The 56,510-nt window shown below is 71.9% G+C and carries 52 protein-coding genes (1 of these 52 running past the window's edge); 18 read left to right on the plus strand and 34 right to left on the minus strand.

Going from position 1 to position 56,510, the window contains the following annotated elements; all coding sequences use genetic code 11:
* Positions 1-122 precede the first annotated feature (122 nt).
* The 3 genes from H5965_RS25045 to H5965_RS25055 form a co-directional block, all read right to left on the minus strand.
* Positions 123-2,141 carry a DUF1707 domain-containing protein gene (locus tag H5965_RS25045; RefSeq protein ID WP_310972687.1) on the minus strand — a complete coding sequence of 673 codons (2,019 nt, stop codon included), beginning with the start codon at positions 2,139-2,141 and terminating at the stop codon, positions 123-125.
* 30 nt (positions 2,142-2,171) lie between these two features.
* Positions 2,172-2,846, minus strand: a complete 675-nt coding sequence (locus H5965_RS25050) for a class I SAM-dependent methyltransferase (RefSeq protein ID WP_310972688.1) — start codon at positions 2,844-2,846, stop codon at positions 2,172-2,174.
* 171 nt (positions 2,847-3,017) lie between these two features.
* Positions 3,018-3,290, minus strand: coding sequence for a hypothetical protein (locus H5965_RS25055; RefSeq protein WP_310972689.1), 273 nt, complete (start codon positions 3,288-3,290; stop codon positions 3,018-3,020).
* Between the two features lie 84 nt (positions 3,291-3,374).
* Between H5965_RS25055 and H5965_RS25060 the strand changes: the two genes are divergently transcribed.
* On the plus strand, positions 3,375-4,151 hold the full coding sequence (locus H5965_RS25060; protein ID WP_310972690.1) for an SGNH/GDSL hydrolase family protein: 777 nt from the start codon (positions 3,375-3,377) through the stop codon (positions 4,149-4,151).
* Here the strand turns inward: H5965_RS25060 and H5965_RS25065 are convergent.
* The 7 genes from H5965_RS25065 to H5965_RS25095 all read right to left on the minus strand — a co-directional run bounded on the left by H5965_RS25065 (position 4,131) and on the right by H5965_RS25095 (position 9,131).
* On the minus strand, positions 4,131-4,736 hold the full coding sequence (locus H5965_RS25065) for a TetR/AcrR family transcriptional regulator (protein WP_310972691.1): 606 nt from the start codon (positions 4,734-4,736) through the stop codon (positions 4,131-4,133). The genes H5965_RS25060 and H5965_RS25065 overlap by 21 nt on opposite strands.
* The gene (locus H5965_RS25070; RefSeq protein ID WP_310972692.1) at positions 4,720-5,193 is read right to left on the minus strand and encodes an SRPBCC domain-containing protein; all 474 of its coding nucleotides are present in this window, start codon (positions 5,191-5,193) and stop codon (positions 4,720-4,722) included. Before H5965_RS25070 ends, H5965_RS25065 begins: the two co-directional genes overlap by 17 nt.
* Positions 5,190-5,510 carry a metalloregulator ArsR/SmtB family transcription factor gene (locus H5965_RS25075; RefSeq protein ID WP_310972693.1) on the minus strand — a complete coding sequence of 107 codons (321 nt, stop codon included), beginning with the start codon at positions 5,508-5,510 and terminating at the stop codon, positions 5,190-5,192. Before H5965_RS25075 ends, H5965_RS25070 begins: the two co-directional genes overlap by 4 nt.
* Positions 5,510-5,896 carry a VOC family protein gene (locus tag H5965_RS25080; protein WP_310972694.1) on the minus strand — a complete coding sequence of 129 codons (387 nt, stop codon included), beginning with the start codon at positions 5,894-5,896 and terminating at the stop codon, positions 5,510-5,512. The genes H5965_RS25075 and H5965_RS25080 overlap by 1 nt, the downstream gene beginning before the upstream one ends.
* 26 nt (positions 5,897-5,922) lie before the next feature.
* Entirely contained in the window at positions 5,923-7,446 is a 1,524-nt protein-coding gene (locus H5965_RS25085; protein ID WP_310972695.1) for an FAD-dependent monooxygenase, read from the minus strand.
* Between the two features lie 76 nt (positions 7,447-7,522).
* Positions 7,523-8,146 (minus strand): TetR family transcriptional regulator, encoded by a 624-nt coding sequence (locus H5965_RS25090; RefSeq protein WP_310972696.1) that lies wholly within the window; start codon positions 8,144-8,146, stop codon positions 7,523-7,525.
* A gap of 40 nt (positions 8,147-8,186) precedes the next feature.
* Positions 8,187-9,131, minus strand: a complete 945-nt coding sequence (locus H5965_RS25095; protein ID WP_396136945.1) for a LysR family transcriptional regulator — start codon at positions 9,129-9,131, stop codon at positions 8,187-8,189.
* Between the two features lie 113 nt (positions 9,132-9,244).
* Between H5965_RS25095 and H5965_RS25100 the strand changes: the two genes are divergently transcribed.
* From H5965_RS25100 to H5965_RS25110, 3 genes are all read left to right on the plus strand, one after another.
* Complete coding sequence (locus tag H5965_RS25100; RefSeq protein ID WP_310972698.1) at positions 9,245-10,144, plus strand: NAD(P)H-binding protein; 900 nt, start codon at positions 9,245-9,247, stop codon at positions 10,142-10,144.
* Entirely contained in the window at positions 10,134-10,490 is a 357-nt protein-coding gene (locus H5965_RS25105) for a darcynin family protein (RefSeq protein ID WP_310972699.1), read from the plus strand. The genes H5965_RS25100 and H5965_RS25105 overlap by 11 nt, the downstream gene beginning before the upstream one ends.
* A 118-nt stretch (positions 10,491-10,608) precedes the next feature.
* Positions 10,609-11,946 (plus strand): MFS transporter, encoded by a 1,338-nt coding sequence (locus tag H5965_RS25110; protein WP_310972700.1) that lies wholly within the window; start codon positions 10,609-10,611, stop codon positions 11,944-11,946.
* 106 nt (positions 11,947-12,052) lie between these two features.
* On the opposite strand, the gene H5965_RS25115 is transcribed toward H5965_RS25110, so the two are convergent.
* From H5965_RS25115 to H5965_RS25145, 7 genes are all read right to left on the minus strand, one after another.
* Positions 12,053-13,393, minus strand: coding sequence for an SPFH domain-containing protein (locus H5965_RS25115; protein WP_396136950.1), 1,341 nt, complete (start codon positions 13,391-13,393; stop codon positions 12,053-12,055).
* Between the two features lie 88 nt (positions 13,394-13,481).
* Positions 13,482-13,970 carry an SPFH domain-containing protein gene (locus tag H5965_RS25120; RefSeq protein ID WP_310972702.1) on the minus strand — a complete coding sequence of 163 codons (489 nt, stop codon included), beginning with the start codon at positions 13,968-13,970 and terminating at the stop codon, positions 13,482-13,484.
* Entirely contained in the window at positions 13,967-14,401 is a 435-nt protein-coding gene (locus H5965_RS25125) for an NfeD family protein (RefSeq protein WP_310972703.1), read from the minus strand. The genes H5965_RS25120 and H5965_RS25125 overlap by 4 nt, the downstream gene beginning before the upstream one ends.
* A gap of 84 nt (positions 14,402-14,485) precedes the next feature.
* Positions 14,486-15,301, minus strand: coding sequence for a DUF3097 domain-containing protein (locus tag H5965_RS25130; RefSeq protein WP_310972704.1), 816 nt, complete (start codon positions 15,299-15,301; stop codon positions 14,486-14,488).
* Between the two features lie 51 nt (positions 15,302-15,352).
* Positions 15,353-16,240, minus strand: coding sequence for an aminoglycoside phosphotransferase family protein (locus H5965_RS25135; RefSeq protein ID WP_310972705.1), 888 nt, complete (start codon positions 16,238-16,240; stop codon positions 15,353-15,355).
* On the minus strand, positions 16,225-17,022 hold the full coding sequence (locus tag H5965_RS25140) for an SCO1664 family protein (RefSeq protein WP_310972706.1): 798 nt from the start codon (positions 17,020-17,022) through the stop codon (positions 16,225-16,227). Before H5965_RS25140 ends, H5965_RS25135 begins: the two co-directional genes overlap by 16 nt.
* Before the next feature lie 2 nt (positions 17,023-17,024).
* Positions 17,025-17,600 (minus strand): DUF3090 domain-containing protein, encoded by a 576-nt coding sequence (locus H5965_RS25145; protein ID WP_091311892.1) that lies wholly within the window; start codon positions 17,598-17,600, stop codon positions 17,025-17,027.
* A gap of 77 nt (positions 17,601-17,677) precedes the next feature.
* On the opposite strand from H5965_RS25145, the gene H5965_RS25150 reads away from it, so the two are divergent.
* The 4 genes from H5965_RS25150 (at position 17,678) to H5965_RS25165 (ending at position 22,592) form a co-directional block, all read left to right on the plus strand.
* A complete protein-coding gene (locus H5965_RS25150) occupies positions 17,678-19,588 on the plus strand; it encodes a prolyl oligopeptidase family serine peptidase (protein ID WP_310972707.1) in 1,911 nt (636 codons plus the stop codon).
* Positions 19,585-20,484, plus strand: a complete 900-nt coding sequence (locus tag H5965_RS25155) for an LD-carboxypeptidase (protein WP_310972708.1) — start codon at positions 19,585-19,587, stop codon at positions 20,482-20,484. The genes H5965_RS25150 and H5965_RS25155 overlap by 4 nt, the downstream gene beginning before the upstream one ends.
* A complete protein-coding gene (locus tag H5965_RS25160) occupies positions 20,481-20,891 on the plus strand; it encodes a TIGR03668 family PPOX class F420-dependent oxidoreductase (protein WP_310972709.1) in 411 nt (136 codons plus the stop codon). The genes H5965_RS25155 and H5965_RS25160 overlap by 4 nt, the downstream gene beginning before the upstream one ends.
* 96 nt (positions 20,892-20,987) lie before the next feature.
* Complete coding sequence (locus tag H5965_RS25165) at positions 20,988-22,592, plus strand: hypothetical protein (RefSeq protein ID WP_310972710.1); 1,605 nt, start codon at positions 20,988-20,990, stop codon at positions 22,590-22,592.
* A gap of 40 nt (positions 22,593-22,632) precedes the next feature.
* Here H5965_RS25165 and mptB read toward each other — a convergent pair whose 3' ends face one another.
* The 5 genes from mptB to H5965_RS25190 all read right to left on the minus strand — a co-directional run bounded on the left by mptB (position 22,633) and on the right by H5965_RS25190 (position 29,731).
* Positions 22,633-24,168: a polyprenol phosphomannose-dependent alpha 1,6 mannosyltransferase MptB gene (mptB, locus tag H5965_RS25170; RefSeq protein ID WP_310972711.1), complete on the minus strand. Its 1,536-nt coding sequence runs from the start codon at positions 24,166-24,168 to the stop codon at positions 22,633-22,635.
* Between the two features lie 162 nt (positions 24,169-24,330).
* Positions 24,331-25,980: an ABC transporter ATP-binding protein gene (gene nikE, locus H5965_RS25175; protein ID WP_310972712.1), complete on the minus strand. Its 1,650-nt coding sequence runs from the start codon at positions 25,978-25,980 to the stop codon at positions 24,331-24,333.
* Entirely contained in the window at positions 25,977-26,873 is an 897-nt protein-coding gene (locus tag H5965_RS25180; RefSeq protein WP_310972713.1) for an ABC transporter permease, read from the minus strand. The genes nikE and H5965_RS25180 overlap by 4 nt, the downstream gene beginning before the upstream one ends.
* Positions 26,870-27,895: an ABC transporter permease gene (locus tag H5965_RS25185; RefSeq protein ID WP_310972714.1), complete on the minus strand. Its 1,026-nt coding sequence runs from the start codon at positions 27,893-27,895 to the stop codon at positions 26,870-26,872. Before H5965_RS25185 ends, H5965_RS25180 begins: the two co-directional genes overlap by 4 nt.
* A gap of 3 nt (positions 27,896-27,898) precedes the next feature.
* Entirely contained in the window at positions 27,899-29,731 is a 1,833-nt protein-coding gene (locus H5965_RS25190) for an ABC transporter substrate-binding protein (RefSeq protein ID WP_310972715.1), read from the minus strand.
* 181 nt (positions 29,732-29,912) lie between these two features.
* On the opposite strand from H5965_RS25190, the gene H5965_RS25195 reads away from it, so the two are divergent.
* On the plus strand, positions 29,913-30,740 hold the full coding sequence (locus tag H5965_RS25195) for a M55 family metallopeptidase (RefSeq protein ID WP_310972716.1): 828 nt from the start codon (positions 29,913-29,915) through the stop codon (positions 30,738-30,740).
* Positions 30,733-32,040, plus strand: coding sequence for a M20/M25/M40 family metallo-hydrolase (locus H5965_RS25200; RefSeq protein ID WP_310972717.1), 1,308 nt, complete (start codon positions 30,733-30,735; stop codon positions 32,038-32,040). Before H5965_RS25195 ends, H5965_RS25200 begins: the two co-directional genes overlap by 8 nt.
* Here the strand turns inward: H5965_RS25200 and H5965_RS25205 are convergent.
* Positions 32,037-32,762: a dienelactone hydrolase family protein gene (locus H5965_RS25205; RefSeq protein ID WP_310972718.1), complete on the minus strand. Its 726-nt coding sequence runs from the start codon at positions 32,760-32,762 to the stop codon at positions 32,037-32,039. The genes H5965_RS25200 and H5965_RS25205 overlap by 4 nt on opposite strands.
* A gap of 24 nt (positions 32,763-32,786) precedes the next feature.
* Positions 32,787-33,752 carry a zinc-binding dehydrogenase gene (locus H5965_RS25210; RefSeq protein WP_310972719.1) on the minus strand — a complete coding sequence of 322 codons (966 nt, stop codon included), beginning with the start codon at positions 33,750-33,752 and terminating at the stop codon, positions 32,787-32,789.
* A 55-nt stretch (positions 33,753-33,807) separates the two neighbouring features.
* Here H5965_RS25210 and H5965_RS25215 point away from each other — a divergent pair, with 55 nt between their 5' ends.
* The gene (locus H5965_RS25215; protein ID WP_310972720.1) at positions 33,808-34,572 is read left to right on the plus strand and encodes a helix-turn-helix transcriptional regulator; all 765 of its coding nucleotides are present in this window, start codon (positions 33,808-33,810) and stop codon (positions 34,570-34,572) included.
* A gap of 56 nt (positions 34,573-34,628) precedes the next feature.
* On the opposite strand, the gene H5965_RS25220 is transcribed toward H5965_RS25215, so the two are convergent.
* Together H5965_RS25220 and H5965_RS25225 are read right to left on the minus strand one after the other, a co-directional pair.
* Positions 34,629-35,267, minus strand: a complete 639-nt coding sequence (locus H5965_RS25220) for a methyltransferase domain-containing protein (protein WP_310972721.1) — start codon at positions 35,265-35,267, stop codon at positions 34,629-34,631.
* A gap of 43 nt (positions 35,268-35,310) precedes the next feature.
* Entirely contained in the window at positions 35,311-36,942 is a 1,632-nt protein-coding gene (locus tag H5965_RS25225) for a tannase/feruloyl esterase family alpha/beta hydrolase (RefSeq protein ID WP_310972722.1), read from the minus strand.
* A gap of 148 nt (positions 36,943-37,090) precedes the next feature.
* Here H5965_RS25225 and H5965_RS25230 point away from each other — a divergent pair, with 148 nt between their 5' ends.
* The gene (locus tag H5965_RS25230) at positions 37,091-41,416 is read left to right on the plus strand and encodes a GH92 family glycosyl hydrolase (RefSeq protein WP_310972723.1); all 4,326 of its coding nucleotides are present in this window, start codon (positions 37,091-37,093) and stop codon (positions 41,414-41,416) included.
* 113 nt (positions 41,417-41,529) lie between these two features.
* Here the strand turns inward: H5965_RS25230 and H5965_RS25235 are convergent, their stop codons facing one another.
* Entirely contained in the window at positions 41,530-42,492 is a 963-nt protein-coding gene (locus H5965_RS25235) for a WYL domain-containing protein (protein WP_310972724.1), read from the minus strand.
* A 91-nt stretch (positions 42,493-42,583) separates the two neighbouring features.
* Here H5965_RS25235 and H5965_RS25240 point away from each other — a divergent pair, with 91 nt between their 5' ends.
* From H5965_RS25240 to H5965_RS25250, 3 genes are all read left to right on the plus strand, one after another.
* Complete coding sequence (locus H5965_RS25240; protein WP_310973204.1) at positions 42,584-42,979, plus strand: RidA family protein; 396 nt, start codon at positions 42,584-42,586, stop codon at positions 42,977-42,979.
* A 79-nt stretch (positions 42,980-43,058) separates the two neighbouring features.
* The gene (locus H5965_RS25245; protein WP_310972725.1) at positions 43,059-46,181 is read left to right on the plus strand and encodes a GH92 family glycosyl hydrolase; all 3,123 of its coding nucleotides are present in this window, start codon (positions 43,059-43,061) and stop codon (positions 46,179-46,181) included.
* Entirely contained in the window at positions 46,178-48,265 is a 2,088-nt protein-coding gene (locus H5965_RS25250; RefSeq protein WP_310972726.1) for an FUSC family protein, read from the plus strand. Before H5965_RS25245 ends, H5965_RS25250 begins: the two co-directional genes overlap by 4 nt.
* A gap of 65 nt (positions 48,266-48,330) precedes the next feature.
* On the opposite strand, the gene H5965_RS25255 is transcribed toward H5965_RS25250, so the two are convergent.
* From H5965_RS25255 to H5965_RS25270, 4 genes are all read right to left on the minus strand, one after another.
* The gene (locus tag H5965_RS25255) at positions 48,331-48,933 is read right to left on the minus strand and encodes a DUF4360 domain-containing protein (RefSeq protein WP_396136951.1); all 603 of its coding nucleotides are present in this window, start codon (positions 48,931-48,933) and stop codon (positions 48,331-48,333) included.
* A 271-nt stretch (positions 48,934-49,204) separates the two neighbouring features.
* Complete coding sequence (locus tag H5965_RS25260) at positions 49,205-50,056, minus strand: TIGR03560 family F420-dependent LLM class oxidoreductase (protein WP_310972727.1); 852 nt, start codon at positions 50,054-50,056, stop codon at positions 49,205-49,207.
* A gap of 2 nt (positions 50,057-50,058) precedes the next feature.
* The gene (locus H5965_RS25265) at positions 50,059-50,424 is read right to left on the minus strand and encodes a VOC family protein (RefSeq protein WP_310972728.1); all 366 of its coding nucleotides are present in this window, start codon (positions 50,422-50,424) and stop codon (positions 50,059-50,061) included.
* Positions 50,421-50,819: a nuclear transport factor 2 family protein gene (locus tag H5965_RS25270; protein ID WP_310972729.1), complete on the minus strand. Its 399-nt coding sequence runs from the start codon at positions 50,817-50,819 to the stop codon at positions 50,421-50,423. The genes H5965_RS25265 and H5965_RS25270 overlap by 4 nt, the downstream gene beginning before the upstream one ends.
* Positions 50,820-50,913: 94 nt before the next feature.
* On the opposite strand from H5965_RS25270, the gene H5965_RS25275 reads away from it, so the two are divergent.
* The 3 genes from H5965_RS25275 to H5965_RS25285 all read left to right on the plus strand — a co-directional run bounded on the left by H5965_RS25275 (position 50,914) and on the right by H5965_RS25285 (position 53,199).
* The gene (locus H5965_RS25275; protein WP_310972730.1) at positions 50,914-51,345 is read left to right on the plus strand and encodes a MarR family winged helix-turn-helix transcriptional regulator; all 432 of its coding nucleotides are present in this window, start codon (positions 50,914-50,916) and stop codon (positions 51,343-51,345) included.
* A 164-nt stretch (positions 51,346-51,509) separates the two neighbouring features.
* Positions 51,510-52,496, plus strand: a complete 987-nt coding sequence (locus H5965_RS25280; RefSeq protein ID WP_310972731.1) for a malate dehydrogenase — start codon at positions 51,510-51,512, stop codon at positions 52,494-52,496.
* A 127-nt stretch (positions 52,497-52,623) separates the two neighbouring features.
* The gene (locus tag H5965_RS25285; protein WP_310972732.1) at positions 52,624-53,199 is read left to right on the plus strand and encodes an ATP-dependent Clp protease proteolytic subunit; all 576 of its coding nucleotides are present in this window, start codon (positions 52,624-52,626) and stop codon (positions 53,197-53,199) included.
* Positions 53,200-53,326: 127 nt separating this feature from the next.
* Here H5965_RS25285 and H5965_RS25290 read toward each other — a convergent pair whose 3' ends face one another.
* The 3 genes from H5965_RS25290 to H5965_RS25300 form a co-directional block, all read right to left on the minus strand.
* Positions 53,327-55,381: a M3 family metallopeptidase gene (locus H5965_RS25290; protein ID WP_310972733.1), complete on the minus strand. Its 2,055-nt coding sequence runs from the start codon at positions 55,379-55,381 to the stop codon at positions 53,327-53,329.
* Between the two features lie 93 nt (positions 55,382-55,474).
* Positions 55,475-56,182, minus strand: coding sequence for a histidine phosphatase family protein (locus H5965_RS25295; protein ID WP_310972734.1), 708 nt, complete (start codon positions 56,180-56,182; stop codon positions 55,475-55,477).
* An 83-nt stretch (positions 56,183-56,265) separates the two neighbouring features.
* On the minus strand, positions 56,266-56,510 hold the end of the coding sequence (locus H5965_RS25300; RefSeq protein WP_310972735.1) for an undecaprenyl-diphosphate phosphatase. Its footprint extends 598 nt past the window's final position; only the last 245 of its 843 coding nucleotides appear in the window; the start codon falls outside the window, past its right edge; the stop codon is at positions 56,266-56,268.

Below are 56,510 nucleotides of genomic sequence, written 5' to 3' on the forward strand. Positions count from 1 at the left end.
GTCCGCATCGCCCAACGCCTCCTCGCGTTGACCGCCGCCATCTGGCACAACCGCGCCACCAGCCAACCCATCACCCGATCCCTGACCGCCTACGACCACTGACCGAGTTACGCATTACTCGTCTAGGTCAGCTCGTGGACGGTCGCGGCGGAGTCGGTGTCGCCGAGGCCGAGGAGCAAGGTCCGGTCCGGGAGCGCGACCGCGCCCAGCTGGTCGCCCCACAGCTCGAGCCGGTACGGCAGCTCGGAACCGTCCCGGAGGTCCCGCACCGTCGTGTTCCGCTCGAAGTCGCAGGCGACCGCGATCGGGGTGCCGTCCGGGAGCGACGTGCACACGACCGCTTCCGGAGCGTCGGTCAGGCCGGTGATGGCCTGGCGCAGGGCGCGGCGGCGCAGGTCCCAGATGCGGATCGTCTTGTCCCCGCTCACCGACACCGCGACCGCGGTGCCGTCGGGCAGCACCGTCGTGTCGATCGCCCGCACGGAGTGGGTGTGGCCGCGCAGCTCGAACCGGGTCTTCCCGGTCTTCAGGTCCAGCGCCTTGATCGGACCTTCCCAGCCGGTGGCCAGCACGACCGGCGTGCCGTCGGGGAGCACCACCGGGACCATCCCGTCGATGAGGATGTCGAAGGAGCTGCTGCCGACCTTCCCGAGCATCCTGTGATCCCGCAGGTCCCACCGCTGGATCGCCTCGGACGTGCTGTGCACGACCACGACCGGCGTGCCGTCGGCCAGCGACAGGCAGCGCACCCCCTCCGGTTGGTAGCCCAGTTTCAGCGGTGCCCGGCGTGGCGACCCGTCCCGGAGGTCCCACACGCGGGCGGTCCGGTCCGGGCTGACCGTCACCGCGACCGGGACGCCGTCCGGCAGGACCATGGCCGCGACGCCCACCACGTCGTGGGTGTGACCGGTGAGCGTGTGCCGCCACGAGCCGTCGGTCAGGTCCCACACCCTGGCCGTGTTGTCGCGGCCGCCGGTGATCGCCACCGGGGTGCCGCCGGGCAGGACCAGGGTGGTCATCGACCGGAGGTCGCCCTTGTGCCGTCCCAGCGTCCGCGTGCGCGCCGGTTCCTTCCTCCCCTTCGGCTGCCACTCGGCCGGATCGACGTCGACCCAGGTCGGTTCGGCCGGGAGCGGCGGGAACCGGAGGTCGAGGTGGGAAGCGCTTTCCGCTTCGATGGCCGCCGTCGTGGTGCGCTTGGCCCACACCACGAGCGCGACGAACACGATCGCCCACCCCGACGCCACCACGACGGCCGCGGCGGTCAGTCCCGTCTTCCCCAGCACGATCACGACGCCGACCATCAGGAACATGCCGACGGCCGCGACCACGGCGGCGGTCACCCCGGCCCGGACCGACGGCGGCTTCTGCCGGGGCACGCCGACCGGCGGCGCGGGCGGCACGGCGGCCGGCGGAGGCGGCGGCTGCGGCAGGTCCGCGAGCAGCCTCGCCAGCTCGTCGTGCAGCCGGGCCGCGTAGACCGCGCGCACCCGCTCGTCGAACTCCCGCAGGTCCAGCACCCCCGCGTCGACGGCTTCCTGCAGCTGCGCCACAGCGGCTTCCCGGTCCGCGTGGGAGGCCCGCGGCGAGCGCGCCAGGCCTGCTCCGGCGGGCAGGTCGGCCACCAGGGCGGCCAGCTGGGCGTCGGTGGTGGCGCGCCGGATCGCGGCCACGCGGTCGTGCTGCTCGGCCGGGTCCAGGAGCCCGGCCGCGACCGCCGCTTCGACGCGGGCGACGGCTTGGTCGCGTTCGGCGAGGCTGGCCTTGGCGTCCAGGTTGCCGACGACGGCGTCGACGTCGGTGTAGGTGACGGCTCGGTTCAGCAGCTGCTCGGCGTCGGCGTAGGCGCGCGCTTCGAGGCGGCCGTCGGTCAGGGCGCCGGCCAATTGGACCAGGGCCTGTTCGCGGTCCGCCGCGGAGATCCTCAACGCGGGACCGCGCCGGCCGGACCCATCGGGCAGATCGGCGACCGCCGGGGTCAGGTCCTCCCGCACGCGGGCCGCCACGACGACCGACAGCCGCCGTTCGTACTCGGCCAGGTCGAGCCGGCCGTCCCGCAACGCCGCAGCCAACGTGCGGGTGGCCGCCGCGCGGGCCTCGTCACCGATCCGGGTCTCCGCACGCCGTGCCCTGCCTGCCATCGCGGGAGCATAGCGATCCGGACATCCCGGTCAGCGGCTAGTTCCTTCGGCGTAAGGCTTTCTCGCCCGCCACGCGAAGACCGTCGGCGTCGGCGCGCCGCCTTCGGCGAACCGCTCGAACACCAATCCCGCCTCCAGGACCGCGCCCAGCAGCGCGGGCAGCGGCCGGTGGGTGGCGCCGACCTTGTCCCGCAGGCCCTGGTCGCTCCACGACTCCATGGTCCAGCCGGACTCCCGGTAGCCGGGCCGGATGACGACCGCGCGCGCGTCGGTGCGGTCGGCGAACCCGCCACAGAAGCACGGGTGCACGCCGACGTGCACGAACACCCCGCCCGGGGCCAGGACCCGGGCCGCTTCACGCAGCACCGCGGGATAGCCGGGCATGTCGGTGTGGACCATGATCGCCACGACGGCGGGCAGCGCACCGGTCGCGATCGGCAGCGCCGTGGCATCGCCTCGCACGACCGGCAACCGCGCCCCGGCGTGCCGCAGCATCCCCGCGGAGACGTCGACGCCGAGCGGTGTGCGGCCCAGCTGCCGGATCCGCCCGGCGTGGGCGCCGGTGCCGCAGCCCAGCTCGAGGCACGCTCCCGCGCCCGGTCCGAGGAGGTCCCGCAGCACCGGCCCGAACTCCAGCGGATCCTCCCGCCAGCCGGGGACGAGCGTGGTTTCGTACCAGTCGGCGATGGCGTCGTAGGAGGTCACCTCTCCGTCGTACCGACCGGGCACCGGGTGGTCCACGGATTTCGCGCAGAGCGGTCTACAGCAGCCGCGCCGCCGCCTCCTCGCGGTGCTGCCGCCGGTACATCGCCAGCGCCCGCGACCAGGTGGCCCGCGCCGCGTTCGAAGTACTCGCCGCCGCAGGCAAGTACGCGGTTACGGCCTGGTGCTCGCGGTGTGGTCGGCGATGAAACCGAGGCTGTCCAACACGTCCGGCTCCAGCGTCGGGTGGCCGAGCCGGCGGATCAGCCGCAGCGAAGCGGCGCAGTGCTCCGGCGCGGCGGCGGGCGCGTCCTGCTGGCCGTGGGCCTGCGCGAGGATGACGTGGGTGCGGGCCTGCGCGGCCAGGTCACCGGACTGCTCGGCCAGGCGCAACGCTTCGGTCAGGTGGGTGCCGGCCGCAGGGTGGTCGCCGGCGCTGCCCGACATCAGCGTCTGCGCCTGAGCCGGCCGTGGTGCGTGCCGTCGCGGGCGGCACGCACCACCCGGTCCCGCTCTGCCTACACTGGACACATGAGCAAGCGCTTAGTGACTCTGGGGGACTCGTTCACCGAAGGCGTCGGCGACGACGATCCCGCCGCCCCGAACGGCGTGCGCGGCTGGGCCGACCGCGTCGCCGAACAGCTCGCCGTGCGGGAACCGGACTTCCGGTACGCCAACCTCGCCATCCGGGGGAAGCTGATGCCGCAGATCCTCGGCGAGCAGCTCGAGCCCGCGCTCGCCATGGCACCCGACCTCGTCACCCTCTACGGCGGGGGCAACGATCTGATGCGGCCCAAGGTCGACATCGACGCGCTGATGGTCGGCTACGAAGCCGCCGCCGCGAAGATCCGGGCGACCGGGGCCCGGCTCGTCCTGTTCACCGGGGTCGACGGCGTCGAGGACCCGCTCTTCCGCACGATCCGCGGGCGGGTGGCCATCTACAACGAACTCGTGCGCGGCATCGCGGCCCGCCACGACGCGCTGCTGGTGGACCTGTGGTCGATGCGGCAGCTGTGCGACCGCCGGTTCTGGGCGCCGGACCGCCTGCACCTCAACGCGCTCGGGCACACCGAGGTCGCCATCGAGGTGCTGCGGGTCCTCGGCGTGGAACATCCGCTGGTCAACTCCGAACCGGCGCCGCGCGTGGTGCTGAGCCCGGCGGCGCGCCGGAGCCAGAACCTGCAGTGGGCGCGGGAACACGCGCTTCCGTGGGTGCGGCGGCGGGTGAAGGGCGAATCCTCCGGGGACACACTCACCGCGAAGCGCCCGACGCTGGCGCCGGTCGGCTCAGCGCCGGTCCCCCGCTGACCGGCGGAGGCCGTCGAAGAGGATGTCCACGGCCCGATCGCGCAGGGGCGCGTCCGGGCCGGCGTACTCGGCGGCCCGGGCCACGCCGATGATCACCGGGATCAGCTCGCCGACGACGAGGTCGGTCCGGACCGCGCCCGCCGCTTGCGCCCGCGAGAGCAGCACGCCCAATGCCGACAGCAGGCGCGCGCCGATGTCGGACTTCGCCACCGGCACCGTGACCCCGGCCGCGGTCAGTGCTTCGAAGTAGGCGTTCTTCGCGCTCGACATCTCGACCCAGCTGCCCAGGAACGTGAAGAACGCGCCGCCCGGGTCGGCGGACTCCGCGGCCACGGCCGTCTCGGCCTCGTCGACGAACCGGCTCAGCCGCGCGAAGAGCACCGCTTCGAGCAGCGCCTCCTTCGTCGGGAAGTGCCGGAAGACCGTGCCGATGCCGACACCGGCGACGCGGGCGACCTCTTCGGTGGGCGCCCCGGTGCCCTTGGCGGCGAACACGCTCTCGGCCGCCTCCAGCACGCGCGCCCGGTTGCGCCGGGCGTCGGCGCGCAGGGGTTTCGGCTCGGCGGGCTCAGCGGCGGGGGTCACCTTCCGATCCTAACGGCGCCGGATCGGGCAGTGAGTCCAGCAGCCGGGCCAGGGCCCGGGGCACGTGGGAGCGCCAGCCGCCACCCATGATCCGGCGCGAGACGCGCTGGAACTCGTCGTCCGGGTCGAACCCTTCGTGGCTGAGGAACAGCCGGGTGCCGGTGCCCTCCGGCTCCAGCCGCCAGGTCACCGTCCACTGCGGACCCCAGCGGATGCTGAGCTTGCGCTCGGGCTCGACCTCCAGGACCTCGCACGCGACCGGGCCGCCGGCGAACCCGGCCGCGGGCACCGGCTCGGCCAGCAGCTCGAACCGGTGCCCCACCACGGGTTTGATGTCGTTGGGCATGTTGAGCCAGCGTTCGAGGAGGGCCGGCTCGGTCAGTGCGCGCCACACCTTGCGGGCCGGGTGCGCGAGGAACTGGTCGACGTGGATCGCGGCCGGGTCGTCGTCGGTCACAGGTCTTCCTCTTCGTCCAGCAGGTCGCGCAGGGTGGCGAGCTTGGTGCGCCAGAAGCGCTCGTACGGGGTGAGCCAGTCCGCGACTTCCTCGAGCGGGGCCGCGTCGAGGCGGTAGACGCGGTTGCGGCCCTGGCGTTGTTCGGTGACCAGGCCCGCCTCGCGCAGCACCCGCAGGTGCTCCGACAGGCTGGGCCGGGCCATCTCGAACCGTTCGGCGATGGCACCGGCGGGCATCGGGCCGTCGAGCAGCAGCCGCAGCACTTCGCGCCGCGCCGGGCTGGCGAGGGCGGCGAAGACGTCGTCGTTGACCGGCATCAGCGCGGGACGGCGCCGAAGTCCGACGGTTCCAGGAGACCGATCGTGTGCCCGTCGACGTCCCGGAACGACGCCGCCCGGCCCCACGGCCGCTCGTCCGGGTCGGCGACGTCGACCCCGGCCGCCCGCAATGCGGCGACATCGGCGTCGACGTCGGTGGTCTGCAGCTGGAAGTGCCGCGGACCCGGCTCGACCCCGGTGACCTGCTGGTCGGTCAGCACCACGCCGGTCTTGGCCCCCTTGGGCGCGACCAGCACGAACCGGCCGCCTTCGGGCGTGCGGCGGTCGACGAGGGCTTCGAAGCCGAGCTTGCCGACGTAGAAGTCCCGCGCGCGGGCGTGGTCGGCGACCGGCAGGGTCAGGAACTGCACGTGGGTGATCGTCATGCCGGCGACAATACGTAGGAGATATCCTACGCGTCAAGCGGGTGGCCGAACCACCGTTCCAGGGCCGTGCGCAGCGCCTTGCGTTCGGTGTCGTCCGGCTCCGCCGCGCTGCTCGCCCAGGCGACGTACCCGTCGGGCCGGACGAGCAGCGCGGTCGCGTCGCCCTCCGCGTGGCCGGGCACGAGGTCCACGCGGTCGGTCCAGCCACGCAGCTCGTCGCCGAGCGAGCCGGTGAAGTCGAGCAGCAGCGGCCGGGCCGTCGTGGTCAGCTCGGCCAGCCGGGTGCCGTCGGCGAGGACGAGATCGGGGGCCCAGCGGCCGTCGAGCGGGTGGTCGGTACCCGGCTCGTACCGGACGTCGGCGCCGGACATCAGGTCGGCGATGTGCTGCACGGTGCCCGGCAGCCGCAGGAGTTCGCCGAACAGCGCGCGCAGCGCGGTGACGTCGCGGCCCGGGCTGATCAGCGCCGACTGGGCCTGGGTGTGCATGACGACGCGCTCGGCGACCGGGCGGCGTTCGCTCTCGTAGGTGTCGAGCAGGTCCGCCGGCGCCCGGCCGCGCACGGTGGCGGCGAGCTTCCAGCCGAGGCCGACGGCGTCCTGCAGGCCGAGGTTGAGGCCGGGGCCGCCGATCGCGGAGTGGACGTGCGCGGCGTCGCCGACCAGCAGGACGCGCCCTTCGCGGAACTTCTCGGCCAGCCGCGTGTTGCGCCCGCGCAGCCGCCGCAGCAGGTGCGGGCCGTCGCCCTCGGGCGCGCCGAGCGGCAGCTCGAACCCGAGGACGCGCCGGACGCTCGCGCGCAGCTCGTCGAGGGAGATCGGCGGCTCGTCGCCGGACTCCGGTTCGTCGGTCCATTCCATGGTGCTGATCAGCGGGCCGGCCGGGAACGGCGCGTACACGAACAGGCCGGTTTCGGTGCGGTAGTGGAAGAACGGCGGGATGACGCCGTGGCCCGGCACCCGCAGGCCACCCGATTCCGCGTCGGCGAACTCCGTGGGCACCGTGGCGTTCGCGGTGAAGGACAACGTGCGGTCTTCGGTGATGCCGGGAAAGCCGATGCCGGTGAGCTTGCGGGTGACGCTGCGGCCGCCGTCCGCGCCGACGACATACCGGGCGCCGATGCGGTACGGCCCTTCGGGACCGGTGACGTCGAGGGTGACCGCGTCGGCGCCCTGGGTGAGGCCGGTGAGCTCGTGGCCGCGCCGGACCTCGACGCCGAGTTCGGCGGCGCGTGCGTTGAGCATCGCCTCGACCTGCCGCTGTGGCACGCCGAGGATGGTGAAGGAATTGCGTTCGGCGAGGGTGAGGTCGAGGCGCAGCCCGCCGAAGACGAACGCCGGCGCGGGCGGCGCGATCGGGCCGGCGAGCCGCTCGTGCAGGCCGCGGCGGTCGAGGAGGCGGACGACCTGGCCGACGAGGCCGTTGGCGCGGTTCTCGGTGCTCGGTTCGGGCAGCCGTTCCAGCACCAGCGGCCGGACGCCGGCGAGGGCGAGTTCGCAGGCCAGCATGAGGCCGTTGGGGCCGGCTCCGGCGATGATGACGTCTTCCATGGTTCGCTCCCCTTTGGTGGGCATGGCGAAGCGGCCCGGCGTGCGGGCGCTTCTTCGGGTCTTCGGATGAGGTGGCTCAGCGGGGTTCGGGCAGGCCGGCGGCGAGCCGGCCGAAGACGTCCCGCAGGACGTCTTCCAGGGCCGGTCGCGGATCGGCGACCAGCCACTGCTGGGTGACGACGTTGAGCGCGGCACCGACGACCCCCGCGACGAGCCGCGGGTAGACGTCCCGGGTGACGTCGGTGCCGGTGCGTTCGGCGACGGCGAGCGCGAACTCGGCTTCGGCGGCCGCACCGGCTTTCTGGAACTCCCCCTGCAGGGCGGGTTCGGCGACCATCAGCCGCAGCCCTTCGACCCAGCTCCGGTCGGCGGGTTTTCCGTCGGGCACCGGTTCGCCGAGCGCGAACCCGTCGAGCGCGGCGCCGGTGAGGGCGTCCCAGATCGGTTCCCCGGCCGGCCGGGCCCGCAGCGCGGCGGCGATGGCGCGCGCCCGGTCGTGGTGCCGGGCGACGATGGCTTCGCCTTTGCTGCCGAAGTAGTTGCTGAAGGTCCGGGTGGACACCCCGGCTTCGGCGGCGATGTCTTCGATCCGGACGTTGTCGAAGCCGCGTTCGACGGTCAGCCGGATCGCCGCCCAGCTCAGCGCGATGCGCGTTTCCCGCTTCTTGCGCTCCCGAAGGCCGGCGCGGTCGGTGTCCATGAGCCCACCGTACCGAAACTTGCAGAATCTGCAAAGTTGCCTAATCGGCAAGCTTCCGGCCGGGTTGGAGGAGCCGGCGCACGGCGTCGCGCAGCCACCGGTGGCCGCTGTCGGCGGCGTGGCGCGGATGCCAGGCCATGCCGATCTTCAAGGGCGGCAGCGGCAGCGGGATCTCCAGCAGGCGCAAGCCCAGTGCGTGGGCCGTGTCGCCGAGTGGTGAGGGTGGTTCGCCCGGCACGGCGGCCGGGACCAGGCAGACGACATCGCCGGCAGCGGCCAGGGCCATCGCCGCCAGGTGCCCGGGCAGGACGGCGCCGACCCGGCGGGTGAGCCCGTGTTCGGCCAGGGCCGCGTCCAGCGGCCCGGTGAAGCGGCCTCGGCGGCTGACCGCCACGTGCTCCGCCGCCGCCAGCCGGGCCGGCGTCAGGACGCCTTCGGTGAGCGGGTGCCCGGCGCGGACGCCGGCCGCCATCCGCAGCGTCACCAGGTCTTCGACCCGGGCCTCCGGGTCGGCGTGGCCGATGTTCCCGATCTCCAGGTCGATCCGGCCCTCGCGCAGGGCGGGGCCCGCCTCGAACTCCTCGGCCAGCACCCGCAGGGAGACGCCCGGCGCCTGGCGGCGGGCCAGGCCGAGCAGGCCGGGCGCCACCGCCGCGCCGACGACGTCGGCGGCCTGGACGGTGAACGTGCGCCGCAGCGTGGCGGGGTCGATCCCGCCGCCCGGGGTGAGCAGGGCCGCCAGCCGCCGGACCACCGCGGCGGCTTCGTCACGCAGCTCCTCGGCGCGGGGCGTGGGCACCATCGCCTGCCCGGCCCGCACCAGCAGCGGATCCTGCAGCACCCGGCGCAGCCGGGCCAGGGTGCGGCTCATCGCCGCGGGCGAAGTGCGCAGCCGCTCGGCGGCCCGGGTGACGCTCTGCTCGGCCAGCAGGGCATCGAGGGCGACGGCGAGGTTGGCGTCGAGGTTCGGTAGCGGGTCGCTCACCAGCATTGTTCCGTTTCGGGCAAGGATTGGTTGCTGATGTTCCCATTGTGGCAATGCGGCCGGAATCCGCACGATCGAGGGGTCAATCCGATCCGACACAACCGCGAGGTTCCATGATCGTCATCACCGCTCCCACCGGCCAGATCGGCGGGCGCCTGCTGTCTTCGCTGCTCGAAGCCGGCGAGGAGCTCCGGGTCGTGGTCCGTGATCCGGCCCGGCTCCCGGAGTCCGTGCGGCAACGCGTCGACGTGGTCACCGGCTCCCACGGCGACGCCGCGACCGCCGAGCGCGCCTTCGCCGGGGCCGACGCCGTGTTCTGGCTGGTGCCACCGGACGGCTCGGTCCCGCCCGAGCAGGGCTACCGCGGCTTCACCCGCCCGGCCGCGCGGGCGTTCGCCGAACACGGTGTCGGTCACGTCGTCGGCGTCTCGGCGCTCGGCCGCGGCACCCCGCAGGCCGCCCGGGCCGGGCTGGTCACCGCGACCCTGGCCGTGGACGACCTGATCGCCGCCTCCGGCGTCGCCTACCGCGCGCTGGCCTGCCCGTCGTTCTTCGAGAACCTCCTGGAGGAGGCCGGCTCGATCCGGGACCACGGCGTCTTCACCGACACCGTCGCCGCGGACCGCCCGGCCCCGCTGGTGGCCGTCGCCGACATCGCCGCGGCGGCGGCCGGGCTGCTGCTGGACCGCTCGTGGACCGGCGTCGGCAGCGTCCCGGTGCTCGGCCCGCGGGACCTGTCGCCGGACGACCTGGCCCGCATCATGACCGAGGAACTGGGCCGCCCGGTCCGCTACCACCGCGAGTCACTCGAGGAGTTGCGGGCCACGATGCTCGGCTACGGCCTCGATGCCGCGTTCGTCGAGGCCATGGTCGCCATGAAACGCGCCAAGGACGAAGGCCTCGACGCCGGAGTCACCCGCTCGACGCCGTCGGGCACCGAATTCGCGCACTGGTGCGCCACGACCCTCAAGCCCGCCGTTCTCGCCGCCCCGGAGGCCGCCGATGCCCGCTGAGCCAACCGTCACCGCGTTCATGCTGGTCAAGACCACGCCCGAGTGGTTGGCTTTGCCCGTCGACGAACGCATCCACGCCTTCAAGACCCAGATCGTTCCGGTGATCGAAGCACGGACCCACGGCGTCCGGTCCCGCTTCTACGACACGGAGTTCTACTCCGCGCGGGTCACCGACGTCTGGGTCTGGGAGGCCGACGACCACGACACCTACCGGCTGCTGATCGACGCGCTGCGGGAAACCCCGTTCTGGGACCGCTGGTTCGAGGTCGTGGACTTGCTGGTGGGCCTCGAGAACGGCTACGCGCGCACCTACGGCGTGGAGCCGGTGGCCACCATCGCCACCTGAGTCCCGCGGCACCTCCGGTGCCCGGTCACCGACTGGACGAGAAACCGGTCATCGATCGCCGAAATCGTCGTCGGGCGTCACACTGTTGTGTGACATCGGTCACCGGAGGTGTTGCGAGATGGTTCTGGGCGACAACGGCGTCACTCACAAGGTGCCGGCGGACAGCAGAGTGCAGGTACGGCGGGCGGCGCTGGCGAGCGCGGTCGGCACGACCATCGAGTGGTACGACTTCTTCCTCTACAACACCGCGGCGGCCTTGGTCTTCCCGCACTTGTTCTTCCCCGCTTCGAGCGCCTACGCCGGCGCCATGCAGTCGTTCGCCACCTACGCGGTCGGGTTCGCCGCCCGGCCGGTCGGGGCCGCGATCTTCGGGCACTGGGGCGACCGGATCGGGCGGAAGGCGACGCTGATCGTCACGCTGCTGCTGATGGGCATCTCCTCCGGCGTCGTCGGGATCCTGCCCGGCACGTCGGCGATCGGCTTCGCCGCGCCGCTGATCCTGGTGCTGCTGCGGCTGGTGCAGGGCATCGCCATCGGCGGTGAGTGGAGCGGCTCGGTGCTGCTCGCGATGGAGTGGGGCAACCAGCGCAAACGCGGGCTGCTGGGCAGTTTCGCGCAGATCGGCGTGCCGGTCGGGCTGGTGCTGGGCACCGGCGGCATGACGCTGCTGTCGGCGACGCTGTCCCCCGCCGCCTTCGACTCCTGGGGCTGGCGGATCCCGTTCCTGCTCAGCCTGGTGCTCGTCGCGGTCGGGCTGGTGATCCGGCTGAAGATCCTCGAGACGCCGATGTTCGCCAAGCTCGTCGAGAACCGGCAGACCGCGCGCACGCCGGTGCTCGACGCGATCCGGCACCACTGGCGGGAGATCCTGCTCTCGGCCGGCGTCCGGTTCAGCGAGCAGATGCCGTTCTACCTGTTCACCAGCTACGTGCTGATCTACGTCGTGTCGCGGCACGACTTCAGCAAGACGTTCGTGCTCAACGCGGTCCTCGTCGGGGCGGCGTGCGAGCTGGCGCTGATCCCGCTGTTCTCGGCGTTGTCGGACACCTTCGGCCGCAAGCGGGTCTACCTGTGCGGGGCGGTCCTGACCGGACTGATCGCCTTCCCGTACTTCACGATCCTGGCGCACGGCAGCCACGCGCTGGTGTTCGTCGCGGTCGTCCTGTCGTTCATCCCGCACGCGCTGCAGTACGGCCCGCAGGCGGCGTTGATCGGCGAGAGTTTCCCGACGCACCTGCGCTACGGCGGCGCGGGGCTGGGGTACCAGCTGGCGTCGGTGTTCGCGGGCGGACCGGCGCCGCTGCTGGCGACGTGGCTGCTGCACACGACCGGGACGCCGTACGCGATCTCCGGCTACATCATCCTGTCGGCGGCGGTCACGGTGCTGTGCGTGATCTTCCTGAAGGACCGTTCCAAGGCGGACATCGACGACGTCACCGTCTACCAGCGGACCTGACCGGACGACACGCGTACCCGGACGGACGACACGCGTACGTGGACGGACGACACACGCGTTGAGGGCCTCCCACCGGGTGTGGTGGGAGGCCCTCAACGGTGGTGGGTCAGCGGCGGGGGCCGCCGAAGGGGGGCTGCTGCGGGAACGGGCCCGAGCCCGGGTTCTGCTGCTGCGGGCCGCCGAACTGGCCCGGCGGCGGGGCCTGCGGCGGCTGGCCCTGGTACTGGCCGCCCGGCGGCGGGCCGGCCGGGGACTGCGGCTGCGGCAGGGCCGGCTGGCCGCTCTTCGGCGTCGACGGCTGCTGCGGCGGGGGCACGGCCTCGGTGCCGCGGTCTTCGTCGGCTTCCGGTTCGGCCTGCTGCTGGGCCGGGCGCGGGATCGACGGCCGCGCGGGCGGCGAGGAGGGCGCCCCGATCGCCGGGACCTCCTTGCGGGCCACCGCTTCCGCGGCCGCGACGGCCTCGGCGACCTTCGGGTCGCTCTTGGTCTCGAACCAGCTGGAGACCTCGTCGTCCTCGAGGTCGGGCTTGTCCGGGACGTCGTCCTCCTTCGGCGGCTCGTACCGGAACACGCCGTCGTCGCCCGGGGCACCGAGCGCGCGGGCGAAGCCTTCGAGGGCCTTGCCGTAGTCGCTGGGGATCATCCAGACCTTGTTCGCGTCGCCCTGCGCCATCTGCGGCAGCGTCTGCAGGTACTGGTAGGCCAGCACCTCCGGGGTCGGGCGGCCGGCCTTGATCGCGGCGAACACCTTCTCGATCGCCTTCGCCTGACCCTGCGCCTGCAGGTAGCGCGCGGCCCGCTCACCCTGGGCCCGCAGGATGCGGGACTGCCGCTCGGCCTCGGCGGCGAGGATGGTGGCCTGGCGGGCACCTTCGGCGGCGAGGATCTGGCTCTGCTTCTGGCCTTCCGCGGTCTTGATCGCCGATTCGCGCTGACCTTCGGCGGTGAGGATCATGGCGCGCTTCTCACGGTCGGCGCGCATCTGCTTCTCCATCGAGTCCTGGATGGAGGGCGGCGGGTCGATCGCCTTCAGCTCGACGCGGGCGACGCGGATGCCCCAGCGGCCGGTGGCCTCGTCGAGCACGCCGCGCAGCTGGCTGTTGATCGAGTCGCGGGAGGTCAGGGTCTGCTCGAGGCTCATGCCACCGACCACATTGCGCAGCGTGGTGGTGGTCAGCTGCTCGACACCGACGATGTAGTTGGAGATCTCGTACACCGCGGCACGCGAGTCGGTGACCTGGAAGTACACGACCGTGTCGATCGACACCGTCAGGTTGTCCTCGGTGATCACCGGCTGCGGAGGGAACGAGACGACCTGCTCGCGCAGGTCGATCCGGGCGCGCACCTTGTCCAGGAACGGCACGAGGATGTTGAGGCCGGGCGAGGCGACCGTGCGGAACCGGCCGAGCCGCTCGATCACGGCCGACTGTGCCTGCGGCACCACCATGACCGCCTTGGCGATCGTGATGATCACCAGCAAGGCCAAGGCTATGACCAGGCCGATCACAAATCCGGTCAAGAGAATTTCCCCTTACCTAGTACCATTCTTGCGCGGTTGACGGCGTTTCGGGTGCGGCGGGCGGGCTGACCTCGAGGTGCAGTTCCCGGGTGGTGACGCCCCAGCGGCCGGTGGTGTCGTGCAGGACCGTCCACACTGTACGGTGCAGGTCCCCGGGTGCGGCGACGGCGCGCTCGGCGGTGGTCAGGCCGGCTTCCTGCCGCAGCGCGGTGCGGGTCAGCTGCTCGATCGCCAGGGCCGGGGCGGCGATTTCGTAGGTGGCCAGGCGCGGATCGGTCACCGCGAAGACGACCTCGAAGCCGATGAGGACCTCCCGTCCGTCGCCGGCTTCGACCGGGCGGGGCGGGGCCGAAAGAATCTGGTCACCCAGGTCGAACCGGGCGCGGACCCGGTCGGCGAACGGGAGCACGACGTGGCGGCCGGGGCCGAGTACGGCGCGGAACTGCCCGCCGCGTTCGAGCACCGCGGCGTGGCCTTCGCCGACGACGACGAGTCCGAGGCTCACGGCTCGGCCGACACGACGGCGGTGGCACCCGAGATCTCGACCACCGTGACCTGGGTTCCGGGCGCGATGGGCGGGAGGTGCTCGCCGAGGCTGCGGGCCGACCAGACGTCGCCGCCCAGCTTCACCTGCCCGGCTTCGGCGTCCACTGTGGACACGACGACGGCTCGGGCGCCGATCAGCGCGTCGATGCCGGTGTGGTGGGTCGGCCCGGAGAGGAAACGCCGCTTGAGCGCGGGCCGGACGAGCAGGAGCATGCCGACGGAGGCGACGGCGAACACGGCGACGTCGATGACCAGGTTCCCGGTGAGGACCTCGGCACCGGCGCCGAACAGCGCGGCGACGCCCAGCATGATCAGCACGAAGTCGCCGGAGACGACCTCGGCGATCACCAGGGCGATCCCGACGATCAACCAGACCAGTGCCCAAGTCATGGCTTCATGCTCTCAGATCGCGCCGGTTCGCACCGGCGCGGTGACGGGACGTGACCTTCGCGTAACCTTGGACAATTCGGACATTCAGCCCTCTTCCCCCGGTTCGGTGACGAAGTCGATGAGCCGTTCCACGGCCCCGATGAGCGGGGTCTCGAGGTCGCGGAAACTGCTCACTCCGCTCAGGACACGCTGCCAGCCTTCGAAAGGTTGCCCCCAGCCGAGCGCGTCGCAGATCCCCTGCTTCCACTCGGTCCCGCGCGGGATCTTCGGCCAGGCCTTGATCCCCACCGCCTCGGGCCGCACGGCCTCCCAGACGTCGATGTAGGGGTGACCGGTGACCAGCACGTTCTCGTCGCGGACGGCTTCGACGAGCCGGGATTCCTTGCTGCCGGGCACGAGGTGGTCGACCAGGACGCCGAGGCGGCGGCCGGGGCCGGTGCCGAACTCGGCGATCCGGTCGGCGAGTACGTCCACGCCGTCGAGCGGCTCGACGACGACACCCTCGACACGCAGGTCGTGGCCCCAGACGCGTTCGACGAGCTCGGCGTCGTGCTTGCCCTCGACCCAGATCCGCGAGTCGCGGGCGACCCGGGCCTTCAGTCCCTCGACGCGGACCGAACCGGAGGCCGAGACCTGCCGGGCCGGGGCCTTCGCGGGCACCCGGTACGGCACCAGCGTGACCGGCTTGCCTTCCAGGAGGAACCCGGCGGGCGCGAGGGGGAAGACGCGGTGACGGCCTTTGGCGTCCTCGAGCACGACGTTGCCGTACTCGATCTTCACCACCGCGCCGCAGTAGCCGCTGGCCGGGTCCTCGACGACCAGGCCGGGTTCGGCGGGGACCTCCGGCACCTTCTTGCGGCGCGGGCCGGCGAGCACGTCGTCATAGCGTTGGGAGCGCACGACCAGGCAACCTAGTGGCCGCGGACGCTCAGCCGGGGCATGCCACGCCGGTCAGCGGGCCAGTTCCAGCACCGCGTCGGTGAACGGCGTCCGTTCGCCGCGGCGCAGGGGCGCGAGCGCGATCAGCGGGGCCATCGCGACGCACCAGGCGCGGACGCGCTCGGCGTCGAAGTCCCGCACGTGCGGGGCGAGGGCGGCGATGCCGTCGTCGATCGTGCCGCCGGCCGCCATCGGGACATAGACGAAGTCGATCGCGTCGAGGGCCGGGTCGCCGAGGGCGGGGCGCGGGTCGATGGCCACGGCGCCGCGGCCGGGTCCGGCGTCGAGGACGTTGGCCGGGTGCAGGTCGCCGTGGATGAGGGTGACCGGCCCGCTGGTGGCCAGCTCCAGCGCACGCGCACGGCCCTTGGCCAGCACGTCGGCGCTCATCCGCGCGGCGGCCGGGGAGTCGCGGCGGCGGCGTTCGGAGAGGCCGAAGATGAACTCGATGCCGTCGGCGAGCCGCCGGACCTCGCCCGGTGGTTCGGCCGAATGCAGCTGGTCGAGCAGCTCGCCGAGTTCGGCCCACGGGACGGCGCGCCCAGTCAGCTCGGTGCCCGGCACCAGGCCTTCGAGGAGGATGGCGTTGGCGTCGAGGTCGGCGTCGAGCACCTGGACGACCCGGGAACACCCGGCCCAGGCGCTCAGCCCGGCGAACTCCAGCCGGGCGACTTCGGGATCCGGGGTCAGTTTGAGGACCCGCAGGCCACCATCGGGCCCGGTGCACAGCAGCGTGCGGCCGGTGTTGCCGGGCCGGGCCTCGAAGACCGTCAGCTGCCACTTCGCGGTCAGACGGGCCACCAGGTCCGGGAAACCGTCGCACCACGGCTCGGCCAGTTCCGCGCCGAAGCGGTCGACCAGCCGCGCGCGGGCGGCCTCGTCGACTAGAACAGCGGCCACGGGATGGCTCGCCAGTCGTCACCCGGTTCGGGGAAGATGCCCTCGGCGAGCAGGACGTCGGTGCGCGTGGCCAGCGCGCGGATCTCGAACTTGGTGATGTGCTCGGCGAGGGTCGTGCCGAGACCGCCGTCGAGCTCCGACCGCAGCTTGCGCAGCTTTTCGACGGTGTCCGGCGGCAGCGGCTCGCCGATCCAGCCCCACAGGACGGTCCGCAGCTTGGGGTCGGTGTGCAGGCAGATGCCGTGGTCGACGCCGTAGACGCGGCCGTCGACGCCGGGCAGGAGGTGCCCGCCCTTGCGGTCGGTGTTGTTGGCGACGATGTCGAGCACGGCCAGGTCGCGCAGCCCGGGGTGGTTCGCGTGGGCCAGCACCGCGGGTTCGCCGAACCGGTCGTGGGCGTTGAGCACCGGGCGCCAGCCGTCGGGGACGTCGTCGGGCGGCAGGACTTCCACCAGGTCGTCCTCGGTGGTTTCCACCCACAGCTGGACCATGCCGGGACCGAACGGCCCGTCGCGCAGCACCGTCGGCGGGATCGCGCCGATGCCGGTCGTGTCGGCGATGATCGCGGTGGCGACCTCGCGCCCGGCGAGGGTGCCGTCGGGGAAGTCCCACAGCGGCCGCTCCCCCGACACCGGCTTGTAGACGACCCGGCCGGTGACGCCGTCGAGCTCGATGGCGCAGAAAAGCGTGACGTTGGAGGCGTCGACCAGCCGGCCTTCGACGTCGATGCGGCCGTGGGTGACGAGTTCGCGGGAGGCGGGGTCGGCCGGGGCGGGCGTCATGGTCAGTCTTCGCCCGCGTCGGTCTCGCGCCGGTAGCCGTTCTGCCGGGGGCAGATGTGCCCGGCCGGGTCGAGCGGCTCGGCGCACAGCGGGCACGGCTTGCGGCCGGCGTTGACGACGCGGTCGGCCCGCTCGGCGAAGGCGCGGGCGGCGGCCGGGCTGAGGAAGACGCGGACGGCGTCCGGGCCCTCCTCGGTGTCGTCGAGCACGACGGTTTCGTCGACCTCGCCCTCGGTGATGGCGAGCAGTTCGATGACGACGGCGCTGCTGTCGGCGTCCCAGCCCAGGCCCATGGTGCCGACCCGGAACTCCTCCTCGACCGGCACGGTGAGGGGGTCGAGGTCGACCAGGTCCTCGGGGGCGTCGTCGGGGACGTCGGCACCGAACCGGCTGGCGACCTCCTCCAGCAGCGAGCTCAGGCGCTCCGCGAGGACGACGACCTGCTGCTTTTCGATGGTGACGCTGATCGTGCGCACGTCCTCCGACGCCTGGAGGTAGAACGTGCGATCGCCGGGCTCGCCGACGGTGCCGGCGACGAACCGATCCGGCTGGCGGAAGACGTGGATTACGCGAGACATAGCACTGACGACCCTAGGCCACCGGCGCATGATCGGCATCCGCCGCCCCACCGTTCGCGGGCCGCTAGCCTCGGGGGGTGTCTCGGATCTCCCCGTGCGGAACCTGGTCTTCGCCCATCACCGCCGCCGAAGTGGCCGCCGCCGGTGGCGGCCCGCAGTGGCTCGACGTCGTTGGCGGCGAGGTGTGGTGGGCTGAGGCGAGACCCGGCGAACAAGGCCGGGTCGCGCTGGTCCGGGCGGTGCCGGGCGGGACCGAGGACGTCCTGCCGGCCCCGTGGAACGTCCGCAACCGGCTGCACGAATACGGCGGCCGGCCGTGGGCGGTGGCCGACGGGTTCGTGGTGTTCACGCACTGGGCCGATCAGCGCGTGTACGCGCAGAGCGAAATCGGCGTGGTGGCGCTCACGCCGTCGCCGGCCGAGCCGCAGAGCGTCCGCTACGGCGATCTGCGGGCCGGGCGGCCGGGCGAGGTGTGGGCGGTCCGCGAGCGCAGCACCGGGCCGCGTCCCACCGACATCGAGCGTGACCTGGTGGCCATCGCGGTGGACGGCGGTGGCGAGCGGGTCCTGGCCGCGAGCCACCGGTTCCTGACCGTGCCGAAGCTGTCGCCGGATGGCCGGCACGCGGCCTGGTTCGGCTGGGACCACCCGCTGATGCCGTGGGACGGCACCGAGCTGTGCGTGGCGCCCGTCGGCGAGGACGGCTCGTTCGGGCCGCACCGGGTGCTGGCCGGTGGCGTGGACGTCGCGGTGTGCCAGGTCGAGTGGGAGACGCCGGCGACGCTGCTGGCGCTGCTGGACCCGGGCGGCTGGTGGAACCTGCACCGGGTCGGCCTGGACGGGTCGGTGGTCAACCTGGCGCCGGTCGAGCGGGAGCTGGGCGGGCCGCTGTGGAAGGTGGGGTCGCGCTGGTTCGCCCCGCTGGGCGGGGGCCGGCACGCGGTGCTCGCGTCGGGCCGGCTGGCGGTGCTCGACGAGGCGGACGGCTCGGTGACGCCGCTGGCCGAAGAACTGACCGCCTGGTCTTCGACGAGCTTCGCGGTGGCCGGCGACGACGTCGTGGGCGTGGCGGGCGGCCCGGCGCGAGAAGCCGCGGTCGTGCGGGTCTCCCCCGAAGGCGCGGTGACGGACCTGACGCCGCAGCCGGAGCTGCCCTCGGCGTTCCTGCCGGTGCCGCAGGAGCGGGTCTTCAGCACGCCGGACGGCGAGGCCGTGCCGGTGGTGCTGTACCCGCCGCGCAACCCGGAGTTCGCCGCCCCCGACGGCGAGCGGCCGCCGCTGCTGATCGACGTCCACGGCGGCCCGACCGGGCAGCATTTCGCCGAGCTGAACCTGGAAATCGCGTACTTCACCAGCCGCGGCATCGGCGTGGCGGCCGTGAACTACGGCGGGTCGACGGGGTTCGGCCGGGCCTACCGGGAGCGGCTGCGGGAGCAGTGGGGGGCGGTGGACGTCGCCGACTGCGTGGCGGTGGCCGAGGCACTGGTGGCGGCCGGGCTGGCCGACGGCGACCGGCTCGGGATCCGGGGCGGCAGCGCGGGCGGGTTCACCGCCGCGGCGTCGCTGACGACGACGAAGACCTACCGGGCGGGCACGGTGATGTACCCGGTCCTGGACCTGGCCGGGTGGACCGGTGACACGCACGACTTCGAGTCGCGGTACCTCGACGGGCTGGTCGGTCCGTTCCCCGAGGCGCGGCAGCGGTACGTCGACCGCTCGCCGCTGGCGAACGTCGGGAGCCTGGCCGGGGCGGTGCTGTTCCAGCAGGGGCTGGAGGACCGGATCTGCCCGCCGGAGCAGGCCGACCGGTTCGTGGCCGAGCTGGCCGGGCGTGGCATCCCGTACGCCTACCAGCGGTTCGCCGGTGAGCAGCACGGTTTCCGGCAGGCGGCGACGATCGTGGCGGCGCTGGAGGCGGAATTGTCGTTCTACGGTCAGGTGTTCGGGTTCGAGACGCCGGGTGTGGCGCGGCTGGAGCTGTCCCGGTGAGGCCGCCGCGCTTGCGGGCCGGGGACACCCTCGCCCTGGTGGCCCCGGCCGGGCCGGTGCCGGCGGATCTGCTGGAGAAGGCGCTGCCGGTGCTGCGCGGCTGGGGCGTCGAGGTGCGGGTCGGGCCGTGCGTGCGGTCGTCGCCGGGCTCGCCGCCGTACCTGTCCGGTTCGGACGCGGAGCGGGCGGCGGAGTTCACCGAGGCGTGGCTGGATCCCGGGGTGCGGTGCGTGCTGGCGGCCCGGGGCGGCTACGGCGTCCAGCGGATGCTGGACCTGGTGGACTGGCCGGCGTTGCGGGCGGCGGGCCCGAAGGTACTGGCCGGGTCGTCGGACATCACAGCGCTGCACCGGGCGGTGGACGTCCACCTCGGACTGTCCACTTTGTTCTCGCCGATGCCGGCGAGCGTGCTGTTCGACGACTTCGCGGTCGAGCACCTGCGGCGGTCGCTGTTCGAGCCGGAGCTGAACCGCGTGGTCCGCGGCGGGTCGGCGCTGGTGCCGGGCCGCGCCTCGGGCGTGCTGACGGGCGGCAACCTGTCCCTGCTGGCGGCGGGGATCGGCACCCCGGAGCACGGCACGGCGCGGGACGCGATCGTGTTGCTGGAGGACGTGACGGAGAGCGTGTACCGGCTGGACCGGATGCTGACGCAGCTGCTGCGCAGTGGCTGGTTCGCCGGGGTGCGCGGGATCGTGCTGGGTTCGTGGGCGGCGTGCGGGCCGGCGTCGGAGGTGCGTGCGTTGCTGGTGGAGCGGCTGGGGCCGTTGGGGGTGCCGACCGTGGAGGAGTTCGGGTTCGGGCACGTGGCCTCGTCGCCGACGTTGCCGCTGGGGGTGCCGGTGACGCTGGACGCGGACTCGGGGACGTTGACGTTCGACGCCCCGGCGCTGACGTGAAGCTCTCGCCGTCGGAGGCCCGCGAGCGCTTCGCGGCGGCCCGGGTGGCGCGGCTGGCGACGGCGTCGGCTTCGGGCGTCCCGCACCTGGTGCCGGTGACGTTCGCGGTGCGGGGTGACGTGGTGGTGTTCGCGGTGGACCACAAGCCGAAGTCGTCGGTGGCGCTGCGGCGGCTGCGCAACATCGAGGCGAACCCGGCGGTGTGTTTCCTGGCGGACGGCTACGACGAGGACTGGTCGCGGCTGTGGTGGGTGCGGGCGGACGGGCTCGCACGGGTGCTGTCGCCGGGTGCCGAGCCGGTGTCGTGGCTGGTGGCGAAGTACGCGCAGTACGCGGAGCGGCCTCCGGAGCACGCGGTGGTGGTCACGGAGGTCCACACGTGGAGCGGCTGGGCGTCCTCGGCCTGAAATCCGGCTGACCGGTGTATCGCGGGCGTACCGCGTCTGTACCGGCTCCATCTAGCGTCGCCGGACATCACATTCCGGACCACCGAGGGGCGCACGATGCGAGATACCAAGGTCGACCTGTGCCGGTTGCTGGGCCACGTCGCGGCGGGCGGGTTCATCACCGTCGCCTTCGGGCTCGTCGGGGCGGGCGCCGCGCACGCCGGGCCGCGGATCGCCATCCCCGGCGACAGCGACGGCACGGCCGGTGCGCCCGCGCCCCCGGGGATGATCGGCACGATCCAGCCGGAGGCGAACCCGAAACAGGACGACGGCGGCAAAGCGAAGTCCGCGAGCTTCGACGACGCCGACGAGAGCGGTGCCCGCGAGGTCGTGCTCGGCGACACGGGCGGCAAGGACGAGGAGCACGACGAGGACGACTCCGGCGACCGGGATTCGAAGCGCGACGACGGCCGTGTTCGCGACCACATCGATTCGCTCGCCGGCATTCTCTCGGAGGACGAGGACGGCAAGGACGACGCGGACGAACCGCCGCTGAGCAGCCCCACCGCCATCCTGTCCGATCGCGACGACCCCGAAGACACCGCCGACACCACGCGGGCCCCGTCGACCGTGGAACGCTTCGGCGGCGACGCGGGTGCCCTTGTCCACCGGCTCACCGGCGGCCCCGGCGACTACGGCGCGCCCGACGACTACGACGTCGACCACGTCGAGGACGTGCTCGCCGCGAACCCGGAGAACAAATTCCCGCTCTACGGCAAGGAACCGGCCACCACCCACTACGCGACGAGCACCCACGAGGAACCCGCGCCCGACGACGTCCACGACCAGCTGGACTACGTGGGTGTGCTCCCGGTGCTCGGTGAGGTCGCCGACACGGTGAACGCGGGGATCTACCTGGCCGAGGGCGACCCCGGCGCGGCCCTGCTGACGATGCCCGTGGTGGGCAAGTACAAGGCTGTGTTCAAGATCGCGCAGGCGGTCGGGGACGCGATCACGGGTGCGGAACCCGAGATGGTGGTGGTCGAGGACGGGACGACCCGCTACCGGTTCCCGGTGGTGACGACCCCGCTGCCCCCGCCGAGTGAGGCCGAGGTGGAACAGATGGCGGGTGACTACGAGGCGAGCCGGCTCAAACCCGGGAATTCACCCTATCTACCGGGTACCCGGCCCCCCGCCGCCGTCACCCCGGAACAGTTCGAGAAATACCTGGACGACTGGGTGGACCTGCGCCCGGTTCCTGCGGATTTCCAGGGCGGGCCCGTGGTGTGGCGGCGGATCCAGGCGGGGAACCTGTTCAACTGGCTGCGCAGCGAATCCTACGACTACAGCGAGGTCCGGACCGAACGCCGGAAGTACATCGACTCCTACGACCCGGGCGACAAGATCGTCGAGCGGAAGTACACCGACATCCAGAACGTCAAGCCGACCACGGTGAACGGTTATCTCGGCGCCACCGCGAGCAAGTACCGGATCGGCGACATCGTCAGCGACACCCCGGCGAACCAGGCCAAGGAACGCCGGAACGCCACCACGAGCGACCCGAAACCGATCGTCGGCCGCCCGATCGGCGGCAAGCACATCCTGGAGGTGCCGGAGCAGGACATGACCAAGGTGCCCGCGGTGGTGCGCGAGCGGGCGAAGGAGCTGGACATCAACATCTGCGACACCGGCAACGAATGCGTGTTCAAGGTGGTGGAATAAGCCGGGTGGCCCGGACCGGATCCGGTCCGGGCCACCCGGTTCAGTCGCGGAGGAACTTCTCCGGGCGGCGCCAGGCGTCGATGATGCCCAGCGGGTCCGGCCGCAGCAGGGACGCCGCCGCATACAGGCTGGCCAGGACGACTCCGACGATGAACCACCAGTCGTACAGGGCCTGCTCGCCCGTCGGGTAGTACACCAGGGTCACGAACACCGAGACCGCCACCACCAGCGCCAGGTGCCGCGGCTGCCACTTGAACGCCGACAGGAGCACGAAACCCCAGGTCAGGTACCACGGCAGCGTCGGCGGCATGAGGATCGCCACCGCCAGGAGCGAGATCCCGGCCCGGTACACCGCCTCCGTGCCGCCGCCGCGGGCGAGCCACCACTGGCGGATGCCGAAGGCGATCAGCAGGAGCATGCCGGCCGCGCGGGCGACCGTCACGAACGGCGAGACCTGGACGTCGACGATCAGGTGAACCAGGTTGTAGAACACCTCGCCGATGCCCGTCGGGATGTTGAGCCAGTTCGCGATGAGCTGGGGGGCCTTCAACCCCGACCACCAGCCCAGGTTGAGCGAGCCCAGCGAGATCCACGTGCCCGCGACGAACACCGGCAGGAAGAGGCCCACCGAGGCCGCGCCGGCGCGCAGGAAGTTGCGGACCTTCGACTCGCCCGTGAGGTGGTTGGCCCACATCCAGACGATGAACGGCAGCGCGATCGCCGCGGTGGGCTTGATCAGCATGCCGATCGTGACCAGGACGACGGCGAGCACGTGCTTGCGTTCCAGGGCGGCGAGGACGCCGATGGTGAGGAAGGCGAGCATCATCAGGTCGTTGTGCGGGCCGCCGAAGAGGTGGATCACCATCATCGGGCTGGCCACCGCGAGCCACAGCGCGACCGGGAGCTTGCCGCCGAGGTGCTTGACCAGCCGCGGGAGCGCCCACAGCGTCCCGGCCAGGCCGGCCAGCAGCACGACGCGCATGAGGATGACGCCGAGGATCATGTTGTCGCCGGTGGTGGCGACCACGCCCTTGGAGATCAGCAGGAACAGCGGCCCGTACGGGGCCGGGGTGGTCTGCCACAGCGGGTGGACGTTCTGCACCACGTTCGGCAGCACGTCGAGCTCGGCCGGGCCGTTGGCGTACGGGTCGAGCCCGTAGAGCAGCTGGGCGCCCTGGCCGAGGTAGGAGAAGACGTCGCGGGTGAACAGCGGCGGCGACACCAGCAGCGGCGCCATCCAGCACCCCGCGGCCACCAGGATCGGCCGGCTGCCGATGCGGCCGGCCAGCACGTAGCGGCCGAGCCGGACCCACGCCCACACGACCATGCCGAAGCCGGTGTAGAGGACGGCGTTGGCGAGCATCCGGCCGTGGCCGTAGCGGACCCACGACAGCGGGCCGTGGCCGAGCACCGGGTCCTTGATCAGGATGCCGCCGGCGCCGAGGGCGGCGATCATCAGCAGGGTGCTGCCGACGGTGCCCATCGCGATCGTGCGGTAGGGGAATCGCGAGGGCACGCGGAGCCGCTCGGCCAGTCCGGTCGAGGGCGTCTGTGCGGGGTCGGTGGTGGTCGCCATTTCCGTTCGGAGATTACACAACGCGCTCGTGTGCGGTTCCCGCAGTGCCGGTTTCCGGCCGCCGCAGCCAGGACCGGCGCCGGGCGGAAGGTCGCGAATGACTCATTCGGGACGTGGGAGGTCTCGAATGAGTCATTCGCGGCACTGTGGGGGGCCGCCTGGTCAGGTTTCGACGGTGCGGCGCTGGGCGGTGCCGCCGGGCAGGGCGGCCAGCAGGGACTTCGTGTACTCGTGCTGCGGGTCGAGCAGGACCTGCTCCACGGTGCCGGTTTCGACCAGCTCGCCGCGGTACATCACGGCGACGCGGTCGGCGATGTTCCAGGCCAGGCCCAGGTCGTGGGTGATCACCAGGGCGGCGAGGCCGAGTTCGCGCCGCAGCCGCAGCAGCAGCCCGAGGATTTCGCCGCGCACCGACGCGTCCAGTGAGGCGACCGGTTCGTCGGCCACCACCACCGCCGGCTCCAGCGCCAGGGCGCCGGCGATGACGACGCGCTGGCGCTGGCCGCCGGAGAGCTGGTGCGGGAGCCGGTCGGCGTACTTCTCCGCCGGTCGCAGCTCCGCCGCCTCCAGCGCGCGGTGGACGACCGCGCGCTCGTCGCTCAGCCGGTGGACCCGCGGCCCTTCGGCGACGGCCTCGTACACCGTGTGGCTGGGGTTGAGCGCGCTCGTGGGGTCCTGCAGGACCAGCTGGACCTGACGGCGGTAGGCCTTCAGGCCCGCTCCCCCGGCCGGCACCGGGTTCCCGGCGTAGCGGACCACACCGGAGTCGGGTTTCTGCAGGCCGAGCAGGGTCCGGGCGAGCGTCGTCTTGCCGGAGCCGGACTGGCCGACCAGGGCGACGATCTCGTCGCGGGCCACGGTGAGGTCGACGCCGGCGACGGCGTCGATCCGCTTGCCGGTGCGGTCGCGGAAGGACACGCGCAGGTTCTCCGCGGCCAGCAGCGGCTCGCCCGTCACCCGGTCGGCGGGTTCCGGCGGCAGCGGGGTGCTGGTGGCGGGGGCGAAGCGCGACACCGGGTCGCCGACGGTCGGGAACGCCGCGGCGAGCGCCCGCGTGTGGTCGTGCCGAGGTGAACTCATCACCTCGGCGCCGGGGCCTTCTTCGACGATCTGCCCGTCGTACATGACGGCGATGCGTTCGCAGGTGGCGGCGAGCACGGACAGGTCGTGGCTGATCATGATCAGCCCGATCCGCTGTTCGGCGACCAGCCGGGACAGCAGCGCGAGGACCTGGGCCTGGACGATGACGTCGAGGGCGGTGGTCGGCTCGTCGGCGATGATCAGCCGGGGCGAGCAGGCCAGCGCCATGGCGATCATGACGCGCTGCTTCTGCCCGCCGGACAGTTCGTGCGGGTAGGCGCCGGCCCGGCTCGGTGGCAGGTCGACCTGGGTGAGCAGCTCGGCGACGCGGGCGTCGACCTCGGTGTCGGTGAGGGTCGTGCCGGACGGCGGGTGCAGCCGGATCGGTTCGGCGATCTGCTCGCCGATCTTGCGGACCGGGTTGAGGGCGTGCATGGCGCCCTGGAACACCACCGAAGCGCCGGCCCAGCGGACCGCGCGCAGCCGTCCCCACTTCATGGTGGTGACGTCTTCGCCGTCGAGGAGGATCTCGCCGGTGATCTTCGCCGTGCGCGGCAGCAGGCGCAGCACGCTCATCGCGACGGTGGACTTGCCCGAGCCGGATTCGCCGGCGATGCCGAGGGTGCCGCCGGGGTCGAGGGTGAGGTCGACGCCGCGGACGGCGGGGACGTCGGTGTCCCCCACCGCGTAGGTGACGGTGAGGCCGGTGAGCTGCAGCAGCGGGGTGGTCACTTCTTCAACCTCGGGTTGAACACGGTCTCCAGGCCCCGGCCGACCAGGGTGAAGAAGAGGACGACGAGGACGATGGCGATGCCCGGCGGGAGCACGTTCCACCAGGCGCCGCGGCTGATGGCGCCGTTGTTGAGCGCGTTCTCCAGCACCAGGCCCCAGGTGATGGAGTTGGGGTCGCCGACGCCGAGGAACGACAGGGTCGCGTCGGCGATGACGGCGTTGCCGACGACCAGGGTCGTGTTGGCCAGCACCAGCGGCATCACGCCGGGCAGCACGTGCCGGCCGATGATGTGCAGGTGGCCGCCGCCGAGGGCGTGGGCCCGCTCGATGTAGGGGCGGCTTTCGATGGTCAGCGTCTGGGCGCGGACCAGCCGGGCGGTGCTGGGCCAGGCGGTGAGGCCGATGGCGATGATGATCGTGCCGACGCCCTTGGGCAGCACCGCCGAGAGCGCGATGGCGAGGATCAGCGAGGGCAGGACCAGGAAGAAGTCGGTGAACCGCAGCAGGGTCGCCGACACCCAGCCGCCGAAGTGGGCGGCGGTGATGCCGATCAGGGTGCCGATGACCACCGACAGCAGGGCCGCGGAGAAGCCGACGAGCAGGGAGATCCGGGTGCCCCAGACGGTCATGAGCAGCACGGACCGGCCGAAGTTGTCGGTGCCGAGCCAGAAGTCGGCGTTCGGCGGGGACAGTGGCTGTCCGGTGGCCTTGGTGACGTCGAGGCCGGTCTCGTCGCTGATCAGCGGCAGCAGGAGCGCGACGACGACGGTGGCGCCGAGCAGGACGAGCCCGATGAGCGCGGCGCGCTGGGCGGCGAACTCGCGCCAGGTCCTGGTCAGTGACGCGCGACGGCGGTTCCAGGCGATCTGCCGGGGTGTCTCGGCGGTGGTCATGAGGTACGCACCCTCGGGTCGAGCACGCGGTAGAGCAGTTCCGCGAGCAGGTTCATCAGCACGACCGAGCCCGCCAGGACCGTGAACACGCCTTGCAGCACCGGCAGGTCGGGGCCGTGCAGGGCGTCGTAGGTGAGCTGGCCCAGGCCCGGCCAGCTGAAGACGGCTTCGACGGTGACCGCGCCGGCCAGCACCGAGCCGAACTGCATGAACACCAGCGTGGTGGTGGGCAGCAGGGCGTTGGGGACGGCGTGGCGGCGGCGGACGAGGTCGTCGCGCAGGCCCTTGGCGCGGGCGGTGGTGAGGTAGTCGGCGTTCATCTCCCCCAGCAGCGACGACCGCATGATCAGCATGTACTGGGCGTAGAACACCGCCAGCAGCGTCACGCACGGCAGCACCAGGTGGTGCAGGACGTCGAGGGTCTGGGAGAGGACGTCGGGGGCGGCGTCCGGGGAGTGCATGCCGCGGCTGGGGAACAGCCCGTTGGTCACCACGAGCAGCATCAGGCCGAGCCAGAACTGCGGGACCGACCACAGGGTCAGCGCGATGCCGGTCTGGGTGCGGTCGAAGAAGCTGTCGCGGCGCCAGGCGGCGCGGATGCCCAGCCAGAGCCCGAGGACGACGGCGAGCAGGGTGGCGCTGCCGACGAGCAGGATGGTCGGCCAGAGCCGTTCGCCGATCATGTCGGCGACCGGGCGGCCGTTGTTGAGCAGCCGGGACTCGCCGAGGTCACCGTGCAGCAGGTTCCAGAAGTAGTTCCCGAACTGGACGAGGACGGGCTTGTCGACGCCCATCTTCTCGCGCAGGTCGGCGATCTGCTGCGGGCTGGTGGGGTGGTCGCGGGTCATCGCCGCGACCGGGTCACCGGGCAGCATCCGGAAGAGGAAGAAGAACAGCACGATCACCAGCACGATGCTGATCAGGGCTTCGGCGATCTTCGTGAGCACGAACCGGGCCGTGCCGGTCCCGCCGCGGTGCTCGTCGGGGTCGACGAGCACCGCGGCCTGGTCGGGGGTGGTCATGTCTTACTCGCGGTCCTCTGCGGTCTTGCCGCGGCGGCTGAGCACGATGCCGCCGCCGACCAGGACGACCACGACGACCGCGCCGACGACGATCCACAACACGGTGTTGCCGGAGCTGCTGCTCGCGGCGTCGGTGGTGCCGGCCGGGGTGGCGCCGTAGACGCCCCAGTAGCCGGTCTGCTCGAGGATGGCGCCCTTGGGCTGCGGCTGCGTGGTGAAGCCGGCGAACTTGTCGGAGCGGTAGGCCTCGAGCGCGTTCTGGTAGTCGAGCACGATCGTCGGGAACTGGCTGTAGAGCCGGGCCTGGGCCTGCTTGACGTACTCGGCGCGCTTGGCGTCGTCGGTTTCGGTGAGCTGCTTCTTGTAGAGCTCGTCGTAGGCGGCGTCGCAGAAGAAGGTGTCGGTGCTGCCGCCCTTGCCGTCGGGGGCGGGTCGCGCGCTGCAGGTGTGCAGCGAGAGGGCGTAGTCCGGGTCGGGGTTGGTGCCGTAGCCGCCGATGGCGAGGTCGTACTTGCCGGCCTGGGTGCGGTCGGACAGTTCGTCGTCGGAGACGAGGTCCTGCTTGACGGTGATGCCGATGTCCTTGAGCCAGCCGGTGACGTACTGGGCGACGCCCTGGTCGTAGCTGCGGTTGGCGTGGCCGGTCAGGCGCAGTTCCAGCTTGGCGCCGCCGGGGGCGGTGCGGACGCCGTCGGGCCCCTTCGGGTAGCCGGCCTGGTCGAGGGTCGTGTTGGCGGCGGCGAGGTCGAACTTGACCTTCTCGGCGGCACTGGGGTCCCAGTGATAGTCGGCGTAGATGGCGGGTACGACGCCGCCGCCGACCTGGCCGAGCCCGTTGAGGACCTTGTCGACGATGGCCTGGGTGTCCACCGCCTGGGTGATGGCCTTGCGGACGTTGAGGTCCTTGAGGACCGGGTTGCCGTCCCCGATGGGGTTGTTGGCGTTGTCGGTGACGCCGAAGTTGATCGACAGCTCGTCGTAGCGGCGCCCGGGCGCGGCGTTGGTGGTGATGCCCTGCTGGCCCTGCAGCGCGGCGAACTGGTTGGGGTTGAGCCGGTTGATGACGTCGACTTCGCCCTGCTTGAGCGCGTTGACCGCGGCTTCGGTGTCCTTGAACACCAGCAGTTGCAGTTCGTCGACCTTGGGGGCGCCGCGCCAGTAGTCCTTGTTGGCCTTGAACTTGACGTACTCGTTCGGCTTGTACTCGGTGAGCTGGTAGGGGCCGTCGGAGACACCGGCGACGGCGAGGGTGTCGGTCGAGGGGTCCTTGAGGTCCTTGATCGGTTCCCAGATGTGCTGGGGCACGATCGGCACGTCGAGCAGGTTCATGTTGACCTGGACGGCCTTGGTCTTGATGACGAGCGTGGTGTCGTCGGGCGCGGTGACCGTCTCGAAGTTGGCCACGTAGTTGCCGTTGGCGGTGCGGGCGTTCTCGTCGGTGAGCATCCGGTTGAAGGTGAAGGCCGCGTCCTTGGCGGTCACCGGCTGCCCGTCGCTCCACTTGACGCCGCTGCGGATCTTGAAGGTCCAGGTCAGCTTGTCCGGGGACGGGGTCCACGACTCGGCGAGCGCGGGCGAGGCTTCGGCCTTCTCCGCGTTCGGGATGGTCAGGAACTCGAAGGTGAACCGGCCGATCTGCGTGGACGCCGAGAGCGCCGCGGTGAACGGGTTGAGGTGGTCGATGCCGGTGGTGAGCGCGACCCGCAGCACCTTGGCCTGCTGGGCCTGAGCGGGGACGGCGAGCGGGATCGCCGCCAGCGTGGCGGCCGCGACGACCGCGCCCACCCGGGCGAAACGCCCGGCTCTGTGTTGGAACTGCACCGAAAACCACCCCATCGTTCGCTTGTGAGCCTCCCCAAGGACGAGAAGTAACCACATATCGGGACAACCGCGCAATATGTTGCCGCCCCGGCAGGTGCCCGATCGTTATCGACCCCCCGGTCGTCACGCTGAGTGACATTCGGCGATGTGGGTGATTCGCGTCCGGGGCCCGGGCGCGCTGGTTAGAGTGCCCGGCATGCGCATCCTGATCTCGGCGGACATGGAGGGCGCCACCGGCGTCACCTGGACCGACGACGTCGTGCCCGGGTCGCCGCAGTGGGACCGCTTCCGGCGGCTGTTCACCGGCGACGTCAACGCCACGCTGGCCGGGCTGTACGAGGCCGGGGCGAGTGACGTGCTGGTCAACGAAGCCCATTCCTCGCAACGGAACCTGCTGCTGGAGGACCTGGACCCGCGGGCGCGGATGCTCACCGGGCGGCACAAGCCGCTGTCGATGATGCAGGGCATCGATTCCGGTGTGGACGGTGTGGTGTTCCTCGGCTACCACGCCGGCGCGGGCTTCGACGGGGTGCTTTCCCACACCTACCTGGAGAACCAGATCACCGGGGTGTGGCTGGACGACGTCCCGGCGAGCGAGGGCCGGCTGAACGCGGGCGTGGCCGCGGAGTACGGCGTCCCTGTCCTGCTCGTTTCGGGTGACGACAAAACGTGCGACGACGCCCGTGATTACGCTCCGGAGGCGGAGCTGGTCCAGGTGAAGGAGTGCGTGAGCCGGTACGCGGCGATCTGCCTGCCGCCGGCGCGCACCGCGGAGCTGCTGACCGGTGCGGCGGCCGACGCCATGGCCCGCGCGGGCCGGGAAGAGCGGCGGACCGGCCCGCACCGGATCGAGGTGGAGTTCGACGCGAGCCACCTGGCGCAGGCGACGGCGGTGATCCCGACGGTGGAGCAGATCGGCACCCGGCGGGTCGGGTTCGACGCGCCGGCCATGACCGAGGCGATGAAGTGCTTCAAGGTCGTCACGGCGATCGCGGCGGGGGCGGTGCAGGGCATCTATGGCTGACCGGGCCGACGCTGTCGAGCTGTGCGCGGACCTGATCCGGTTCGACACGACCAACCGCGGCAACAACGACGCCGAGCCCGAGCGGCCGGCGGCGGAGTACGTGGCCGCGTTCCTGGACGGCCTGGGCATCCCTTCGCGGATCCTGGAGGCCGCGCCGGGCCGGGCGAGCGTGATCGCGCGGGTGCCGGGCACCGATCCGGCGCTGCCGGCGCTGCTGGTGCAGGGGCACCTGGACGTCGTCCCGGCGGACGCGGCGGACTGGTCGGTGCCGCCGTTCGCCGGCGAGGTGCGCGACGGGTACCTGTGGGGCCGCGGCGCGACCGACATGAAGGACTTCGTCGCGATGGTCCTGGCCGCGCTGGCCGGCGGGGCGCGGCCGCGGCGCGAGCTGGTGCTGGCGTTCGTCGCCGACGAGGAGGACCGCGGCGAGTGGGGCGCGCACTGGCTGGTCGCCCGCCATCCCGAGCTGTTCGAGGGCTGTGCGGCGGCGATCAGCGAGTCGGGCGGTTACACCTACCACGTGCCCGCGGCCGACGGCCGGGACGTGCACCTGTACCCGGTCGGGACGGCCGAGCGCGGGACGGCGCACCTGCGGCTGACCGCCCGGGGCCGGGCCGGCCACGGTTCGCGCCCGAACGACGAGAACGCCGTCACCCGGTTGGTGGGGGCGTTGCACCGGATCGCGGCGCACGAGTGGCCGGTGTCGCTGACCCCGGCGGTGCGGGCGTTCCTGGAGCGGACCGGCGCGGCGCTGGGCGTCCCGGTGGACCTGTCCACTCCGGAGGGTGTGGACGCGGCGGTGGCCGCGTTGGGGCCGGCCGGCTCGCTGGTGGTGCCGACGGTCCGCAACAGCACGACCCCGACGATGCTGGACGCGGGGTACAAGGTGAACGTGATCCCCTCGACGGCGACCGCGCAGGTCGACGTCCGGGTGCTGCCCGGGACCGAGGAGGCGTTGTTCGCCGCGCTGGACGACCTGCTCGGCGCGGGTGTGACGCGGGAGTTCGTGGCGCACCAGCCGCCGGTCCAGGCGCCGGTGGACTCGCCGTGGTTCACCGCGATGGCGGCTGCGTTGCAGGCGGAGGATCCCGAGGCGGTGGTGGTGCCGTACTGCCTGGGCGGCGGGACGGACGCGAAGGCGTTCGCGCAGCTGGGGATCGACTGCTACGGCTTCGCGCCGCTGTGGCTGCCCAAGGGGTTCCCGTACCGGGCGATGGCGCACGGGGTGGACGAGCGGGTGCCGGTGGCGGGCCTGCACTTCGGCACCCGCGTCCTGGCCCGGTTCCTCGAGAACTGCTAGAGGGCCCGGCCGAGCAGCGCCAGCAGGCTGTCCCAATGCCGTTCGAGGGCGGCGGGGTCGAAGGAGTCGGTGTCGGACATGGTGAAGCCGTGGACGGTTCCGGGGTAGATCTCGGAGGTGTACTCGAGTCCCGCGGCGTCCAGCGTCTTGTTGAGCTCGCCGAGAGCCTCGGGCGTCAGGTCGGTTCCGGCGTGGCCGAAGTGGACCCGGGCGGTGATCCGGCGCAGGTTGTCGGGCCCGGCGGCGCCCACCGGGGCGTGGAATCCGGCGAGGGCGGCCACCCGGCCGGGGTGGGCCGCGGCGGTGTGCGTCGCGAGGAGGCCGCCGATGCAGTAGCCGGTCGTCGCGACCGGGCCGGGGGCGACCTCGGGCCGGGCGGTGAGGAACTCCAGGAAGGCGTCGGCGTCGCGCAGGATCCGGTCGGTGGTGTGCGCCTCGATCATGGGCATCAGCCGGGCGAAGACCGCGGGCCGGGCTTCGGCGCCGATGTACTCGGGCAGGTCGATCACCGGTGTCGGGCCGTGCCGGTAGAAGGGGTTGGGGACGAGCACGTAATACCCGTGCCCGGCCAGTTCTTGCGCCATTTCGCGCAGGACGGGCCGGATGCCGAAGCCGTCCGGGTACATCAGCACGCCCGGGTGGCGTTCGCCGTCACCGGGGAACGCGGCGAAGGCGTCGGCCTGGCCGTCGGCGGTGGGGATCTGCAGTGACTGGGTGGGCATGATCACCGAGCCTAAGCCACCCGTTCAGGGCACGACGACGAGTTTTCCGGCCGCGCGGTCGTCTTCCATGTAGCGGTGGGCGGCGGCGATGTCCTCCAGTGGGAAGACCCGGTCGATGTGCGGCCGGTACGTGCCGGCTTCGACTTCGGTGACGATCCGCTGCAGCAGGGCGGTGCTGCCGGTGAGGGTGCCGCTGTGGAAGGCCGTCAGCTTGGTGCCGGACGGGATCTTCGCAATCGGCTCGAAGTCCGGGACGAGCCAGCCGCTGAGCGAGCCGGCCACGCACACCGTGCCGCCGCGGCGGACCAGGCGCAGCGAGTCCACCGCCGTGCGGGCGCCGACGAGGTCGAGCACCCAGTCCGGGCCTTCGGGCCACAGCGCCGGCAGGCCGGTCAGCGGGCCGCCGTCGTCGATGAGGACGTGCCCGGTCAGCGCGCCGGCCTTGTCCGGGCGGCGGGTGGTGGCGGCGACCTCCAGGCCGTGTCCGGCCGCGATCGCGGCGGCGGCCAGGCCGACCGAGGAGGTGCCGCCGCGGATGAGCAGCCGTCCGGTGCTGCCCGGGCCGATGCCGAGCGCGTCGAGGGCGCCCTGGGCGGTCAGGTAGGTCTCGGGCAGCGCCGCGAGGACGTCCCAGGGCAGGGTGGTGGTGACCGGCATCAGCAGCGGGTTGGGCAGCAGGGCGTATTCGGCGTAGCCGCCGTCGAAGGCGCGGCCCATCTCCCCCATCATCGCCGCGACCGTGGTGCCTTCGGGCAGCCGCGGGTCGGTCGAGGCGGCGACGGTACCGACGCATTCGATGCCGAGCACGCGGGGGAAGACGACGTCCGGGGAGTGTCCCTGCCGGGTCCGCAGCTCCGACCGGTTGAGGCCGGTGCCCATGACCCGCACCAGGCTCCAGCCCTCCCGCACCGCCGGGACGGGCAGCTCCCGCACTTCCAGGACCTCCGGGCCGCCGGCCCGGACACAAACCGCCGCTCGCATCGTGTCCATGGATCCCACCCTCACCCGCGGGGCCGGTGGCCGACCACCGGTAGAATGCCAAGCTGTGCCCATCGCCCGCCAAGTCGTCCCGGAGTCGCGGATCTGGCCCTCGGGCGGGGCGCACCGGTGGCCGCCGGGTGGCACCAGCGCGGCGGACGTCCACGACCGGGGGCACCTGGTGTACGCGGCCCGGGGTGTGTTGTCGGTGCACACCGAGCGGGGGACGTCGATCGTGCCGGCCAACCGGGTGGCCTGGACGCCGGCGGGGTTCGTCCACCGGCACCGCGCGCACGGCCACACCGACATGCGGATCGTGTTCCTGCCGGCGTCGCTGGCCCGGCTCGTCCCGCAGCGGCCGGTGGTGTTCACGGCGTCGGGTCTGGCCCGCGAGGTGCTGCTCGCGTTGACCGGCCCGCGCGAGTACGACCGGGCGGCGAGTGCCCGGCTGCGCCGGGTCCTGGTCGACGAGCTGCGCGAAGCACCGGAGCAGCCGCTGCACCTGCCCGAGCCGCGCGACGACCGGTTGCGGGCGATCGCGCGGCGGCTGTACGACGAGCCGGGGGACGCCACGCCGCTGGCGGAGCTCGGGCAGCGGATCGGGGCGAGCGCCCGCACGCTGAGCCGGTTGTTCCGCGACGAGCTCGGGATGACGTTCTACGAGTGGCGCACCCAGGTGCGGATCGGCCACGCGCTGATCCTGCTGGCCGACGGCCACGACACGGCCGCCACCGCGCGGGCGTGCGGGTGGGCGAACCCGAGCCACTTCATCGCGGCGTTCACGGCCGTGGTGGGGACCACGCCCGGGCGGCACCGGAACGGCGCCGGGTAGGCCGGCGGCCGGGTGTTCCGCGGCGGAGAAGCCGAGCGCGCCCGGGCGGCACCGGGCTAGCGGGTGAAGGTGGCCCAGTAGCGGGTGCCTTCGCGGATGGTGTCCAGGCTGACCAGCCGGACGCCGTCCTGGGCGATGGATTCGATCTCCGCCCGGCTGAACGGCCACGGCGGGCCTTCCCACGTCTCGGCCTCCGTGCTCTCCTCGGCGACCTCGCTGACCAGGAGCGTGCCGCCCGGGGCGAGGAAGCCGGCCAGGGACGTCACCGCGGCGGGCCGGAAGTCGCGGGGCATGGCCTGGATGTTGATGATCTCCACGACCAGGTCGAACGCGCGGCGCCACTCCCCCGGCGGGTGCAGCAGGTCGGCCACGACGTAGTCCGCTCGAGACTCCGGGAAGCGGGCGCGGGCGGCGTCGACCGCGGCCGGGGCGACGTCGAAGGCGGTGACGGCCCAGCCGGCCGCGGACAGCAGTTCGGCGTCGTCGCCGAGGGCACTGCCCACCACCAGGGCGCGGCGGCCCTCGCCGGGGCGGACCCAGGCGGCCAGGTCGGCGTTCGGGGTGCCGCGGGTCCACGGGACCTCGGCCTCGCCGCGAGCGGCGGCGGTGTAGAGCCGGTCGAACCAGGCGGTCGGGCTGCCCTCGGCGAGGGAGGCGCGGGCGAGTACGCGGTCGGCGGGTTCCGGCGTCGTCATGGTCGTGACCCTAGCGACGACGCCGGAACCCGCGAGAGGAGTTTTACGGCGCGACCGGCCCCGGGATCGCGTACAGCTTCTCCCCGGCCCAGTGGACGACGTCCCGGACCGGCGCGACCGGCGGTGCGGGCCGGAAGTTGGCGGCGTCGTCGATGCTGCCGGCGCCGTCGTAGACCGCGCGTTGCGGGTAGGCGAACACCGGCCGGGTCCGGGTCACCGTGCCGGCGGCGTCGCGGCCGGTCGCGGTGACCACCGTCGGCGTCGTGCCCCGCTCGACCCAGGCGACCAGCTGCTTGAGCGGGTCGAATTCGGTGAGCGTGGTGCCGCCGCCGCAGTGGTAGAGCGACGGGACCATGAACAGCCGCGCCCAGTCTTGCGGGTGGCCGTGGGTGAGCCGCTGGTAGTAGTCGAGGGTGCCGGCGGGCGGGATGGCTTCGTCGTTCCAGCCGTGCCAGAGCAGCAGCTTGCCGCCGCGCCGCTGGAACGCCGAGAGGTCGAGGCTCATGGCGTCGTAGCGGACGCCGACCGGGGTGAGCCGGTCGAATTCGCGCCGGGTGAAGGCGAAGGTGTCGACGGTCGACGCCGGTGCGCCGATCGGGTAGCCGAGGTAGCGCAGGTAGTTGTCGGCGAGGTTGCGGGCGAAGGAGAAACCGCCGGTCTCGGGGGTGGCGATGATCCACCCGGCCCACGACAGCTCGGACCCGGGCAGCTGGCCGCCGGGGTAGAGCAGCGTGCCGCGCTCGTCGACGGGCGGCGAGTACAGCTTGCGGACGACCCCGGCCTGGGCCGGGGTGAGGCAGGACGGCGTGTCGGCGCCGGCGCAGGTCAGCGCGGCCGGGTCGAAGCGGCAGGCGCGGGGGTCGTCGAGCTGGCCGTCGGCGAGCCCGTCGAGGCGGTCGCAGGCGGCCAGGACGGCGTTGTGCAGGGCGGGCAGCTTGGCGGCGGTGAGGATCGGGCTGCCGTCCGCGGCGCTGTTCACCCGGGCGAGCCAGGTCTGGTACACCCCGAGCAGCGGGCCCCAGAGGTTCGCGGGCGCGCCGGCGTCGATCCCGTCGAAGTCGGCCGGGTAGCGCTGGGCGAGCAGGAGGCCTTCGCGGCCGCCGTCGGAGCAGCCGCTGAAGTAGGACTTGCGCGGCGGGGCGCCGTAGAAGGCCTGGATGATCGCCTTCGAGGCGCGGGAGACGACGTGGGGTGCGCGGAACTCGAAGTCGTTGCGCGCGGCCTGGTCGTTCGCGCCCCAGCGGCCGTCGTCGACGATGGCGGGGGTGGTGCCGACGTGGCCGTCGTCGGTGGCCGCGACCGCGACGTCGCCGCCGTGGGGCAGGCCGCAGTCGGCGAAGGCGGGCGGGTTGACCACGCCGCAGAAGCCGCCGCAGCCGTACTGCAGGTAGCGCCCGGCGTAGGTCTTGGTGGGCAGGCGCAGCTCGAACCGGACGGCGGGTTCGACGTAGCCCTGCACGCCGCAGTATTCGGGGTCGGTCGCGGTGGCCGCGACGACGGCCGCCGAGGTGACGTGGGTGGGTGCGCCCGGGAGGGCGAAGCCGTGGACCAGGCCGGCGCAGGAGGTCACCGGCCGGACGGTCGATCCGGTCGCCGCGGTGGCGGTGGCCGGGGTGAATGTGGTGGTGGCGAGCGCCAAGGTGGCGATCGCGGTGAAGATCCGGAACGTTCTCATCGGGCCCCCGTTTTCCGCGTTGTCTGATTCCGGTCAGGTTTGGCGAGCGGTCTTGACATCGATGTCACCCGCGCGTTTCCCTTCGTTGGCGCCGCCGGTCCCCGCCTGCGCGGCGCTGCTGAATCCGCCCTCCGAGCTTGGAGCAACGATGCCCCGAAGCGCCAGACCGCCGGTCGCTTTCCTGGTGACCGCCGCCGTGGTCGCCGCCGGCCTGGTCGCCCTCCCCGCGGCCTCGTCCGCCGCCGATGACGCCCTCCCCGCCGATTTTTCGTCCTCCTTCGAGCCCGGTGACGTCCAGCCGACGTGGACCGACACCGTCGACACCGACGCGGCGGGCAAGCCGCGCGCGTCCGGCATCAACGGCGCGAACGGCACCGCGATCCCCGGTGACATCCGCGGCAAGGTGACCGAAACCAGCGCCACCAGCGAGAACACCGGCGGCGGCGAGGTCGTCGCCAACCTGGTCGACGGCACCACCGACACCAAGTGGCTGTCCTGGGACCCGACGGCCTCGGCGCAGATCACGCTGTCGGAGCCGACGTCGATCACGCACTACGCGATCTCCTCGGCCAACGACTTCGCCGAGCGCGACCCCAAGGACTGGACCCTCCAGGGCTCCGACGACGCCGGCTCGTGGACCGACCTCGACAAGCAGGCCGATCAGGCCTTCACCGAACGGTTCCAGCAGAAGGACTACAAGCTGGCCGCGCCGACCCCCGCGTACAAGTACTTCCGGCTGGCCATCACCCGCAACAACGGCGGCCCGATCCTGCAGCTGTCGGAGCTGCTGCTGGCCAACGACGAGCCGGCCCCGCCGCCGCTGCCGAACATGCGCACCTTCACCGACGCGGGCCCGACCAGCGGCTACACGAACAAGAACCGGGTCGGCTTCACCGGGCTCAAGGCGTTCCGCTACTCCGGCAGCCAGACCGAGGCCCACGGCTTCTCCTACAACAAGGTCTTCGACGTCGACGTGCCCGTCGTGCCCTCGACCGAGCTGTCCTACAAGGTGCAGCCGCAGTTCATCACCGGCGACCTGAAGTACCAGAGCACGAACGTGGCGATCGACCTGGTCTTCACCGACGGCACCCGCCTGCGCGACCTGGGCGCCACCGACCAGTACGGCTTCCCGCTGACACCGGAGGGCCAGGGCCGGAGCAAGGTCCTCTACACCAACCAGTGGAACCTGGTCCGTTCGGCGATCGGCACGGTGGCCAAGGGCAAGACGATCGACCGGATCCTGGTCGGCTTCGACAACCCCGACGGTCCCGGCTCGCTGCAGGGCTGGCTCGACGACGTGAAGATCTCGGCGACGCCGACCCCGCCGGCCAGCACCCGCCCGAGTGACAACGTGCTCACCACGCGCGGCACGATGGCCAACGGCAGCTTCTCCCGCGGCAACAACTTCCCCGCCACGGCGGTGCCGCATGGGTTCAACTTCTGGACCCCGGTCACCGACGCCAACGCCGACAACGGCGACGTCCGGTGGATGTACAACTACCACAGCCAGAACAACGAGCAGAACCTGCCGGAACTGCAGGCCTTCGCCGTCAGCCACGAGCCGAGCCCGTGGATGGGCGACCGGCAGACCTTCCAGGTGATGCCGTCCGCGGCCACCGGCGTCCCGGACGCCAACCGCGACGCACGGGCACTGCCGTTCAAGCACGACAACGAAACGGCGCGCGCGCACTACTACGGCGTGCAGTTCGAGAACGGGATCAAGACCGAGATCGCCCCCACCGACCACGCGGCGGTGTTCCGGTTCTCCTTCCCGGGCAGCGACTCCAGCCTGATCTTCGACAATTACAAGAACCAGGGCGGGCTGACCCTCGACACCGCGAACGGCACGCTGTCGGGCTACACCGACGTCAAGAGCGGCCTGTCGGCCGGGGCGGGCCGGATGTTCGTCTACGCCACCTTCGACAAGCCGGTCACCGCGGGCGGGAAGATCACCGGCCAGGGCCGCGACAACGTCACCGGGTACCTGCGGTTCGCCGCCGGGGCCGACAAGACGGTGACCATGCGGATCGCGACGTCGCTGATCAGCGTGGACCAGGCGAAGAAGAACCTGGCGCAGGAGATCGCCCCGGCCGCGACCTTCGACTCCGTCCGCGACGCCGCGCAGCGGCTGTGGGACGACCAGCTGAAGGTGATCGAGGTCGAGGGCGCGTCGAAGGACCAGCTCACGACGCTGTACTCGAACCTGTACCGGCTGTTCCTCTACCCGAACTCCGCGTTCGAGAACACCGGCACGAAGGAGAAGCCGGTCTACCAGTACGCGAGCTTCGTCTCCCCGAAGGCAGGCGCGGACACCCCGACGCAGACCGGCGCGAAGATCGTCGACGGCCGGACGTACGTCAACAACGGGTTCTGGGACACCTACCGCACGACCTGGCCGGCGTACTCGCTGCTCACGCCGGAGATGGCCGGGAAGATGGTCGACGGGTTCGTGCAGCAGTATCGCGACGGCGGCTGGATCTCGCGGTGGTCCTCGCCGGGCTACGCCGACCTGATGACCGGCACCAGCTCGGACGTCGCGTTCGCCGACGCCTACCTCAAGGGCGTCCGCAACTTCGACGTCAAGGCGTCCTACGACGCGGCGCTGAAGAACGCGACGGTGACCCCGCCGAACAACGCGGTCGGCCGCAAGGGCATCGACGAGGGCATCTTCCTCGGCTACTCACCCAACACCGCCGACCACGGGTTCTCGTGGTCGATCGAGGGCTACGTCAACGACTACGGCATCGCGAACCTGTCGAAGAAGCTCTACGACGAAGCCCCGGCGAGCGACCCGCGCAAGCAGGAGTACCTGGCCAACTACGAGTACTTCACCAGCCGCGCGCAGCAGTACGTGAACCTGTTCGACCCGAGCGTCGGGTTCTTCCAGGGCCGCGACGCGCAGGGCAAGTTCAGCCGCTCGCCGCAGGACTACGACCCGCGGGTGTGGGGCATCGACTACACCGAGACCAACGGCTGGGGCATGGCGTTCTCCGTGCCGCAGGACGGTCAGGGCCTGGCGAACCTCTACGGCGGCAAGGCGGGCCTGGCGAAGAAGCTGGACGCGTTCTTCGCCGACCAGGAGACCGCGAACTTCCCGGGCTCCTACGGTGGGGTGATCCACGAGATGCGGGAGGCCCGCGACGTGCGGATGGGCCAGCTCGGCCACTCCAACCAGGCCTCGCACCACACGCTCTACATGTACGACTACGCGGGCCAGCCGGCCAAGACGCAGGCGAAGGTCCGCGAGGCGCTCTCGCGGCTCTACACCGGCAGCGAGATCGGCCAGGGCTACGCGGGTGACGAGGACAACGGCGAGCAGTCGGCGTGGTGGACGTTCAGCGCGCTGGGCTTCTACCCGCTGCAGATGGGCAGCCCGGACTACGCGATCGGGTCGCCGCTGTTCAAGAAGGCGACGATCCACCTGGCCGGCGGCAAGGACCTGGTGATCAACGCGCCGAAGAACAGCGCGAAGAACGTCTACGTCCAGGGTGTGAAGGTCAACGGCAAGGCGTACTCCTCGACGTCGCTGCCGCACGACCTGATCGCCCGCGGCGGGAAGATCGACTTCGACATGGGCCCGAACCCGTCGTCGTGGGGCACCGGCCCGAACGACGCGCCGAAGTCGATCACCACGGGCGACGCCGCGCCGGCGCCGCTGCACGACGAGACCGGCCCCGGCAAGGGGACACTGTCCACTTCGGACGGTTCGAACGCGGCTGCGCTGGTGGACAACACCTCGCGGACGCAGGCGGCGGTCACCGGTGCGGTGCAGTACCAGCTGAACTCGACCGACGAGGCCGTCACGAACTACACGCTGACGTCCCAGACCGGTGCGGGTGACCCGAAGAGCTGGGTGCTGAAGGGTTCCTACGACGGCAAGACGTGGGCGGTGGCCGACCGGCAGGAGAACCAGGCGTTCAGCTGGCGCCAGCAGACCCGCGCGTTCAAGGTGGCGAACCCCGCGCACTACGCCCACTACCGGCTCGAGGTGACCGCGACCAGCACCGGCGCCCCGGCGCAGCTGGCCGAGTTCGAGCTGCTGGGCAAGCCGGACGCGGCGTGCACGAAGACGATCACGGGTGCCTCGTCGGGCCCGCTGTCGGTTTCGAGCGGGACGGTGTGCCTGGAGAACGCGACGGTGTCGGGTCCGGTCACGGTGAGCGGCGGCGCTTCGCTGATCGTCCGCGGCGGCCAGGTCAAGGGCCCGCTGGCGGCGACGGGGGCGGCTCAGGTGGTGCTGAACCGCACGAAGGTGGCCGGTCCGGTGGCGATCACCGGGGCCACCGGGACGGTGTCGATCGAGCTGACCGACATCGGCGGCCCGGTGGCGCTGACGGGCAACCACGGGCCGGTGCTGACGTCGAGCACGGTCGGCGGCCCCCTGGCGTGCGCGGTGAACAACCCGGCGCCGACGGACCACGACCTGCCGAACGTGGTACGCGGCCCGGTGGCCGGGCAGTGCACGAAGATGTAGCTCAGCAGTAGGTGCGTGAAGGCCATCCCGGGTGACCGGGGTGGCCTTCACGCGTTTCCGGCGCCACTGGTGCCGCGAATGACTCATTCGGGACCTCCGGCGTCGCGAATGAGTCATTCGCGACGTTCAGGGGCGGGGGCGTCGGTGTAGCGGGCGGCGATCGCCATCGCCCGGGCGTGCAGGGCGGCACGGAGGGCCGGCGGTTCCAGGGCTTCGGCGTCCGCGCCCAGCTGCCACAGCGCCCACTCCGCGTGCCAGGCGTCCTGATAGGTCGCCTCGAACCGCAGCCAGCCGTCGCCGGCGGGTTCCTCCGCGCGGACCGCCACCGCGGTGCCCAGCAGGTCCTCCCGGCGGGCCGGGCGGACCCGGACCAGCGTCGTGAGGTGCCCGTCGGCCAGGAAGGCGGCGCAGCGTTGCCGCCACACGCGGTCCAGGTCGACCTCGCCCGGCCGCTCGGCCGGTTCGGCCAGCGACTCGGCGGCCCGGATCCGCGACAGCCGGTACGTCCGGTCCGCGCCCGCCCGCGTCGCCAGCAGGTAGCCGCGGTCGCGGACGGTGACCAGCCCGATCGGGTCCACCGTCCGCCACCGCGGTTCCTGGCCCGTGGCCGCGTAGTGCACGCGCAGCCGTCGTCCACCGAGGACCGCGCGGCGGACTTCGAGCATCGCCGGGTGGTCGACCTCCTCGGCGACCGGACGGCGGGAGAGCAGGTCGGTCTCGGGTTCGACGAGGAACCGCTCGGCCGTGGCCACCTGGGCCGGGGGCAGCGCGTCGGCCACCTTCCGCAGCGCCGAGGCCAGCGCCGGGCCGAGGCCGAACGCCCGCCCGGTGGTCAGCAGGGCCAGGGCTTCGTCGTGGTTGAGCCCGGTGAGTTCGGTCCGGAAGCCCGGCAGCAGCGCGAACCCGCCGTGGCGGCCGCGTTCGGCGTACACCGGGACACCTGCCGCGGACAGCGCGTCGATGTCACGCAGCACCGTGCGCGTGGACACCTCGAGCTCGCGGGCCAGGACGTCCGCGGTCAGCCGGCCGCGTTGCCGCAGCAACAGCACCAGCGAGACCAGCCGATCGGCACGCACCCGGAGAACCGTAGCGAATACCCGACACAGGATGTCGTGATTGCCCGGAAAGCTCCACGCGGTACTCGCGACGAACGGAGCTGAAGTGGCACTGGAACGAACGGCGGTCAACCCGGTGACCTGGTCCCTGGATCTGGGTTTCAACCAGGGGGAGGTCGTCTCGGGGCAGACCCGCACCCTCTACTGCTCGGGGCAGACGGCGATGGACGCCGAGGGCAAGCCCCGGCACGAGGGGGACATCGCCGCCCAGCTCGCACTGAGCCTGGACAACCTCGAGGCGGTGCTCGCCGAGGCCGGCATGTCCCTGGCGCACCTGGTCCGGCTCACCGTCTACACCACCGACGTCGACGGGCTGTTCCCGCACTACGGCGTGCTGGCGGCGCGGCTCGGCGCCGCCGGGGTGGCTCCGGCCACCACGATGCTGGGGGTGAGCCGGCTGGCCGTCCCGGGCCAGCTGGTCGAGCTGGAGGGCACCGCCGTCGCCTGATCCGGACACTGCTGCCCGCGCCGGCGCGGGCAGCAGTGTCCAGCACGCTGCGCCGTTCGGCGGCGGTTACGGTGGGCGCATGTCCGACGCCGTGTTCTTCTCCTCCTTCGAAACCGGTGACCCGCAGCCGGTGGACCCCGGCCTGCACGTCGGCGGCGGCCCGGACCGCTCCCCCACGGCCAAGACCGGCGTCGGCCACACCGGCCTGCAGGCCCTGCGCTACGGCGACCGGCCGCGGGCCGTCCTGTTCGAACTCGACGCGCCCGTCACCGGGCGCACCGAGCTGTCCTATGTGGTCTTCCCGGTGGCCGACGGCGAGATCCCCGCCTACCACGCGACCCGGGTCAGCCTCGACGTCGAATTCGCCGACGGCACCACCGCCGGCTTCGACCCGGTGGACGACAAGACGCTGTGGGTCGACCAGTGGAACCTCGTCCGCCGCCCGCTGGGGGCCTTCGCCGGGCGCCGGATCGCCCGGATCGTGCTGCGCACCGACGCCCCAGCGGAGATCACCGGCTGGCTCGACGACGTCCGGATCGCCGAGCGCCCCGAGCCGCCGCGCGACGCGATCGACTGCGTCCGCACGACCCGCGGCACGCACTCCAGCGGCGACTTCTCCCGCGGCAACAACTTCCCGGCCACGGCGGTGCCGCACGGGTTCAACTTCTGGACCCCGGTCACCGACGCCGGCGTCACCAACTGGCTGTACTCCTACCACCGCCACAACGACGAGCAGAACCGGCCCGCGCTGCAGGCGTTCGCGCTGTCGCACCAGCCGAGCCCCTGGATGGGCGACCGGCACACCTTCCACCTCATGCCCGGCACCGGCCCGGTCGAACGCGACCGCCGCAAGCGCGCCCTGGCCTTCACCCACGAGGACGAGACCGACTCGCCGCACCACTACGGCGTCCGGTTCGCCAACGGGATGACCGCCGACCTCGCCCCGACGTCGCACGCGGCCATCATGCGGTTCACCTTCCCCACCAAGCACGGCTGGTTGCTGTTCGACAACGTCCGCAACCGCGGCCGGCTGCGCATCAACGCCGACACCGGCGTGATCACCGGCTACACCACGGTCCGCAGCCGGCTGTCGGCCGGCGCGCGCCGGATGTTCGTCTACGCCGTCACCGACGCCCCGGCCACCCGTGGCGCCAAGGTCCGCTTCCCGCCGTGGCGGCGGGTCTCGGGCTACTTCGAATTCGACGGGCCCGACGTCACGCTGCGGATCGCGACGTCGCTGATCAGCCTCGCCCAGGCCAAGCGCAACCTCGAACTGGAGATCCCGGCCGGGTCCACGGTCGAGCAGGTGGCGGCCCAAGCCAGACGGCTGTGGCAGGAGGAACTCGGCCGCGTCGAGGTCGAAGGCGCCACCGAGGACCAGCGCACGACGCTGTACTCGAACCTCTACCGGCTGTTCCTCTACCCGAACGTGGCGCACGAGAACACGCCGAAGGGGATCCGGCACGCCAGCCCGGTGGTGCGCCGGTGGTGGCCGAGCACCCGGCGGCGGACCGGCGCGAAGGTCGTCGACGGCGAGCTGTACGTCAACAACGGCTTCTGGGACACCTACCGCACGACCTGGCCGGCCTACGCGCTGCTCACCCCGGAACGCTGCGGCCGGATGATCGACGGCTTCGTCCAGCAGTACCGCGAAGGCGGCTGGATCGCCCGCTGGTCCTCCCCCGGCTACGCGGACCTGATGACCGGCACCAGCTCGGACGTCGCGTTCGCCGACGCCTACCTCAAGGGCGTCCGCGACTTCGACGCCGAAGCTGCCTTCGACGCCGGCCTGAAGAACGCCACCGTCACCCCGCCGCGCCGCGCGGTCGGCCGCAAGGGCCTCGAAGAGTCGATCTTCCTCCACTACACCTCGGTGTCGGTCCACGAAGGACTGTCCTGGGCGCTGGAGGGCTGCATCAACGACTTCGGCCTGGCCAACTTCGCCGAGGCGCTGTCCCGGGAAAGCGACGGGCCCCGGGCGCGGATGTACGCCGAGTACGCCGCCTACTTCCGCGAGCGCGCGAAGCACTACGTACACCACTTCGACCCGGAAATCGGCTTCTTCCAGGGCCGCCACCGCGACGGCCGCCGCAAGTTCGCCCCCGAGGGCTACGACCCGGCCGCCTGGGGTGGCGACTTCGTCGAGACCAACGCCTGGAACACCGCCTTCACCGCCCCGCACGACGGCCCCGGCCTCGCCGCCCTCCACGGCGGCACCGCGGGACTCGAAGCCAAACTGGACACCTTCTTCGCCACCCCGGAGACCGGCCGCCGCCCCGGCGCCTACGGCGGCCTGATCCACGAGATGACCGAGGCCCGGGACGTCCGGATGGGCCAGTACGGCCACTCGAACCAGCCCTCGCACCACATCCCCTACGTCTACAACCACGCCGGCGCGCCGGCGAAGACCCAGGCCGTCGTGCGGGAAGTGCTGCGGCGGCTCTACCTCGGCAGCGACCTCGGCCAGGGCTACCCCGGCGACGAGGACAACGGCGAGATGTCCGCCTGGTACGTCTTCAGCGCGCTGGGCTTCTACCCCCTCGCCGTCGGCAGCCCGCGCTACGCCATCGGCTCGCCGCTGTTCGAGAAGGCGACCGTCCACCTGGGCGAAGGCCGGAAACTGGTCGTCCACGCCCCCGGCAACACCGCCGGCACCGTCTACGTCCGCGGGCTCACCGTGAACGGCGAACCGCACGAGGCCACCTCGATCGCGCACGCCACCCTCGCCGCCGGCGCCGAGCTCGTCTTCGACCTGACCACCGAACCGGCCGGGTGGGGCGCCCCGCCGCCGCCCGCCGAGCACCCGGCCCCGGTCACCGACCTGACCGGCACCGCGACCAGCTCCGACGGCACCAAGGTCGGCGCCCTGTTCGACGACACCACCCGCACCCAGGTCACCTTCCGCAGCGCCACCCCGGCCATCGAGTTCACCGTCACCGGCGAACCCCGCGAAGTCACCATGTACACCCTCACCTCCGGCGCCCGCCGCGGCGACGCGAGCGCGTGGGTGCTGGAAGGCTCCGACGACGGCGTCGACTGGACCACCCTGGACGAACGCGACGGCGAGCTGTTCCGCTGGCGCTGCCAGACCCGCCCGTTCGTCCTCGCCACCCCCGCCGCGCACGCCCGCTACCGGCTGCGGATCACCGCCACCCGCGGCCGCCGCGCCACCCTCGCCCAGTGGGAGCTCCTCGCCCGATGAACCAGTTCCGCACCGCCGCTCTCGACCGGCTCGCGGCGGCCGACCCCGGCCTGGTCCGGCTGCGGCTGGCCGGCTCCGCCGTGCTCGGCATCGTCCTCGCCGTGCTCGCGCTGCTGCCGGCGCACGTCCCGCTCACCGTCACCCTCGTCGGCGCCATCGCCGCGATGATGACGGCGTTCACCGTCAACGACCCCACCCCGGGCGGCCAAGCCGTCACCCTCGTCCTGGCCTTCCTCACCGGGGGCGCGTCGATCACCGTCGCCAGCCTCGGCTCGGCCCTGCCGCCGCTGGACAGCGTCGTGTTCGTCCTGCTGATCTTCGTCGCCGTCTACGCCCAGCGCTTCGGGCCCCGCGGCACCGCCCTTGGCTCGATCGCCTTCTTCCTGTTCTTCTTCCCGATGTTCCTGCAGGCCCACGTCAAGCAGGTCCCGCAGCTGCTGATGGCACTCGGCGTCGGCGTCCTCGCCAACGCGCTCGTCCGGTTCGTTCTGCTGCGCCACAACGCCGCGGCCGAGTTCCTGCGCGTGCGCCGCGCCTTCCGCGCCCGCCTCGGCGCCGTCGTCCGCGCCGCCGAGGCCTACCTCGCGGTCAACGGCAGCGAGCGCACCCGCAAGCAGCTGCGCTCGGCGTTGGCGCGGCTGCACGAGTGCGTGCTGCTCATCGAGGACGCCGCCCCCGACGTCGTCGACGCCCGGGCCGCCGACGTGCTGCGCCGCCGCGCCATCGAAGTCGAGCTCGCCGTCGGCTGGCTGGCGATCACCGTCCAGCGCACCTGCTCCGACGAGCTCACCGCCGAGGTTCGCGACGACCTCATCGCCCGCCTCGCCCGCTTCCGCGCCCTCATGGAACGCGACCCGCGGGAGCTCCCGCTGATCAGCCAGACCGGCGAATACAGCCGGATGCTCGTCGAAGGCAGCCGCATCGACTCCCACGCCGCGCCCGGCGACGGCGTCCGCAAGGCACTGGCCGAACTCGCCCTCGCCGACGACCGCGCCCAGCGCGCCGCGGGCCCGGAAGCCATTCCGGACCCGCTCGCCCCCGACGACACCGACGAGCCGGCCCCGAAGTTCGCCTACGACAACCGGACCCGCAGCGCGATCCAGGCCGTGGTCGGCGGCGGGCTCGCCGTGCTCGGCGGCGAACTCGTCTCCCACCAGCGCTGGTACTGGGCCGTGCTCACGGTGTTCGTGGTGTTCATCGGCGCCTCGAGCGCCGGCGCCACCTTCGTCAAGGGCGTCCGCCGCCTCGGCGGCACCCTGATCGGCATCGTCGGCGGCGTCCTGCTCGCACTGCTGGTCGGCGGCAACACCGCCGCCACCCTGGCGCTGATCCTCGTGTGCGTGTTCGGGATGGTCTACACCGCACGGGTGTCCCAGGTGGTGATGGCCTTCTTCGTCACCAGCATGCTCGGCCTGCTCTACAGCCTGCTCGGCACGTTCAGCCTCGAAGTGCTCTGGATCCGCGTCGCCGAGACCGCGGTCGGCGCCGCGGCGGGCATCCTGGCCGCGGTCGTCATCGTCCCGGTCCGCACCCGCTCGGTCATGCTCGACGACGTCGCCGCGGTGCTCGACGACCTCGAAGAGTTCCTCGAACACACCCGCGGCCTGCTCGCCGGCGAGGAGAACGTCAACATCATCGAGCTCTCCCGCGACCTCGACCGCAGCGTCGACCAGGTCCGCACCACCATCGAACCGCTGACCCACCCGGTGAACCTGCGCAGCGCCCGCCGCGACTACGGCTGGCACGTGCTCACCACCCTGGAAACCATCGCCTTCCGGGCCCGGCACGTCGCCGCCCGCGCCCAGCCCGGCCAGCTCACCGGCGCCGACGCCGACCGGCTCAGGCAGTTCACCGGACGGCTGCTGGCCAACATCGACGTTCTCCGCACCGCGCTGAACGCCCCGGGTGGCCCCACACCCGGCACGCTCGTGCGCGACGACGGCACCCCCGTCTCCGACCGCGTCGAAGCGGCCGAAACCCGGGCCGTCCTCTCCAGCCTCAGCCACCTCGACGAGGCCCTCGTCTCCCTCGGCCGCGTCTTCGGCGTCGAAGCCACCGATCCCCGGGCCCCGCTCCGGCGGTGACCGGCCGGAGCGGCGCGGCTTGCGGGCCGCGCCGCCCCTCTGGACCTCCGGTCACCCGGAGCCGATCACGGGCAGACGAGCCACGCGAAGTGGTACGTGGTGGTGATGCTGCCGTCGGTCGAGTCCATCGTGACGTAGCTCGTCGTCTTCTTCGGATCCGACGTCCCGGCCGCGGCCCGCAATTCCGTGTTGATGTTCAGGTTGCGTTCCTCACCGCAGGGCTTGAAGACGATGGCCCCGACCTCTGTTGAATCGGTGAAATGCCAGTCATCTTCGAACGGCCCGGCCAGCGGGTGCTGGATGTACGCCGTCGGAGAATTGCCCTGGAAATAGTAGTTGGCCCTTTCCAGGCCGGTCGCGCCGCGTTCCAGGTGCGCGAATCCGCGGTAGTCGGCCTGCGCGATTCCGTAGGTGAACCCCTGCGGCACGTGCACCCGCAGGCCGATCTGGCAGTTCTTCCGGGCGTCCAGCGGCCCGGCACCGACCCCGACCAACGCCGTGTAGGCGCTGTAGGTCACGGTGAACGCCGTATTGTCCTGCGAAACAGCCACGGCCGACGTGCCCGTCGGACACCCGGTGCCGATCGCGTTCACGACGTCGATGACGATTTTGTCGGGCGGCGGAGGAGTGTTCCACGAATGCGGGGTGACCACAGAGGACAGCGCCATTACGGCAGCAACGACCGCAGACAGCATCGGAATCCTTCCCAATACATTCAAATTGGGGACGGGGGCCGGACCATGGTAGCGAAAGGATCATGGAAGCAAACCCCGCTGAACGGAGCAACGCTGCACGACTCGTCCCACCAAGCGGCATTGCTCACGTTTCGACAATTTTCGTAAAGCCCATTCCGACGAGCGCGAATAAATGCGCGGAGAAAACGATTTCGCACCCCCGCTCCCCCGGCCGCCGACCACGATCACCCACGTGACGTCCGGCTCAGCCGATCAACGCCGCCGCCCGCCCCAGCGTCTCGACCCCCGCCACCGCCCACGGGCCGGCCGTGATCACCACCGCGTGGCCGACACCCCACCCGGCGAACTCCGCGCACCGCCGCGCGAACGACTCCGCCGGCTCACCCGGCGCCAGCCGCGTGCTGATCGTCTTCTCGATCTCCCCGTACGGCCGCCCCACCTCGTCGCAGTGGCGCCGCAGCACCGCCAGCTTGTGCCGCACCGTCCGCCCGCCGTCCGGGATGTCGAACACGTTGCACGCGTCGGCGTACTGCGCCACCAGCCGCAGCGTGCGCCGCTCGCCAGCCCCGCCGACGAGGATCCGCGGCCGCCGCACCGGCCGCGGCCGGCCGACCGGGCGCTCCAGCCGGTAGTGCTCGCCCTCGAACGGCGACTCGTCACCCGCCCACATCCGCAACGCCAGCCGCACGGTCTCCTCCACCCGCGCGAACCGCTCGCCCACCGGCGGGAAGGGCAGGCCCATCGCCCGCGCCTCCCCCTCGTGGTGACCGGCGCCGATGCCGAACCGGGCCCGCCCACCCGACAGGACGTCCAGCGTGGTGACCGCCTTCACCAGCAGCGCGGGCGGCCGGAAGGTCACCGCCGACACCATGGTGCCCAGCCCGATCCGGCTCGTCCGCCCGGCCAGGAAACCCAGCGTCGTGTAGGCCTCCAGCATGGCCGAGTCCGCGGAACTGTGCGGGTCGGCCTGCAGCAGGTGGTCGGCCACCCACAGCGTGTCCAAGCCGGCGTCCTCGGCCGCCACCGCGACAGCGGCGAGCTCGTCGGTCAGCTCGTCCGGCCACGAGAAGTCCGTGACCCCGATGCTCAAGCGCATGACTACTCCCTCGTCAGCAGTTCGAGGTTGTGGCCGTCGGGGTCGGCGAAGTACACCCCGCGCCCGCCGTTGAGTCCGTTGACCTCGCCGGGCCGCTCGTGGAACGGGTCCGCCCAGTACGGCACCCCGGCCGCCTCGATCCGCGCCATCGCCGCGTCGAACTCGTCGTCGCCGACCAGGAACGCGTAGTGCTGGCTCGTCACGCGCTCCACCTGCAGGAAGTCCAGCGTGACCCCGTTCGCGAGCCGGACCGGCACGAACGGCCCGGCCACCGGCCCGGTCCGCAGGCCCAGGATCCCGGCCAGGAACTCCGCCGACTTCCCGCGGTCCGTCGCGCACACGATCGTGTGGTTCAGTTCGACGCTCATCGCCCGCCACCACCCGGGACGAACGGCGCGCCGATCGGGCTCAGGTGGATCCCCGTCAGCCGCCACCGGTCGTCCGCGCGGACCAGCACGTGCGTCGCGCGGAAGCGGCCGTTCACCGGGTTCCCCCGATGGGTCGCCACCTGCTCGTGCACGCCGATCGCGATCGCCGTCCCGCCGAACTCCCGGACCTCGACCTCGGTCCAGTCCAGCTTCTCGGTCACCAGCCCGCCGCCGTCGTAGCGGGCCAGCCACTGGTCGCGGTCCAGCACGAACCCCAGCGGCCCGACCAGGCGGAACCCCTCGGCCGCCAGCCCCGCCAACGCCTCGGTGTCGCCACGTTCCTCCGCCGCCGCCCACTCCCGGCCGAACTCGCGGATCTGCTCTTCGGTGCTCATCACGGTCCCCTTCCGTTCGATGCCTCAACGTTAGAAGTCTAACTGTTAGATGTCAAACGCTTAGACCTCTCGGCATCTGCGTTAGAGTTCCGCCGTGCCCAAACCCGCCACCGCCCCCATCGGCGTCGTCCTCGCCCGCACCGCCAAAACCGCCGCCCGCGCCTTCGACCACGCCCTCGCCGCCGCCGGCGGCTCCCAGCCCGTCTGGCAGATCCTCATCTCCCTCAAAACCACCCCCGTCGCCAACCAGCGCGAACTCGCCGACGCCGTCGGCATCCAAGGCGCCACCCTCACCCACCACCTCAACGGCATGGAAGAAACCGGCCTCGTCACCCGCCGCCGCGACCCCGCCAACCGCCGCGTCCACCTCGTCGAACTCACCGACGACGGCGAACAGCTCTTCCACCGCCTCGCCACCGCCGCCATCGCCCACGACCAGCGCATGCGCCGCGGCCTCACCGACACCGAGATCGCCCAGCTCGCCGACCTCCTCACCCGCCTCGCCGCCAACGTCACCGACAACTGAAAAGCGAGCTCTGACAACCGGGGCTCCGCCCCGGGCCGGGGGCTCCGCCACCCGGACCCCCGAAAGCGATCCTCACAACAGTGACTGGACGCACCCGACCAGCAACGCCCAGGAGGGATAGGCTCCACCCACAAGCCAAAGTCGTCTCAAGCTGGAGAACCGCAATGACCCAAGCCCCCGTCAACGTGACCGTCACCGGCGCCGCCGGCCAGATCGGCTACGCGCTGCTCTTCCGCATCGCGTCCGGTCAGCTCCTCGGCCAGGACGTCCCGGTGAAGCTGCGGCTGCTCGAAATCCCGCAGGCGGTCAAGGCGGCCGAGGGCACCGCGATGGAGCTCGAAGACGGCGCGTTCCCCCTCCTCGCCGGCACCGACATCTTCGACGACCCCAAGCAGGCCTTCGAAGGCACCAACATCGCCCTCCTCGTCGGCGCCCGCCCCCGCAGCAAGGGCATGGAGCGCGGCGACCTCCTCGAAGCCAACGGCGGCATCTTCAAGCCCCAGGGCGAAGCCATCAACGCCGGCGCCGCCGACGACATCAAGGTCCTCGTCGTCGGCAACCCCGCCAACACCAACGCCCTCATCGCCCGCTCGCACGCCCCCGACGTGCCCGCCGACCGCTTCACCGCGATGACCCGCCTCGACCACAACCGCGCCCTCGCCCGGCTCGCCAAGAAGCTCGGCGTCCCGGTGACCGAACTCAAGAAGGTCGCCATCTGGGGCAACCACTCCGCCACCCAGTACCCCTCCGTCCAGCACGCCGAATTCGGCGGCAAGAGCATCGCCGACGCCGTCGACCAGGCCTGGCTCGAGAACGACTTCATCCCCACCGTCGCCAAGCGCGGCGCGGCCATCATCGAAGCCCGCGGCCTCTCCTCCGCCGCCTCGGCCGCCTCCGCCGCCATCGACCACGTCTACACCTGGGTCAACGGCACCCCCGCCGGCGACTGGACCTCCGCCGCCGTCGCCTCCGACGGCTCCTACGGCGTCCCCGAAGGCCTCATCTCGTCCTTCCCGGTCACCGCCGAGAACGGCCAGTACAAGATCGTCCAGAGCCTCGAGATCGACGACTTCTCCCGCGCCCGCATCGACGCCTCCGTCGCGGAACTCGTCGAAGAACGCGACACCGTGCAGAAGCTCGGCCTCATCTGAGCCTGCGCGCACCGAACCGGGGCCGCCGTCCACTGCGGACGGCGGCCCCTTTCGCGTCCGGCGAACACCGCACGCTCACAGCGAAACCGCCGCCCGCCATGCGATCTTCGGCCCTACCGTCGCCACCATGACCCTTCTCGCCGCACCCGACCTCCAAGCCCCCGGCCAGACCCTCAACGACTCGGTCTACGAACAGCTCCTGCGCGACCGCATCGTCTTCCTCGGCTCCGAAGTCAACGACGACATCGCCAACCGGATCATCGCCCAGCTGCTCCTGCTCGCCGCCGACGACCCCGCCAAGGACATCACCTTCTACATCAACTCCCCCGGCGGCTCGGTGACCGCCGGCATGGCCATCTACGACACCATGCAGCTCGTCAAACCCGACGTCGCCACCTGGGGCCTCGGCTTCGTCGCCTCCATGGGCCAATTCCTGCTCTCCTCCGGCACCCCCGGCAAGCGCTACCTGCTGCCCAACACCCGCATCGTCATGCACCAGCCCTCGGCCGGCATCAGCGGCGCCGCCACCGACATCGCCATCCAGGCCGAGGTCTTCGGCAAGATGAAACGCCGCATCGCCGAAATCACCGCGCGCCAGACGGGCCAGACCGTCGAGCGCATCACCGCCGACGCCGACCGCGACCGCTGGTTCGACGCGGACGAAGCCCTGACCTACGGCTTCGTCGACCACATCGTGGGCTGAGTTCCCCGTCTTTGCTGGTCTTTGTGCGCAAATGAGTGCCGGGGCGATTTTCGAAGAAAATCGCCCCGGCATATAGGTCGTTATACACTTTGTGAGGTCACCGAAGAGACCGGGTGTCGGGCGGGGTTCAGACGCCGCCGAGGCCTCGGCGGGCCAGCAGAGGCTCGATCTCCGGGTCGCGGCCGCGGAAGGCGCGGAAGGCGTCCATGGGGTCGATGCTCCCTCCCCTGCCGAGGAGGGTGCGGCGGAAGTGGTCGCCGTTGGCGCGGGTCAGTCCCCCGTTTTCGCGGAACCACTGGACGGTGTCGGCGTCGAGGACTTCGCTCCAGATGTAGGAGTAGTACCCGGCGCTGTAGCCGCCGCTGAAGATGTGGGCGAAGTACGTCGTGCGGTAGCGCGGCGGGATGGCGTCGACGGCCACACCGGCCTTCACCAGCGCCTCGGTTTCGAAGCGCTGCACGTCCCCCACCCGGTCGTCGACGCCGAGGCCGTGCCAGGCCTGGTCGAGCAGGGACGCCGCCAGGTACTCGGTGGTGGAGAACCCTTCGCCGTACTGCTGGGCGGCGAGCAGCTTGTCCACCTGCTCCTGCGGCAGCGCCTCGCCCGTCTCGTGGTGCTTCGCGTAGTGGGCCAGGACTTCCGGCCACAGCATCCACATCTCGTTGACCTGCGACGGGTATTCGACGAAGTCGCGGGGGACGTTGGTGCCGGAGAAGGTCGGGTAGCGGACCGAGGAGACCAGCGCGTGCAGGGCGTGGCCGAATTCGTGGAACGCGGTGACGAGCTCGTCGAAGGTGAGCAGGGTCGGCTCCCCCGCCGGCGGCTTGTTCACGTTCAGCACGTTGACCACGACCGTCTTGCGGTCCAGCAGCTCGGACTGGTCGACGAAGGTGTTCATCCAGGCGCCGCCGCGCTTGGCGTCGCGGGTGTAGAGGTCCAGCAGGTACAGGCCCAGCGGCGTGCCGTCGGCGTCGAAGACCTCGAAGGTCCGGACCTCCGGGTGGTACTTCGGCAGGTCGTCGCGCTCGGTGAAGGTGAGGCCGTACAGCTTCGTCGCGGCGAAGAAGACACCGTCGAGGTACACGCGGTCGGCCTCGAAGTAGGGGCGCAGGGCCTCGGTGTCGACCTCGAAGCGCTCGCGGCGGACCTGGGCGGCGTAGAACGGCCAGTCCGACGGCGCCAGCTTCGCGCCCGGCACGTCGGCTTCCAGCAGCTGCTGGAGTTCGGCGGCTTCGGCGCGGGCGTTCGCTACGGCCGCGGGTGCCAGCCGTTCCAGCAGCCCGGCGGCGGCTTCGGCCGTCTTCGCCGTCTCGTCGGCGATGACGTACGCGGCGTGGTTCGGGTAGCCGAGCAGGGCGGCTCGTTCCGCGCGCAGGCGGACGATCTCGGCGACGATCGCGTTGTTGTCGTTGGCGTTGCCGCGGTTGCCCCGCGCCATCGACGCGGTGTGGATGCGCTCCCGGACGTCCCGGTCGCGCAGGGTCTCCAGCGGCGACGCCTGGCTCGTCGGCAGGCTGAGCGTGAGCACGTACTTGCCGTCTTCGCCGCGGGCGGACGCCGCTTCGGCCGCGGTGGCGATCGCGCCGTCGCCGAAGCCGTCGAGCTCGGCGCGGTCGGCGATGACGACGGCCAGCTCGTTGGTGTCCTTGAGCAGGTTCTGCTGGAACTTCGTCTGCAGGGTGGACAGCTGCTCGTTCAGCTCGCGCAGGCGGGCCTGCTCGGCTTCGCCGAGGCCGGCACCGGCGCGGCTGAAGTCGGTGTGCCGCCGTTCCAGCAGCCGCAGCGACTCCTCGTCCAGCCCGAGCTCGCCTCGGCGCGCGTGGAGGGCGTCGATCCGGGCGAACAGCTGCGGGTTCAGGTGGATGGCGTCGTGGTGGGCGGCCAGCTTCGGCGCGAACTCCGCCTGGATGGCCTGGATCTCGTCGGTGCTGTTGGAGCCGGACAGGTTGTAGAACACGCTCGCCACCCGGCCCAGCAGCTCACCGGCGCGTTCGAGGGCCACGATGGTGTTCTCGAACGTCGGCTCGGCGTCCTGCGCCGCGATCTGCTCGATCTCCGCCGCGTGATCGGCGAGGCCGGCCTCGAACGCGGGCCGGTAGTGCTCGTCGGAGATCCGGTCGAAGGGCGGCAGGGCGTAGGGCAGCTCGCTGGGTGCGGCGAACGGGTTGTCCGGCGAAATCATCGGGCAGGCTCCTGGTCGGGGACAGACACTCGGTCTTGCCACCCTACGGGGTCGGCCGGGGTCGATGTCAGCGCTTTCCGGAGGTGGCCGGGGTCACCGCCCCGTGGTACCGCCCACCACGGCGTCGCTGCTCGACGCGGCCTTCTTGCCCTTCTTCGGCTTCGGTTCCGGCGGCACGATGCCCCGCAGGTCCCCGCCGTGGTCGTTGACGCGCATCACGAAGGGCCGCGTCTCGGTGTAGCGCACGACGGAGATGGACGCCGGGTCGACGACGATCCGCTGGAAGGCGTCGAGGTGCTGGCCGAGCGCGTCGGCGAGGATGGATTTGATGACGTCCCCGTGGCTGCAGAGCAGCCAGACGGCGTGGTCCCCGTGCTCGGCGGAGATCCGCCGGTCGTGCGCACGGACGGCGGCGACCGAGCGGGCCTGCATCTGGGCCAGGCCCTCGCCGCCGGGGAACACCGCGGCCGAGGCGTGCGCCTGCACGACCCGCCACAGCGGTTCCTTGGCGAGGTGCTTGAGCTCCTTGCCGGTCCAGTCGCCGTAGTCCACTTCGGACAACCCGGGCTCGACGACCTTGTCGAGCCCCCTGGCCGCCGCCAGGGGGCCGACGGTCTGCTTGCACCGCAGCATCGGCGACACGACGAGCCCGGCCAGTGGCACGCCGTCGAGCCGTCCGACGAGCTTCTCCGCCTGGGCGCGGCCGGTGTCGTCGAGGTTGACCTTCGGGGAGCGCCCGGCCAGGATGCCGGACCCGTTGGCCGTCGACTTGCCGTGCCGGAGGAGGATCACCGTACTCACGGGGCCCACCCTACGTGGGAGGTCGCGAATGACTCATTCGCGACCTCCCACGTCCCGAATGAGTCATTCGCGACACCGGCGCGTCAGTGACCGACCGGGCCCGCGTTCGGGTCCAGCACGCCGCTGAAGATCAGCACGAACAGGAGGACGCCCAGCACCAGCCGGTAGACCACGAACGGCACGAAGCTGCGCTTCTTGATGTACGCCATCAGCCAGGCGATCACCGCGTACCCCACGCCGAACGCGACCAGCGTGGCCAGGATCGTCGGGCCCCACTGGGCGGGCACGTCGCCCGAGCCGATGTCCTTGAGCTTGTACACGCCCGACC

Source organism: Amycolatopsis sp. 505, from assembly GCF_031625235.1.
Classification (GTDB): Bacteria; Actinomycetota; Actinomycetes; order Mycobacteriales; family Pseudonocardiaceae; genus Amycolatopsis.

Excerpts from the sequence above, each read along its gene's own strand:
- H5965_RS25260 (WP_310972727.1), bottom strand. The coding sequence starts at position 50,056 with ATGCGCTTGAGCATCGGGGTCACGGACTTCTCGTGGCCGGACGAGCTG.
- H5965_RS25245 (WP_310972725.1), top strand. The coding sequence starts at position 43,059 with ATGTCCGACGCCGTGTTCTTCTCCTCCTTCGAAACCGGTGACCCGCAG.
- mptB (WP_310972711.1), bottom strand. The coding sequence starts at position 24,168 with ATGGCGACCACCACCGACCCCGCACAGACGCCCTCGACCGGACTGGCC.
- H5965_RS25285 (WP_310972732.1), top strand. The coding sequence starts at position 52,624 with ATGACCCTTCTCGCCGCACCCGACCTCCAAGCCCCCGGCCAGACCCTC.
- H5965_RS25090 (WP_310972696.1), bottom strand. The coding sequence starts at position 8,146 with ATGGACACCGACCGCGCCGGCCTTCGGGAGCGCAAGAAGCGGGAAACG.
- H5965_RS25270 (WP_310972729.1), bottom strand. The coding sequence starts at position 50,819 with ATGAGCACCGAAGAGCAGATCCGCGAGTTCGGCCGGGAGTGGGCGGCG.
- H5965_RS25100 (WP_310972698.1), top strand. The coding sequence starts at position 9,245 with ATGATCGTCATCACCGCTCCCACCGGCCAGATCGGCGGGCGCCTGCTG.
- H5965_RS25110 (WP_310972700.1), top strand. The coding sequence starts at position 10,609 with ATGGTTCTGGGCGACAACGGCGTCACTCACAAGGTGCCGGCGGACAGC.
- H5965_RS25195 (WP_310972716.1), top strand. The coding sequence starts at position 29,913 with ATGCGCATCCTGATCTCGGCGGACATGGAGGGCGCCACCGGCGTCACC.
- H5965_RS25125 (WP_310972703.1), bottom strand. The coding sequence starts at position 14,401 with ATGACTTGGGCACTGGTCTGGTTGATCGTCGGGATCGCCCTGGTGATC.
- H5965_RS25230 (WP_310972723.1), top strand. The coding sequence starts at position 37,091 with ATGCCCCGAAGCGCCAGACCGCCGGTCGCTTTCCTGGTGACCGCCGCC.
- H5965_RS25060 (WP_310972690.1), top strand. The coding sequence starts at position 3,375 with ATGAGCAAGCGCTTAGTGACTCTGGGGGACTCGTTCACCGAAGGCGTC.
- H5965_RS25075 (WP_310972693.1), bottom strand. The coding sequence starts at position 5,510 with ATGCCGGTCAACGACGACGTCTTCGCCGCCCTCGCCAGCCCGGCGCGG.
- H5965_RS25205 (WP_310972718.1), bottom strand. The coding sequence starts at position 32,762 with ATGCCCACCCAGTCACTGCAGATCCCCACCGCCGACGGCCAGGCCGAC.
- H5965_RS25220 (WP_310972721.1), bottom strand. The coding sequence starts at position 35,267 with ATGACGACGCCGGAACCCGCCGACCGCGTACTCGCCCGCGCCTCCCTC.
- H5965_RS25105 (WP_310972699.1), top strand. The coding sequence starts at position 10,134 with ATGCCCGCTGAGCCAACCGTCACCGCGTTCATGCTGGTCAAGACCACG.
- H5965_RS25055 (WP_310972689.1), bottom strand. The coding sequence starts at position 3,290 with ATGTCGGGCAGCGCCGGCGACCACCCTGCGGCCGGCACCCACCTGACC.
- H5965_RS25250 (WP_310972726.1), top strand. The coding sequence starts at position 46,178 with ATGAACCAGTTCCGCACCGCCGCTCTCGACCGGCTCGCGGCGGCCGAC.
- H5965_RS25290 (WP_310972733.1), bottom strand. The coding sequence starts at position 55,381 with ATGATTTCGCCGGACAACCCGTTCGCCGCACCCAGCGAGCTGCCCTAC.
- H5965_RS25165 (WP_310972710.1), top strand. The coding sequence starts at position 20,988 with ATGCGAGATACCAAGGTCGACCTGTGCCGGTTGCTGGGCCACGTCGCG.
- H5965_RS25145 (WP_091311892.1), bottom strand. The coding sequence starts at position 17,600 with ATGTCTCGCGTAATCCACGTCTTCCGCCAGCCGGATCGGTTCGTCGCC.
- H5965_RS25140 (WP_310972706.1), bottom strand. The coding sequence starts at position 17,022 with ATGACGCCCGCCCCGGCCGACCCCGCCTCCCGCGAACTCGTCACCCAC.
- H5965_RS25085 (WP_310972695.1), bottom strand. The coding sequence starts at position 7,446 with ATGGAAGACGTCATCATCGCCGGAGCCGGCCCCAACGGCCTCATGCTG.
- H5965_RS25265 (WP_310972728.1), bottom strand. The coding sequence starts at position 50,424 with ATGAGCGTCGAACTGAACCACACGATCGTGTGCGCGACGGACCGCGGG.
- H5965_RS25080 (WP_310972694.1), bottom strand. The coding sequence starts at position 5,896 with ATGACGATCACCCACGTGCAGTTCCTGACCCTGCCGGTCGCCGACCAC.
- H5965_RS25115 (WP_396136950.1), bottom strand. The coding sequence starts at position 13,393 with ATGGTGGTGCCGCAGGCACAGTCGGCCGTGATCGAGCGGCTCGGCCGG.
- H5965_RS25280 (WP_310972731.1), top strand. The coding sequence starts at position 51,510 with ATGACCCAAGCCCCCGTCAACGTGACCGTCACCGGCGCCGCCGGCCAG.
- H5965_RS25225 (WP_310972722.1), bottom strand. The coding sequence starts at position 36,942 with ATGAGAACGTTCCGGATCTTCACCGCGATCGCCACCTTGGCGCTCGCC.
- H5965_RS25210 (WP_310972719.1), bottom strand. The coding sequence starts at position 33,752 with ATGGACACGATGCGAGCGGCGGTTTGTGTCCGGGCCGGCGGCCCGGAG.
- H5965_RS25180 (WP_310972713.1), bottom strand. The coding sequence starts at position 26,873 with ATGACCACCGCCGAGACACCCCGGCAGATCGCCTGGAACCGCCGTCGC.
- H5965_RS25255 (WP_396136951.1), bottom strand. The coding sequence starts at position 48,933 with ATGGCGCTGTCCTCTGTGGTCACCCCGCATTCGTGGAACACTCCTCCG.
- H5965_RS25200 (WP_310972717.1), top strand. The coding sequence starts at position 30,733 with ATGGCTGACCGGGCCGACGCTGTCGAGCTGTGCGCGGACCTGATCCGG.
- H5965_RS25185 (WP_310972714.1), bottom strand. The coding sequence starts at position 27,895 with ATGACCACCCCCGACCAGGCCGCGGTGCTCGTCGACCCCGACGAGCAC.
- H5965_RS25190 (WP_310972715.1), bottom strand. The coding sequence starts at position 29,731 with ATGGGGTGGTTTTCGGTGCAGTTCCAACACAGAGCCGGGCGTTTCGCC.
- H5965_RS25045 (WP_310972687.1), bottom strand. The coding sequence starts at position 2,141 with ATGGCAGGCAGGGCACGGCGTGCGGAGACCCGGATCGGTGACGAGGCC.